We start from the raw sequence: 57,671 nt of genomic DNA on the forward strand, positions 1-57,671 counted from the left end.
CACCGGATTTGTTGCAAGGTCTGATGTCGGGTACGGGAACAGGTGGATCGGAAGGAACGAGAGGATCTGGAGGAAGAGCACGATGAGTACGATGAGCAACCGGATGACGGAGCACAAGATCATTTTGGTGAAGCGTAAAACACGTCTGGAGGAACTGATTGTCCGATATAACACGGTGCAGCAGGCCCGGTTTTTTATAGAACGGCTAGGCGCGGATTTCAGTGATTATGTGCTGGAGGATGAAAATTACCGCAGAGCAGTAGCAACGGCAGCATCGGAGCTGACGACCTTGGGGCGGGTTCAGATTGTGGAGCGGGAGCATGTGCCCAACTTTATTTTTGGTGAGCAGGATACGGTGGTGGTGGTGGGTCAGGATGGGCTGGTGGCCAACACGTTAAAGTACTTGACTGAGCAGCCGTTGATCGGTGTGAATCCAGATCCATTGCGCTGGGACGGAGTATTGCTGCCATTTACAGTATCGGATTTGCGCCGGGTTGTGCCAGATGTGTTCGTACACAAACGTCCGATCAAGGAGGTTACGCTGGCTAAGGCCCAGCTCAATGACGGTCAATCGTTGTACGCTGTGAACGATTTGTTCATCGGGCGCAAAACCCATGTTTCAGCGAGATATGAGCTGAGGCTGGAGGATCAGGTAGAGCAGCAATCCTCCAGCGGCATTATCGTTTCGACGGGGATGGGTGCGACAGGCTGGTTGACCAGCGTGCTTGCCGGGGCGGCAGGGATTGTCGGCAGCGCTACGCAGCGTCCAATTTCGCTGACTCCAGATCATCTGGTGACGGGCGCCGTCTTCCATCAAGAAGCAGTGGAAGAAGGACGGCAACGAGGCCGGAGAAGCAATGGGGGCGACCATGGCAGTGACGATGACTATAGTTATGACAACCGCGCAACATGGAGTTCGCCATCGCTATATTTTACGGTGAGAGAACCATTTCCCAGTCGGACGACTGCTACGGATCTGGTATTTGGTCAGGTGGAAGCCGAAAAACCGCTGCGGATTGCTTCGCAGATGCCGGAACATGGAGTGATTTTCAGCGATGGAGTGGAAAGCGACTTTCTGGAGTTTAATGCCGGGATTGAAGCAACTATTAGTCCAGCAGAGAAAAAGGGGCATCTGGTCGTGTAGAGGTTTGCACAGGATGGCAATGGGGAATGTTGAGTAAGGTACATCAATCAGATGAAGTCAAAAAGGAGGAATCAACATGAGCGACCATACTCAAGACGAAGCGAAAATCCGCAACAAGAAGAACGAGGACGGAGATTCCTTGATGGAGAAAAACAAGCTGGAAAACGGCGTGGATATCGAACCAGAGGCTGACGAATGGATTGCGAAGCCTTCACCCGTGTCCTACGATGATACGAAAACCTCTTCGAAGCAATAAGGCTCTTGCGTCCAAATAGAGCAAACATGCAAAGACAGATGATCCTTAATGGGGTCATCTGTCTCTTTGGCATGTATTATTGTGGAATAGGAGGATTGAAATTAGTTGAATCTGGAATATACCTTCCATACCAGCTCACGGCGGCTGCTTACACCTGTTTTCAAGAAAATCGCTTTCAGATGATCCTGCACTGTGTAGGCTGAAATATGAAGTGCGCTTGCCAGCTCTCGGGTCGAAAAGCCTTGAACAATGAGCCGGACAATCTGTCTTTCCCGCTCGGACCATGCAAACATCTCTGCCATGAGCGGCAGCATTTCAGATGCTTTAGCAGGCTCAAACCATACGGCAAGCTGTTTTTCATCTTTACTTTGCCCGCTTTGAAGAAGGGTGGCCCTGAGTGTTACCCACGGGGTTCCTGCGTCTGCGGCGGGTATACATAGTTTGGCTGGTGAAGCGGAAGCAGTGAAAGTTCCCGGAAGGGCTGTGGATAGCGCGCGAAAGCATACCGCCCGAACGGGCGCGGGAAGGCTATTTTCGTCGATGTCTTCCTGCTGCCGAAGCAACTTTAGCCACTGGTCTGCCGTTGGATTGAAGGAAATCGGCTCCAGCTTGCCAGAAAGCACCAGAACCCCTGGCTCCATATCATTTTCCATAATTATAGCGGAGTCTGGAGATAAGCCCACACTGGCCTGACGCAAATGGTAGGCTATAGACGGTGCTAAGGCTTCAAGAAGCTGCTGCTCTTCCTCACTAAATACCGGCTCTGTATGAAGGCGAAACAACGTGAGAAATCCCCAACAGCTTCCTTTGTACATTAACGGAACACGTAACTCATCCCCGAATCCGGCAGGCTGCAAAACATCCCTGTAACGTGCGCTCCGATTCGGATGACCTCCCGTAGCTTCGTTTAGAGTCGCTATGGATTGCCCCTCCCGCACCAACTGGTCGTATTTCATCACATCATTGCGCAGATATTCGTACTCTAATAGCTTGTAATGAATGCCATCCACGCCTGATTCGGTGAATGCCCCTGTGGAAAGCAGCGTATGCGGATCTATTGACGTACAACACGCCGCATCGAACGAAACCTGAGTACGTAAGCGTTCGATTAGCGTATGTTTGTAAGCTTGCGATGAAGGGGCTTTTTCTCCCAGTCGAATGATTTGCTGTCGAGCATCTTTTAGCTGTGAAAATTGTGTATATTGTGCGCTCATACATTGCTCCCATCGTGAAAAGCTGGAGTTTCGCCTAAGTGTATCGAAGTAAATCCCACATCTATGGGATGGTGGATATACGTGTGGTTGTTATAATTGAGAATAATTCTTAATTAAATCAACAATATACGAATGCTAGGGGAAGATCAAGGCTAAATGCAAGGCCAGTCGCATCTTTTTCCAGCTGTTCGATTTTGGAGGGAACTATATATGGAATATAGCAGCAGTAAGCCAAACGATCCTATGGGTGCTCATCACACAGGCAACAGCCGCCATACAAGCGCTGAACATACAAGTCCTAACCAGCCTATGAGTTGGAACGATCCGAATGTACGCAAGTACCCGGACACGATTGCTTTAAAAATACCGGGATATGCCCATCTGTATGAGATGACGGACCGCTTGATAACCGCACAGCTTGAGACTCAGGCCCGCACGCAGGACGCGGATCCGAACGTATTGATTATCGGGGCTGGCGGCGGTCAGGAGCTGATTACACTCGGAGGACAACATGCGGCATGGTCTTTTGCGGCAGTTGATCCATCTGAACGCATGCTGGATTTGGCACGTCAGCGTGTGGCGCAAGCGGGCATAAGGTCAAGAATATCTTTTGTCACAGGCACGTTGGAAGAGCTGCCCGGAGAACTACTCCAAGAACAGTCTAAGGAGCAGTCTGGACAACGGATCGAAGAATCACACGCGGAGCCGATTTATGATGCTGCCACCTGCCTGTTGGTGCTTCATTTTCTTCACAGCCTGGAGAGCAAACGGGCATTGCTGCAACAGATATCTGCTCGTCTCAAACCGGGCGCGCCTTTTTGCTTGGCCTCCATCAATGGAAATCCACAGGAGTCTGCCTTTTCCATTCAAATGCAGGCGTGGAAAAGTCATATGCTGGATCAGGGCATTCCCCTGGAGGATTGGGAGCGATTCGCTGCCTCCATTGGCCGTGAGTCAGACCCAGTGTCCAATACAGCAATACAGGAAATGCTGGTAGATGCAGGCTTTACCCATATCACCCGGTATTTTGGCGCTTTTTTAGTGAATGGGTGGTTTGCAGTTAAAGGGGGAGAAGCTACTCATGACAAAGGATAACATTATCATCATTGGCGGATATGGTCATGTCGGAAAAATTTTATGTACGGAACTAAGTGAAATGTTTCCCGGCAAGGTGTTTGCCGCAGGGCGTAGCATGGAACGTGCCGCTGAATTTAGCAAGCAATCGGGTGGTAAGGTACTGCCTTTACAGCTTAATATTCATGAGCCGATAGACCCGTCGATTTTAAAGCAGGCCAGGATCGTTATCATGTGTCTGGATCAGGAAAACACAGACCTGGTACGTGCCTGCCTTCAGCATGGGGTGCATTATATGGATATTACCGCGAATGCAGCCTTCTTGAGTCAGGTGGAGCGGTGTCATCAGGAGGCGCGAGCTTATCAGGCTACTGCCCTGCTAAGTGTAGGATTGGCCCCGGGGCTGACAAATCTGTTGGCACTGCAGGCGACGCAGCTTATGGATCGGACGGATGAGTTGAACATATCTCTGATGCTGGGCTTGGGAGACGAACACGGTCAGGCTGCCATTGAATGGACAGTGGATCAGATTCATACCGATTTGGAGGTTATGGAACAGGGCCGCCCGGTGATTCGAAAAAGCTTTAGCGACGGACGAGTGGCAGACTTCGGCGCAGGAGTGGGGCGTCACCGCGCGTATCGTTTTCCTTTTTCCGATCAGCATACACTTCCACGTACGCTCGGAATTCCTACAGTCAGCACACGTCTTTGCTTCGATTCGCGGTTGACGACCCGGCTTCTGGCAGGGCTTCGTACAACAGGGATATCGGGTTTACTCCGACAGCAATCCGTGCGTAACGCAGTGGTTCGCAGCTTTAGCAAGCTGCATCTGGGAGGGAATGCGGTGGCGGTCAAGGTAGACGCGCGAGGAACCCTCCATGGCAAGGAAACGAAAGTCGAATGCCAACTAAGGGGACATCATCAGTCCGATTTAACCGCCAAGGCAGCTGTCTTTGCAGCGCTGGCGCTATACCGTTCTGAGCTTGATCATGGTGTATTTCACATGGAGCAGTGTTTTTCGTGGAATCGTATGCGGGAATGGCTGGGGCAGCAGGTAGCCGTGGATATTCAGGTGAACGGACAGCAGGTGTAGAAGTCATATTTTTTGACCCAAGAGGGACTTATGTAATCCAAGCTTATTCGGCAACTCATTGCGGATGGGTCTTGGATTTCTTTTCCTGTTAGATTACACTAGAAAGAAGTACATATTTTTGGAAGGACCTGAGACAACTCAGATAGATTCGAATGGCATACCAAACGGATATCATCGTGTATGGGGAATGTTTACCGTAAAAGAGTCCGGTTTTGGAGTAGCTTGTGTGAATGATTGTCAGGAAGTTGAGTAACTATTCTTATTTCATGAGGAGGACATGTAGTAGCATGAAAACATACGTATTTATTTACGAAGGTTTTGTACAGTTTGAAATCATGTTGGCAACATATTTTTTAAGAACACGTGGAGAAATTATCCCTTTTGCAATTAGCAAAGATCCTGTTACTTCATACGAGGGTTTTTCAGTTCTTCCGTTGTGCTCAATAGATCAGGTGGATATGGAGAGTGTGGATCTACTGGTTATTCCAGGTGGTGACATAAGCGGAGTTGCTGCGAATAAGCATCTGCACAAATTGCTCCAGCAGTTGCATCAGAATAAAAAAGGGATCGGTGCTATTTGTGGAGGTACATTATTGTTGGGTCAGGCGGGTGTGCTGAATGGGCGCTCATTTACGACTAACGTAGTTGAAGAGATGGAGAAGCTTGGCCCTCAGGGAACATTCGTAAATACCAATGTTGTTACAGATGGACATATCGTTACAGCCAAAGCCAACGCCTATGTAGATTTTGGTATTGAATTGGGAAAGCTCATGGATATTTACGAAAACGAGCAGGATCTGGAAGAGACTATTTCATTTTTTAAGTATTTTGAACCGTTAAATTAGAACGAAGAAAGGGGGAGAAATGGCGTGAAGGTAGAACAGGATTTGGAAGACATCAAGGACAGACTGACCCAGATCGAGGCGAAGCTGGAACAAAGGTCGACTTCCGGAAGAATACTGAAAACGATGCTTATCATTTTCTTGTCTGTTTTTTTCTTGCTTTTGGTGATCGGAGTTATTCAATTTGTTTCCAACTCATCGGTATGAGGAACCGAAAGAAGGGAGTTCGTTATGTCCATAGAAGCGATCATTTTTGATCTAGATAATACGCTGATTCATCGTAAACAGGCGTTTGCGGCATATACGGAGCGTTTTGTGGAACGCTTCATTGTGGTGGAGGATCCGGCGAGCAGGTCAGCAATAGTCGAGCACATACGCCTGGCGGATCAGGATGGATATCGGGACAAAAGGGAGCTGTATACGGAGCTGCATGCAGACTTGAAACTGAAAAATCCGGATACGACGGTACAGGAAATGCTGGGCTTTTGGTATGGTGAATTTCATAAGTTTACGGTACTGATGGACGGGGCCAAGGAAGTGCTGTCTGAGCTACGGTCGCGGGGCTTGAAGCTTGGTATCATCACCAATGGTTCACTCCGCACGCAACAAGCAAAGATCAACCGCGTTATGCTGAAGGACTATTTTGATTCCATTATTGTTTCGGGAGGCGTCCGCGTGGAGAAGCCTAATCCTCGCATATTCGAGTTGTCGTTAAGTGAACTGGAGATTACAGACCCAGGCAACGTCTGGTATGTAGGCGATCATCCGACAAATGATATTCGTGGTGCCCAAAGTGCAGGCTTGCATACAATCTGGCTGGAGGGATTTATGTCGTGGCAGGAAACGGGCATTGTGCCGGATTACAGGATTGGCAGTTTGCGTGAAATCATCGGTTGGCTGGATCATGCCAGCTATTCCGGGAATATGGAGGAGGGAGCATCATGAGTAAGGAGCAGGCGAATCAGACTAGCCCTATGCTATTATCGTTCCCTGAGCAATTCCAGACAGAACGGTTGACGATTCGCGCTCCACAGTGGGGGGATGGGGCAACGGTCAATGAAGCCATTCGTGAGAGTGTGGATGAATTGCGTCCCTGGCTGCCTTTTGCGAGAAATCTTCCTACGCCAGAGGAATCAGAAATTCGCTCACGCCAAGCCAGACTTAAATTTCTGGACCGGTCTGACATGATGTTGTACGTATTTGAGACGGTATCGGGAGCTTTTGTAGCCAGCAGCGGCTTGCACCGGATCGACTGGGCTGCACGTAAATTTGAAATCGGATACTGGCTCAGAACGTCTTGCACAGGTAAAGGCATGATAACAGAGGCAGTACATGGTATCACGGATTTTGCCATACAGCATTTGGAGGCGAATCGGCTGGAGATCCGTTGTGATTCCAGAAATACGCGCAGCGCCAAGGTAGCAGAGCGGGCAGGTTTTACGCTGGAGGGCATTTTGCGGAATGTCGAGTATGATGAAGAGGGAACACTGGCCAGCCAAATGATTTTTGCCAAGGTACGCGGTATTGAATTTTAGCATCAGAACAATATATTTTGACCCGACTCAAGCCTGAGCGCGGATTTAAGTAACAGCATACGGGTCGATTTGTAAATGAAGCAGGCAAAGCGATCAAATCGATGGACAGGGATTTCAGAGGGGATACATTGTTACTACAGGAAGATAACCATATTTACAAGCTACGTTTGTACGATATTGCGGAGGCTCGTTATGATGAATTGGATCACGAAAAATACAGACAAGCTGGTGTGCATACAATATGACATCAGCAGGAATATCAGCACTCTTGCAAGCGCTAACCTAAGGGTATACTCGACGAGATTCCAGCAGCTTGGCGAAGATTTTTCAGCGTTAGGTCAGGTGATTTAGTATGGGAAGAACTCGTAAAAGCGTCGACGTCGACAGGAAGACGATTTGGAAAGTAGGTGTGGAATTTCGCTGGAAGGCCCGGGCCATGTATCTGGCTGCTGTGCTGATCGCTATCCTGTTGGGCTTGGGAAGTCGGACCTTTTCCTCCGGGTTGCCTGAATTCGTTGCCAATCATTTTGGGGATGCCTTGTGGGCGTGCATGGTTTACTTTGGGCTGAGAATGTTGTGGGTGGATCGTCGTGTATCTGTAGCGCTGTGGGGCAGCTTGTTGTTTTGTTTCGCCATCGAGTTCAGTCAGATGTATCAGGCTCCCTGGATTAACAGTATCCGGGCGACGACACTGGGCGGGCTGGTGTTGGGAAAAGGGTTCCTAACCGCCGATCTGGTTCGGTACACGGCCGGTATTGCAATATCCTGGGCGTTGGACCAAGGATATAGAAGGCTGGCAGGCATCACTACACGTATAGACGATGACGAGTCATTCGAATAATCTGAAAAGCGAGGGTTGCGCTTGAGACAAAAGGGAAAGCGTTACAGGTTGTTGGGTAAAATGATCGGATTATGCGCGGGGTTCAGCTTGTTGTTTGCGACCATAATTGTTCCGGGGCAGGCATTGGCGGATAAACAGCTCGCGGGGCCTCTTCGTTTTGATTTTGGCCCAGGTAGCGTTGCTACAGGCTACACTCAGGTCACCGCCAAGGATGCATACACGCCCGAACGGGGCTATGGATTTACCGATCTTTCCAAGGTGAAAGAAGAGGATCGTGGTGGAAATGACGCTATTCGTTCGGATTTCGTTCGTGTTCAGGGATCATCCTTTGTTGTCAACTTGCCGCCTGCGGATTATACGCTTTCCCTGATCGCCGGGGATACAGACGGAAGCACAGATATTACGGTAAAGGCCGAGTCCATCGTCAAGGTGGAGCCTACCACCAAAACAGCGGGACAATTTGTCGAGGCTACATTTGAGCTTGCGCTCATCGATGGTCAACTGGAATTGTATTTCTCGGGAAATGACCCGAAGATTAACGCGCTGGTTATTACGCCAAAAGAGACTCGAACGCAGAGTGAGCATCCTTCCGTATATCTTGCGGGGGATTCCACGGTCCAGACCTATAAAGCCTCTATGAAGCCTCAGGCTGGTTGGGGACAGATGATTGCGCCGTTCTTCACAGACGAGGCGACTTTTGTGAACCGTTCTATTGGTGGACGAAGCACGAAGACGTTCCTTGTACAAGGAAGACTGGACGATATTTTGCGGACCATCCGACCGGGTGATTATGTGCTCATCCAGTTTGGTCATAATGATGCGGCAATCAACAACCAAGAGCGTTATGTTTCCCCAGCGGATTATAAAGTCTATTTGAAAACCTACATTCAGGGAGCGACACAACGCGGGGCCACACCTGTGCTGATAACTCCTGTGGGTCGCAGGGATTATGACGCCGCAAGTGCTTCCTATCGAATCAGTTTTCCCGAATACGTGCAGGCCATGAAGGAAACGGCATCCGAGACAGGCGTTGCGCTGGTCGATCTAAGCCAGTTAAGTGTGGCATACTATAATACACTTGGTCCAGAAGGGACACTTCCGTTATTTTTACATCTGGAGCCGGGAGTATATCCTGCATTCCCTGATGGAGTGAAGGACGATACGCATTTTCAGGAGTATGGCGCGGAGCAAATAGCCCGTCTGGTAGCACAGGGTATCCGTCAATTGAATATCCCTTTATCCTCTTATGTACGGACGAATAATCCACAATAAAACGCTATTTCCATACGCATGGTATACTTAGATGATAAGCTGGTCCTACCCAAAGATGGCTCTGTTCCGGCTTGGGTAGGACCTTTACGTTCTAGGCAGAAGAAGTAGAGGACAGGAGTGAGTACCCGGCTGTAGTTCAAGTGTCCTCCATTACACATAGACATCGCATTTCCATCATCGCTTGCGTATTTTATGTGCATATGGCATGAATCGGAAAAATAAAAGCTTCATTTATCTTGAGCCTTGGGAGGAAACGCTAATGACGGTTGCCCAGTTGAACAGACTCATTGACGGTCAAATACTCTATAATCAGCATCGGAGTTTGTTTTATATGCATGAGGGGAACGCCCTGATGGGACCTTCACCGGAAATGACGTATTGGCTGACACAGAGAAGCCCGGAACTGCTCCTCATGCTCCAAAGCTTGAAGCGTCAGCATGAGTATACCGCTTTTGTCACTGGCGTAGCGGTAAAAACGCTGCACCAGTTTGTGAGCGTCAATCAGTATATTCATTTTCACTCCGATCATCTTGATGAGCTTACGCAATTGTATGATCGACTCTTCACCCGGATTCAAAAGCTGTTCCAAAACCAGGCTATGAATGAGAGCATGCTAAATTTACTGCTGCAACAGCATTACGGGCATTTAAGAGATTTTCTAATTCGTACCAACGGACGGACGATGTTTGCCAAGTATGCAGAGAGTGAGTACACCTTTTGGATACCTTGTGAGGAATACACGCCTGAATTGCAGGCAAAGCTCCTAGGATTGGACATTGCACGTTTGCAGGAGCCTGTTCTCGATATAGGCTGCGGATCAGAGGCGCGGCTGGTCGGTTATTTGCGTTCCCTTGGAATTGAGGCTTACGGGACAGATCGGTTGGCTGAAAAAGGAACAGGTGTTACTCAGGGCGATTGGCTGGAGACAACCTTCAAGGAAGGAGAATGGGGAACGATTATCTCTCATATGGCGTTCTCCAATCATTTTATACATCATCATCTGAAAGCGGATGGCCATATTCACGAATACGCCCACAAATATATGGAATTGCTAAGGGCAATCCGGCCGGGAGGAAGCTTTATTTACAGTCCGTGCCTTCCTTTTATGGAAAAGCTTTTGGATATCCAAGCTGGTTATCGAGTAGAGCATATCCAGTCATCTAAAGGTTATGAAGCTACGAAAATAACACGATTAGTTCATAATGGCTAAGGGTATTCAAAGGTAAAAAGCAGAGTATGGAGGTGGCGTAAAATGAACATAGAAACAGCGATTGCGACTGCCGCACAGGCTCACCAGGGACAGACGGACAAGGGCGGTCAGCCTTATATTTTCCACCCCATTCAGGTCATGAACCGCGTAGAGCATATGGATGAAAAAATAGTAGCCGTGCTGCATGATGTGCTGGAGGATACAGAGGTCACAGCGGATCAACTGAAAGAAGCGGGCTTTGGCAAACATATCATTGAAGCAGTGGAAGGACTCACTCGGAACGAGGGAGAGGAGTACAGCGATTTTATACGCCGAGCCAAAAACAATCCATTGTCCAGAGCAGTGAAAATAGCGGATATTCAGGAAAATATGAATCTGGATCGCATCCCTCATCCCACGGAGAAGGATACAGCACGAATAGAAAAGTATAGGCAGGCGCTACAAGAGCTTTTGAATTGAACCCATTTTAAAGAAAAGCAACTAAATTATTCATGTCTCAAGGCTACAGCATCACCACCATTCGACAAATTGCAGAGGCGGCGCAGATTGGGCGAGGATACATGAATGACATTATTTTAAATTTGGGCACACCCAAATGTTTGGCAACCCAGGTATGTATGATTGAAGAATTATCACGGAGAAAGGCGGGATTTTAGTCCTTTTATTTGTCAGAGTTCATCTTTTAATGGTAGTATAAGGATAGATATTACTCTATTTGGGATTCTATTAACAATGATTATCCTATGGATAACCGTAATTTTCAGAATAGATTAAACCATATTTTCCTAAATGCCGATATATCTGAATGAGGCGAAAACACACTGTTATTGTACCCGTCCATAAATAGGAAGTATATGATTGGGTTAGGAGAGTAGAAGAAGTGTCGGATCTGTATACGAAAAAAGAAGTAGAGGATTATGTAACGAACGTAGTTCTTGAACGGCCTTTAAGTGTAAGTATTGCAGCCATTTTACTGATTTTTAATGGAGCGCTTTTGTTGGTGACACAGCTGTTGACGCTTAATGCGTTGAATGAGGCTTCTACGCTGGTGGGGATTTGCAGGGGGATGTTTCAAGGGTTCATCGCTTTGCTCGGTTTGTCAGGGGCAACTGCGGGTGTGGGGATGCTATTTGGTAAGAAGTGGGCCTGGTGGTTGGCTGTATTTTATTTTACATATGAAACGATGCGTTATACGTGTGCGATCCTGTTAATTCCGGATGTACCTCCAATGTTGGGGGGCGTACATCTAAGTCCTGCCCTGTACTACGTAAAGTATGGTATGCGTATTGTGTGGAATTTGCTGTTTACGGTGTATATGTGTCGTAGTACGGTGAGTGGATTTTTTCAAACAAGTGGACTAAACAAGTGGAAAGCATGTATTTTATTATTTTCAATCAATGGGGTGATGGTGGGGATCGGCTGGTGGCTGATGAATTAGCATCTTCATATATAGGAAGGAGATCAATGATGAAAAAGGAAATGAAGCCTTCATTGACCAGTTAACGAAGGCTTCAGACGGTTGTTGCTCAAAAGTGGTTTTACCGAGGTTTTCTCGACGCTGTTATTTTTGTCATCCTTCGAGAAGAATATCGTGCGGATTGGTAATTTTACAAATATCCTTTTTCTCCGTAAGGCTGAAGTCGATCAAGCCAGGTCTGCTCCAGCTTGGACAGCGCATCCTTGACATCGAAGAACTCCGAATCTTTTTTCTTCAAAAGTTCCAGCACCTCAAACTCAAATGCATCTTCGCCATACTCATTCCATTCCCGTTGCAGCTGTTGGTTCTGACAAGTTCCCATTTGTAACTCAAACCGACGACCGTTCAGTGATTTTAAATTTGGTGTGCCAGCGACAAAAATTTTCCCGTTGTGTGTATTGCGAATGCAGTAGATTCCGGCCTCTGTCTTGATCTCCATATACTGCTGCACCAGTTCTTTTCTTCGGTTCATGTTGAGTTCTCCTTCGTTTTCAAATATCGTGCCTCAAGATTCCTTCAACCCATATTCACTGCCATCCGGCTTGCGATCCAGTAGACTATATTCAATCATATATCTTCGTAACGTGACATAATCGTCATACACTTCCTGTAAAATAGCATTAATATCCTTCTCATGATATGTCCGTCCTACCTCAAAACGTCGCGCAATTTCACGCAGCACGATCCATTTATGCTTTTCCTGCATTTTGAAGGTTTTCAGGCGACCGTGTGTACCCTCTGGGAAATATTTTGCCAGTACCTTTTGTCTTTCGTCTTCCGTAATGTTGTAGCGTTCATCCACCATCCGTGCCCGTACAGGCACCTCGACGATAGCGGGAGCGTGGCGGTCTTTTTCTTTTAGCAGCTCCATCAAGGTCAGAAATACCTTGGCCTGCCGTTCCTTTTCTTTGAGGCCAAAGCGATGATTGCGGATGGTGGATGCACTGCCGATTCCGGTTTCCTTTTGAATATCCGTATCGCTCATGCCTTGATAAAACAACTGGAGCAATCCATTCTGATGATCCGTCAGTCCGGTCAGCTTTTTGTCCAGGCCGATCAAATAGTCAAAGACCGAACCGTACGTCCGCTCAATATGAAGACGCATAAACCGCTCCGCGTCATAAAATACCCCCTGATCCTGATATATGATTCCTTGCTCATAGCGCTGTCCGTCCAGCAGACAAGCTACCTGCTCCCCTTGACGGATATATCCACGTTTTAGTTCCTCAATTCCAGCATTCCAAAATAGCTCGGAATGATCCATTTTAATAAACACCTCGATTAAATGACAATTATTTTATAGACAATATAACATTTTGTTTATTTAAAATCAATAGGAGAAGTGAAGGGATTGAGGGGAATGGTTATGATAGAAGATGAATTGGAAAATAAGTTATCTAATCTTATTTTGATAGTAATTCCTGCTTTGAAAGTGAAAAATATAATATTACATCTTGAATTTAATGAAATATTAAATTGCCTTGATCAGTTGAGTGAGATTTTAAAAGGCAAGCAGCTCATCTCTAAGAGTCTCGCAAATAAACTATTTCGTTTGTATACCACTGTGGAAACAGAACTAGTCTATGTAAAAGAAGGTGAAGAACCGGGTGATTTATTACCACAGTTATATATGCGAATAATGGCTGTTTTAGGGGAATTGTTTATGGATTAACTCCAAGATATAATCTATAGTCCACTTTTATTGTAAGGAAATTTAGACAAAAAGAGGTGTGATATGAAATATAGATTTGCTGTCATTGACGATGAAAGTGGGCTTACAGTTGGCTATTGTAGAGATGTGGTTGGCTTAACGGGTGAAACGTATGAAAAGGTGATTTTTGAACAATTTGTATAGGCTTCTCTAAAGAAGAACAGGCCGGGTGGCTAAACGTGACTAGGATACATTCTGCGTCTAATCATTCTCACAGGTTGGATAAACGAGGAGAAGTCTACACTTTAGACGGGGAATACATATTGGATTTTACAACATTTTTTATAGCACTGGGAGAAGCGATTAATGGACCCGGAGGGTACTACGGATTTAGTTTGGACAGTATATCAGACTGTCTCTGTGGAGGGTTTGGAGCTATGAGACCGTTCACGATCCATTGGCAAAACGCGCATTACTTTTTGGAAAGATACGAGGAAGAGTGGGGTCAAAAAGAGACGTACTATAGATTTTCACCACAGCAATATTTTATGGATCTAGTAATGATTTTGGTATCAGGTGGTGTCACCGTGAATTTTGCTTCGAAATAAGATAGGGAAGTAGGAGGGAATCTCTGAAATGGAAGATGATTTAATCATATGTGGAGAGTATACATCTAAAACCACTGAATAGGTAGGGATTGACGATGATCAATCAAACTGAATTAGAAAATCGAATAAAAAAATTGATGCATATTGTGCTTCCTCAAATGAGATCAAGAGGGGTTGTTTTGCAAAAAGAGTTCAATGAGCTGTTGGATTGTATGGAGCAGTTAACTAAGCTTTCAAAAGACCAAGAAATCATTTCAAAGAGACTTGCTTTTAACTTATTTTTCTTTTATACAAAAGTAAATATGACGTTTGAGTATTACATTACAGATGAGGAAGCGAAAGGAGACTTATTAGTACGGCTATACGAGCAAACGATGAATCTACTAAGTAGTGGCTCGTATTTGGAATTGTAACAGGGGGCATCTAGCATTTATAAGTACACATTCATCTAGCTTGTAAAGAACAAAGAGCCGTAAGCAAATTAACGGCTCTCTTCGTCGTCTTCCGGTAAGTATTCGATTAGTTCACCAGGGAGTACGCCAAGGGTTCTACAAAGTGTATTCAAGGTTGGAAAGTCAATCCGGGCGTTTGCGTTGGAGGCCAAAGCTTTAACCGTATTTCGATTAATCCCTGTAATAGAAACAATATCTTTTTGTTCCAGTCCACGATTTTTCATGATCTTATCAAGAGAAAATCTAATCACAACAATTCCTCCAAAAAGTGAAGTCCATTCTACAAATCTGAATCATCCTCTACATACTCGATTACATCTTGAACATGGCAGTCTAGAGCTTTACAAATTTTATCTAGCGTATCAAATTTCACACCGTCTGTTTCTTCGTTGTAAAGTTTGGTGATTCCGTTTCTATGTAATCCAGTCATGCGGGAAAGCTCGGCAATATTTACTCGTTTTTCGCCCATAATACGGGAAAGATGAATCTTTATCATATTTTCCTCCAGCTAAATGCATTCTATAGTGTTAAAAAGTAACATCGAAGTATTGACAATATACGCTGTTGAATATATACTGAAAACAATAAAAGTAACACTGTAATGTGCATTGAGTTTATTGGGATGTTATTTGTGAACGTTGTAGTAATATGCTTATCGTACCAAAACGTTTTACAATTAGCAATAAATTATCGTCCAGACACCTAGTTTAGAACAAACCATCTGTAGAAGAAAGGATATTAACACAAATACAATAAGTAGTAATGCTCATAACAACGTTTTAAATATTTTAATGAATTCTTTAGTCTTTAATATCATTGGATAAATGAATAGACGAATGGAGCGAGGATTTATGACAGAATCAGTAATGGGATTGGAACGGGTCTCAATGGTGCAGGGGCCGTATGATTCACCTCATATGTATGAGATATGCGAAGGGGTTCTTTATGACCATCAATACTTCTTTTACCTCGAAAATGGCATACTGTGTTTGCGCCATGTGAAGAAGGTGGAGCAATCATATCATACGCATCTTTACCTGGACGGAGAGAGCGGAGGTTTGCAACTGGCAGAGGGTGTACAAGGGGAAGTTATGCAAGTTGTCACGGAGACCATCGAACGCTTACGTGCCAAGGATGGACTGACATTTTTATTCGATGAACTGCTGTGGCTACATGGTAGGGGACCCATTGAATTAAACCTTTTCAATAAGAAGGATGAAGTGACCCCAAGTGGCAGACAACTTACTACAAAATAAATGACCCTTATGCTCTATATCATGGAACTTACCGAATAGAAAGCAGCTTATGATTTCAGTGAATGTACCAGTTGTTGACTGATGAAAATGAGCGGATTCCGAATCCATATGGTCAATTCCAGCATCGCGGCATCGGCAGAAGGACTAAAGCCCCAATCACCTCCGAATAAAATGTTTTGCTGCTGCTCTAGTATAGGTGACAGAGGTTCTTCCAAGCCATATTGTTCTTTGAGTCTCTCTTTCGTTTCATGATCTATGACAAGGTTATTCTGTGCAAAGGTATAGCAGACAGGAACGCTTAACTGTATTAAAAGAAGTAATGCTGCGGGTATTAACACTTTTTTGCTTTGCATGGTTAACTCCTATGATCTCCGTTTTTGACCTCTTACTTTTGTATCTACCAAAATGTACGTGCTGGTGGAGCATTTGAGGGGAGCTATGATGAAGCCACCTCTGCACTGGATATGGAGACAGAAGTGGCAATTCAACTTAGAACTCTTTTAATCTGCCTATAAAGATTCCTGAAGGGCGTTAGAAGAAGTGCCGTAATCAGCATAACGGGGGAGCACAATAGTGTAATATATTCCTACAATAACGGTACAGACCCCGACTAATAAAAATAAGACTTCAATTGAAATAAATGAAGGAAAGCTTACAGCAATGAAACCCAATGTAAGAGATTGGGACAGCATCATTAGCGGATTAATTAAACCTTGCACACGTCCCATCATTTGAGGATCTACAATACAAGGCAGCCATCCTCCTATGCCAATATTAATGAACGGAAGTATGAGTGCAATGACAAAGTTGATAATCATAAATACATAGAGATGATTAACAAACCCAAGAGTACACATACCAATTCCAGCTACCAGAACTCCCGCTGCAATCATTTGGTGTAGCTTTAGCTTGGCGGAGATAAGAGAAGCGATTAAGGTGCCAAGCAACACACCAGCTCCAAAAATAATACCTGTCCATACCATATACTGCTCATAGTTGCCTGGAGCTAGCTTATATTTAAGAATAAACATCGGTAAAACGCTAAATCCACCATTCAAAATACCGAACATAAAAAATCCTGAAATCAACCAAATCAATAGTTTGTTGCGTAATATGTAAAGAAACCCTTGTTTAAAGTCGTGCATGACCAGTTTGAATTTTAATTGTTTAAATTGATGTGCCCCGTTCGGAAGGCGTACTTCCTTTGGAATTTTGCAGGAACGAATGAGCAGTGCAGACACAATAAAAGAAACAGCATCAATGAGGATCGCTCCAGTAATTCCAAAATGCCAGTAAATGACGGCCCCCAGAGTTCCTCCAAACAACATGAACAGACTCCCCATCATTTGATTGAGGCCTGCTGCAATGGTGTAGTCCTCTTTGTTTAATATTCCCTGTATAATGGCACTTTCGGCTGGGAAAAAAAATTTAGAAGCAGCACTACGGATGAAGAGGCAGCCAAATATCAAAGGAATCGAATCAACCCAAACAAAAATAAGCAAGCATAAAGATAAAAAAGCGCTGATCCAGTCACAATTAACAGCAATTTTTTGTCGGTCCATTCGATCTGCCAGCACTCCAACCACGAGGAATACTGCCAGCATCGGGAGCGAATACATTAACTCGGCAAGCGTTGCATAGTATGGCTGATTCGTAAACCGTTTCAACAAATAAAACATGAATGCAGTAACCCCAATAATTCCTCCCATTTGTGAGGCGAACGTTGCCAGGAAAAGCCTGACATAATTCTTGTTTCTGAGTACTTGTTTTAATCCAGTCACAGTTCCATCCCTTTCGCTTTCAAAGCGGTTTTTAGATGCCTATTTAAAATCATAGTGAAAAGTAGGAATTTTGTACAGAAAAGTGACTTTAATGTCATATTAAAATGTGAGTTTGCATCGTATCGGACCATCTGTCTTTTAAAAAACTCTGCTGTAAAAGGAATCATATGGGTTGGGCTGGGGAGTTGTTTTTAAACTCGTTTGGCGTAGCATGAGGCGCAACATAAACTAAATAACCAGCCGTCGGTTGATATCCGACGACTGGCTGGTTAACTTGCCAGGTGTTTGATTCCTGACTCACAAATGGGGGCAGTCTCTCATCTAAATCCTCGCCATTCGTAGCAATCACTTTTTTATACCAGTCGAAGCTTTTCTTCTTTTTGCGGCTAAGGGTTCCGTGGCCTTCGTCGTTCTGTTCTTCGTTAATCCCCATCAGTATAGCTGCGATTGTGGCTACAACGAATGCGATGACCATACCGCCAAATGCATACCAGAACGTCGGTCCAATCAGGGCAGGCAGCCCCTGAATCCCACCGTTGCCCGCCAGTACATAGGCATTTGCACCAAAGGCAAGGGAGAAGCCGCCACCTGCGGCACTACCGATCATACCTGCTACAAAAGGGCGTTTATATCTCATATTAACCCCATACATAGCAGGCTCGGTGACACCCATAAGTGCTGTCAGGCTTGTAGAAAATGCTACAGATTTCAGCTTCTTATCTTTGGCACGGAAGAATACCCCCATGGTTGCTCCTGCCTGACCCATATTGGAGATGTACGTTAACGGCAGAAACTTGTCGAAACCCAGTTTTGCCAAATTGCCGATTATGACTGGGACGAGTGCATAGTGCATGCCTGTCATAACGATCAACGCCATAGCTCCACCCAAAATAATACCTGCGAACAAGCCGCCTTCGGAAATCAGCCAATTAATACCTCCTGACAATCCATTACCGATTAGAGTACCCAGCGGTCCAATAGCGATCAATGTAACCGGAACGACAATGAGCATCGTAATCAATGGGACAAGCAAAAGCTTAAAAGAAGAAGGAATGATACGGTCTACGCCTTTTTCGATATAAGACATCAGCCAAATGGCCAGAAGTATAGGGATAACGGAGGACGCATAGGTAACGGCAGTAACCGGAATACCGATAAAAGAAACAGCTTGACCACTCGATAATAACGTTCCCATGTCCGAGTACATGAGTGCTGCACTGACGGCAACGGCGACATAAGGGTTGCAACCGAATTTTCGGGCAGCACTCACAGCAATAAGCAACGGCAGAAAATAAAAGACTCCGTCTCCGATCGCTGAGATAATTCGATACGTATCCGTGCCCGCTGTAAGCCAGCCCACGGATGCGAGCAAAGCAATCAAACCTTTGAGCAAACCTGCACCCGCAATGGCAGGCAAAATAGGAGCAAATACACCTGCAATGAACTCAAATAATCTGGAGATAACATTTTGTTTCTTTTTTTCAGAAGGTTTTTTTCGCTGGAGTCACTCTTTAAAAAAGGATATAGCAGCGCCATGGCATTGAATACTGTGGCTACTTCATTGCCGATAATGACCTGAAATTGATCACCAGATATATTTGTGCCCATAACCTTGTCCAGCTTCTTTAATTCATCCAGATTTACCTTGTCGTTATCCTTGAGATCGAAGCGCAAGCGTGTAACACAATGGTATAAAGAGTTAATATTGTCTTTTCCGCCAACGTAATCCACAATTTTTTTGGCAGTTTCCTGCTGATCCATCTTGAATTCCCCCATTTTTAGGAAAAAAAATACCCGAATGAGCAGACCCACGTATCGTGAGCCTTTTCATTCAGGTTTTGCCTGATTTAACAGTGACAAGCCTTAAAATATTTATTTTCTTTTGATGAGACGCTCCAAATGCAGTGTCAGGTACAACTGCTCAGAATGCGTCATGGTATACTCGTAATTCTTTTGAATAAATCTTTCGATTTTACCAATGCATTTAAAAGTGTCTGCATAATTTTTCTTCACGACTTCATACAAATATTCTTCTGCATCATCATGGCTCGAATGCGTAATAACGCGCTGGCAGAAATATTTGAGGTGTGTAATAAAACGGAAGTAATTCACGCTGTCCTCATCAAATTCCACATTAAAATGATATTTAATAATGTTCATGATCTCCTGAAGCAACTGCATCATATGAGTGACATCATTCATCGAATCATTAATTTCAGCATTCACGAAATGAAGGGCAATATTGCAAATCTCTTCCTTAGGGAATTCAATACCCAAACGTTCGCGCAAAAGCGTCAACGATTCTTTGGCAGCGTCATACTCAGCCTTATAAAAATGCTGAATCTCCCATGACAGTGGATTGCGTACAATCATGTCATGCTCCATACGCTGTATGGCAAAATGAATATCACCGTACTGACGATATTATTGTTAAAATTTTTTTTAATTATCACATCGAATCACCCATTTTGAGGAATAAAAAAAAGGCAAAACTACAACAGAAATAAACATCATCATTTCCGTTGTGGTTTTGCCCGCATTACCGGTAACAAACCTCACGGATAAGTTATGATGATCTGAAAACGTTGTCAACTTTTTTGTGATTAGAAATGACCCCCCTTTCGTTGACAGAGATCCGTTGTTTGAGCTATTTGATCAACGCGAGATTTTTAGAAAATAAAATGGAAGGCATATGACAACTTGAATAGATTACTCTAAGTCTCTTTACAGGATTTTATGGTCATCTTATAATGGAAAATAACAGCATCGGTTTACATACAATGGTTATATCGGGGTATGGCGCAGTCAGGTAGCGCGCGCCCTTGGGGTGGGCGAGGTCGTGGGTTCGAATCCCGCTACTCCGATTCTATCCAAAATGTCCTGCTGACGCAGATTTTGCGCCTGCCGGATATTTTTTTGTCTATTGGATCTTTCCAGCGGTTGGAAGCCTGTTCATTAATGAGTATTTACAGAAATGGGGAAAAGCATGCTACGTCGTTTTTTGGAATATTATCGACCGTATCGGTCTTTGTTTCTTTTGGATTTTTCGTGCGCGGTCTTTGCTGCATTGCTGGAGCTAGGGTTTCCGCTCGCCGTGAATTATGTGGTGGACGACTTATTGCCGCAAAATAACTTAGGGCTGATTCTGTGGGCCTGTGCGGGCTTGCTGGCGATCTATGCGGTTAACACGGTGATGCAGTACATTATTAACTATTGGGGTCATATGCTGGGCGTTAATATTGAAACGGCGATGCGGCGGAAGTTGTTTGAGCATATGCAAAAAATGTCCTTCCGATTTTTTGATAACAACAAGACAGGCAGTCTGATGTCACGGATTACGAATGATTTGATGGAGATTGGCGAAATGGCCCATCACGGGCCGGAGGACTTGTTCATTGCGATTATGACGCTGATTGGGGCATTTGTGCTGATGAGCTCGATTCACTGGAAGCTCGCGCTGCTGATTTTTGCAGTGATTCCGGTGCTGATCTGGTTGTCCATTTATTTTAACAAAAAGATGACCAAGGCCTTCGACACGATGTATACGAGCATGGGAGATTTTAATGCCCGCGTGGAAAATACGATTGGCGGTATCCGTGTAGTGCAAGCCTTTGGTAACGAGCAATTTGAAAAGGTGCGCTTTGACAAGGACAACAACCGTTTTCGGGGTGCAAAGCTGATGGCTTATAAAATCATGTCCAACGGACTGTCGATGAGCTATATGCTGACCCGCATGGTTACGCTGTTTGTGCTGATTTTTGGAGCATATTATGTCATTCGTGGAGAATTGTCGTATGGACAGTTTATCGGATTTATTTTGCTGTCTAATGTATTTTTCCGTCCGATAGATAAAATCAATGCAATTATCGAAAGCTATCCGAAAGGCATTGCAGGCTTCAAGCGCTATACAGATCTGCTGGATACCAACCCGGATGTGGCAGATGCACCGGATGCACGTGCAGTGGAGCATTTGAGAGGAGATATTCGCTATAGCGATGTTTCCTTTGGATATGAAGGCAAGGACAAGGTACTCAAAGGAATTGATCTCAACATCCAGGCTGGAGAAACGGTTGCTTTTGTAGGTCCATCAGGGGCGGGGAAAACAACGATTTGCAGCTTGCTTCCCCGTTTTTACGATGTGGAGGGTGGTGCGATTACCATTGATGGTATGGATATCCGCAGTATGACGCTAATTTCACTACGCCGACAGATTGGAATTGTGCAGCAGGATGTGTTCCTGTTCTCTGGCACTATTCGCGAAAATATCGGGTATGGCAAGCTGGATGCCGTGGAAGATGAAATATGGGAGGCTGCGCGGCGTGCGCAGCTGCATGATTTTATCCGTTCTCAGCCAGAAGGAATGGATACGGTGATCGGTGAAAGGGGTGTGAAGCTGTCTGGAGGTCAAAAGCAGCGGCTGGCGATTGCACGGATGTTTTTGAAAAATCCGCCGATTCTCATTTTGGATGAAGCGACTTCAGCGCTGGATACGGAGACTGAGGCTGCGATTCAGCAATCGCTGGCAGAACTGTCTGCTGGACGGACGACACTGGTCATTGCTCACCGACTGGCGACGATCAAAAATGCCAACCGTATTATCGTAGTGACGGAAAAAGGCATTACCGAGCAGGGAAGACATGAAGAGCTGGTTGCGGCGGGTGGAGTGTACAGTCGTCTGCACACTGCCCAATTCGGTTCCTGATACTATGATTTGTACGATAAAAGCGCCAAGGCTGGGGGACAAACCAGTCTCTGGCGCTTGTTTTCATACGAAATAACCTGATTGATCTAATTTATGCATTGGTATGTTGAGAAAAAGGAAATGCTCATTGACGGAAAAGTTTATACAATGGAAGAAGGATAGGAACTGTGAAATTCGACTTTTGATGAAGGATTTCATATAATGTGAGCATATTGTGAACAACTTGAATTGAGAATTTTGCGAAAACTGAAATGAAAATGATTTCCGTCCAGCTATGAATTTCAAAATTTGACGGAGGGAACGAGATGACAATGGAAGAGAGCAGCAGACAGGTACCTTGGCAGAGTTATTATGGACCTAATTTAGGTTATGTGCAGGACCAGTATGAAAAGTATGTAGCGGACCCCGGAACAGTTGATCCGGCTTACCGCGAGCTGTTTGATCAATGGGGTGAGCCGCCGCAATCCGAATACTCGGCTGCTTCCATGATAGACTACAAATTGCAAGGCCCCCCGGCAAGCGCTCAGGGACATCTTGATTCGAACACATTACAGAAAGCGGTTACAGCCGGGAAAATGGTGTGGAACATCCGTGAATACGGACATTTGGCTGCACAAATAGACCCGCTGGGACTGGATGCCGAGCAGGATACACGCTTGCTTGATCCGGCATCCTACGGTTTAACTGAACAGGACCTAAAGGCTTTTCCGGCCTCTTTAATATGGGATAATGCTCCCGCTGGAACACTTAACGGCTGGGAGGCTATCCAACGCTTGCGTGTAGCATACACAGGCCCGATTGCCTATGAATTTAGTCACATTCATAACGAAGAGGAACGCCGCTGGCTGAACAGCTACGCTGAATCCGGCTGGTCCTCCAAACCACTCACCACACAGGAACGCAAGGTGTTGCTAGGCAGACTGGTAGAGGTGGAGCAGTTCGAAGAGTTTTTGCATAAAACGTTTGTCGGACAGAAACGTTTTTCCATCGAAGGTAATGATGTCCTTGTACCCGTACTCGACGAAATTATCCGTCTTACGACGAATGCAGGTGCAAGCCACGTGCTGATGGGGATGGCGCATCGTGGTCGTCTGAATGTGCTGGCCCACGTACTGGGCAAGCCTTACAGCAAAATTTTCTCTGAATTTCATCATTCTCCGAATAAGGATCTGATCCCGTCAGAAGGCTCGACAGGAATTAATTACGGCTGGACCGGAGATGTAAAATATCATCTGGGTGCCAATCGTTTTGTAAAGGATGGGGAAGCGGTACAGGCCCGTCTGACATTAGCGAATAACCCGAGTCATCTGGAATACGTGAACCCGGTCGTGCAGGGCTTTTCCCGCGCAGCGCAGGAGGATCGCAGTGAAGCAGGCTATCCGAAGCTGGATGTCAGCAAGGCAGCAACCATTATCATGCATGGCGATGCGGCTTTTCCGGGTGAAGGTATCGTGGCCGAATCACTCAATTTCACGAATTTGCGCGGTTTCCGTAATGGCGGCTCGGTTCATATTATTGTTAACAATCGTCTGGGCTTTACAACGGAAAGCGTGGACTCACGTTCGACCCGCTATGCAAGCGATCTGGCCAAAGGCTACGAAATTCCGATCGTACACGTGAACGCGGACAATCCCGAGGCGTGTATTGCAGCAGCTCGAATGGCAGGAGAATACCGCAACCGCTTCAAGAAGGATTTCCTGATTGATCTGATCGGTTATCGCCGTTATGGTCATAATGAATCCGATGATCCGGAAACAACGCAACCGCTGGTATACAGCAAGGTGAAAAACCATCCAACGGTTAGCAAATTGTACGCTCAAAAACTGATTAAGCAAGGAATCGTGGAAGAAGCGTATAATGCCGGACTTATCGAAAAGGTACAAAATCGGCTCAAGGAAGCACATGAGCATGTGAAGAATAACCCGGAAGAGGAGCCTGTAATTGCTCCTTCCAAGGCAAAACGGGGTCAGGATTCTGTGGTTCGTACGGCTGTAGAGTTGAAAAAGCTGCGCCAGATCAATGAAAACCTGCTGAAATGGCCGAAAGCCTTCCAGGTATATCCGAAGCTGGATCGTATTTTACAGCGCAGAAAAACAGCTCTGAACGATGGCGAAAAGGTGGACTGGAGCTTGGCGGAAACGTTGGCTTTGGCTACAATTCTGGCCGATGGCAAACCGATTCGTATGACAGGTCAGGATGCGGAGCGGGCGACCTTTGCTCATCGTAACCTCGTGCTGCACGAGCCTGAAACGGGCAATACACATTGCCCTCTGCACACATTGCCGGAAGCACGCGCTTCGTTCAGTATTCATAACAGTCCGTTGTCTGAGGCGTCTGTCCTTGGCTTTGAATATGGCTATAACGTGTACTCTCCTGAAACGTTAGTGATTTGGGAGGCGCAATTCGGTGATTTTGCCAACTGTGCGCAGGTTATCTTTGACCAGTTCATTTCCGCTGGCCGCGCCAAATGGAGACAGAAATCCAGTCTGGTGATGCTGTTGCCACATGGTAGTGAAGGACAAGGACCGGAGCATACAAGCGCACGTCTGGAGCGTTTCCTCCAACTGTCTGCACAAAATAACTGGACTGTCGCTAACTTGAGTAGTGCCTCGCAGTATTTCCATCTGCTGCGCCGTCAGGCTGCATTAAGCGAAAGTGAGGAAGCTCGTCCGCTTGTGATGATGTCGCCGAAAAGCCTCATTCGTAACAATCGTGTCGCTTCGCCTGCTTCCGAGTTCAGCGAAGGAACATTCCGTCCCGTGCTGGAGCAGCCTGGATTGGGTGTGCGCCCGGATCGTGTAGAGCGAATTGTACTGTGCAGTGGCAAGATTGCCATTGATTTGGAAGAAGCGTTGGAGAAGGACAAGGCTGAAGCGGAGGAACGTCTTCACATCATTCGCGTCGAGCAGTTGTATCCTTTCCCAGAAGAGGAAATTCGGAATATTTTCAGCCGCTTCCAGCATGTTAAGGAATTTGTATGGGCACAGGAAGAACCGAAAAACATGGGGGCCTGGAGTTACATTGAGCCTCGATTGCGGAATGTAGTGCCGCAAGGAGCGGAAATCCGCTATGCAGGCAGACCGGATCGTTCCAGCCCGGCGAGTGGTTATCAGCAAGTACACAGCCTAGAGCAGCAGCGAATTATTCAATCAGCATTGAAGCAGGATTCCAAAAACAATATTACACTGGGGAGGTAGCGGCTGTGAGCGATATTTTAGTGCCAGCAATGGGAGAATCCATCACGGAAGGAACAATCTCCAAATGGCTTGTGAAGGAAGGGGATTCCGTAGGACAGGGAGATGTTCTACTGGAACTGGAAACCGATAAGGTCAACCTGGAAATTAGCGCAGAAGAAGCGGGCGTAGTCCAGAAAATCCTTCGACAGGAAGGGGAAACGGTGGTTATCGGTGAAGCAGTTGGCTTGATCGGAAGCGGCAGTGGGACTGGTAACGCAGAACCGTCCAGTGCCGTAGAAGCAGCAGCGACCCAAGCGCCAGAGGCATCGGCTGTAGCCACTTCGCCTGCTTCCACAGCAGGCGTTGGCAAGTCAGCAGCGGAACAGGCCGCACAGCCTATTGCATCCAATGGTGACGGAAACGGTCAGACGGCATCTCCCTCTGCCCGGAAGCTGGCGCGTGAGCGCGGAATTGATCTGGAACAGGTACAGGGGAAGGACCCGCTCGGACGCGTATTCCAGGAGGACGTTAAAACGCATTCGAACAGCGCCCATGCTTCGCGTACTGCATCACCTGCACCTGCGGCTCCCGCTGCGAATAAGTCTGCTGCCGCGTCTCCGTCTCAGACAGAGTACAGCAAGCCGGTAGAACGTCAGCGCATGTCCCGCCGCAGAGCGACCATTGCCAAGCGTCTCGTTGAGGCACAGCAAACGGCAGCTATGCTTACGACCTTTAATGAAGTGGATATGACCGCCATCCTTGATGTTCGCAAACGCCGTAAAGATAAGTTCAAGGAGAAGCACGATGTAGGGCTGGGCTTTATGTCCTTCTTTACGAAGGCAGTGGTCGGTGCGCTCAAGCGTTTTCCTACTGTAAATGCGGAAATTAACGGCGATGATATCGTACTGAAAAAATACTATGATATCGGGATTGCCGTATCTGCGAAGGAAGGGCTGGTTGTACCCGTTGTACGGGATGCTGATCGTCTCGGCTTTGCCGAAATTGAAAAGAGTATTGCAGAACTGGCTGGTAAAGCACGTTCCAATTCGCTTTCATTGGCAGATCTGCAAGGTGGAACCTTTACCATTACCAACGGAGGTATTTTCGGTTCCCTGCTGTCTACGCCAATCCTGAATACACCGCAAGTAGGTATTTTGGGAATGCATAAAATCCAGCTTCGCCCGATTGCCATTGACGAGGAACGTATGGAAAATCGTCCGATGATGTATATCGCGTTGTCCTACGATCACCGGATTATTGATGGAAGCGAAGCGGTTCGCTTCCTGGTAACGGTCAAAGAATTGCTGGAAGATCCGGAATCGTTGTTGCTGGAAGGATAAAATAGATCAACCGTTGTATCCAATCTTAACGTTTATGAAAAAGCAGGCTCTTGCGGGTCTGCTTTTTTTCCTGCATAGTTATAACATAGGATTACAGGTAGTAGGTACTCAGATGCGAAAGAAGGGTGGGGACTGTATTGGATCATGATTTGCGTTACCCGATTGGGCCATTCGTCGTTCCGGATACCATTACAGAAGAACAGCTTGTGGCATGGACTCACGATATTGCTGAACTGTCTTCTCAGCTTCGTCAGGCGGTCGAAGGGCTGGACGAACAACAACTGAACACGCCTTATCGTGAAGGAGGTTGGACGGTTCGGCAGGTTGTCCATCATTTGGCAGACAGCCATATGAACGGTTATATTCGCTTCAAGCTGGCGCTAACAGAGGATACACCCACGATTAAGCCATATGATGAGGGGCGTTGGGCCGAAATACCGGATGCAAGGGAGCTTCCACTGGAGCCTTCTCTGCAATTGCTGGAAGGGCTGCATGAACGGTGGGTGGTTGTATTGCGTTCGCTGGGGGATGATCAATTACACCGAACGTTTATCCATCCGGAATCGGGTCAGACGATTCGCCTGGAACGAAACATCGGCATCTATGCCTGGCATGGCAAACATCATATAGCTCATATTACTTCCCTAAGAGAACGGAATGCATGGTAATTTTGAACATAACCTCAAAGTAAAAATTAAACACAAAAAAGAAACCTTCAAGTCCACTGTAATCGTGGTTTTGAAGGTTTCTTTTTTATTCCTCCAGCGAAGATGACCTGGACAAGGCGGATCAACCAGATGTCTGAGAGCCTCCAGACAAAATAGAAACGGAGCTCGCTGCTGTGTTAACATGACGATCCAGCCAATCCACGATATCGGTCATGACCTCGTCGCGGTTCGTTTCATGCAGCATCTCATGTCGGCCGTCAGGATAGAGACGATATTCTACATCCTGAAGCTTCAAACTTCGGTACATATCCACCAGCGATAGAACACCTTTACCGAACAACCCCACCGGATCACGATCCCCGGCAAAAATATAGATTGGCAGCTTGGGATTGATTTTTTCGAGTGAGGAGGGCCAATGAATTTCCTGCAAAAGCCGGAAAAAATCTAGGAAAAAGCCTGTCGTGCAGATGGCACCGCATAACGGATCATGCACGAATTGGTCTACTTCATCGGGATCGCGGGATAACCAGTCGAACGCTGTACGCACCGGACGAAAGGTTCGATTAAACCCGCCGAAGACCATAGCGTTGAGCAGTATGCTGCGGTGATCCATTCCCTGCAGTTTGGCTTGCAGCAGGGCAACTTGTTCTCCAAGTTTCAGCAGACCACGTCGCCCGTTCGTTCCCGATAAAATAAATCCGTGATACTGCTGCTTATCATCATACATGATTTTCTGGGCTAAAAAGGATCCCATACTGTGACCAAGCAAAAAACGAGGCTGATCCGGAAACTCCTTGGCCGCAATTTCGCCCAGATCCAGCATACCGCTTGCCATTCGTTGGAATGCATTCGCTCCCGGCATGCCAAGCTTATCAGAATCACCGGCGGTACGTCCGTGGCCGATATGATCGTTGGCATATACACCATAGCCGGAAGCTGTAAGCTTCTCAGCCAAGCGAATATAGCGGTAGGACGTCTCACACATCCCGTGCGAAATCTGCACGATTCCCCGCACGGCTGTACGCTGATCCGGTAGCCATCGGTAGGCAAAAAGCTCCGTTCCGTCATTTTCAGCGATGGTGAAGGTATATTCCCGCATAATTAGACAACACACCCTTTAAGCTTTAAGGAAGATAAGATCTAAGGATAGTCATTCCGTCATTCAGCGTGTAACCACCCAGATTAGCGGGTAGCAGGAAACAATCTCCGGCTTTGCAGGAGAGAGACGACGAATGATTGTCCCATGTTAATGTACCGCTGCCTTCGCAAATCACGAGAATGGTAAAGCTGTCATCAGTTGTGGAAAGCGTCCAGCTTCCTTCTACAATACCCTTTTCCACGACAAAATACTCACAGGCTGCGAGTTGAAGCCATTCACCCGGCTGCAAACCATCTGTCTTCATCGTTGTTGCACCAGCCTCCTCATAAGAGGTCACATTGAGGGAATCCTCGATATGTAGCTCACGGGGCTTGCCATCCAGACCAGGACGGTTGTAGTCATATAGCCGATAGGTGGTATCTGAATTTTGCTGAATTTCAGCGACAACAACGCCCGCACACAACGCATGTACGGTTCCAGCAGGGATGAAAAATGTATCGCCTGCCTCAACAGGAACCTGACGCAAGCTGCCCAGGATGTCTCCACTTTCAAGGGCGGTACGCAGGCTGTCCCGGGTCACGCCCTCGGTCAAACCGTAAATAATTTTGGCATCCGGCTTGGCATCAAGCACGTACCACATTTCAGTTTTTCCCAGCTCTCCGGCTGGAAGTCCTGCATAATCATCTGTCGGATGCACTTGCACGGACAGATCGTCATTGCAATCCAGCAGCTTGATCAGAAGCGGAAAACGTCCCCCTTTTTCCGATACGCCCTTGGCCCCGAGCCAATCCTGCCCGTAGGTTTCCCGAATTTCATCCAGCCCCTTGCCAGCCAACTCGCCATTGATGACCGTTGTGGTTCCATTTGGATGATCTGCAATCATCCAACCTTCGCCAATATGCCCTTCCGGCGGGGTCAAGCCGAATTGTTCTAAGGCTCGTCCTCCCCAAACTCTCTCTTTGAACTCAGGTTGAAATTGCAGCGGATATGGCTTTAGCATAATTCTCTCCTCCATAATGAGTAATGAGTGCGACCTAACAGAATAGGGAAATCAGAAACGTGCCGCTGAGGCAATAAAACTGGGATGAATAGCCCGAACGACGCTCAAAAAAATATATATGTAAGGCGGCCAAAAAAAGCCGCTCATAACCTGAATATGCGAATTTAAAAATCTGACATTATTTCTTTTCAACCGCCACTACGTAAGGCGAAGCAGCTCGTTGTAATTGGCGATAAATTATGCTTTGACCACTGGATACCGGGAGGGCGGAGGCCCATTGAAGGACAGCTTCTGCTTCCTCGCCGCCTCCAGCGTGCCCCGGATACAGTACGGTGGTCAGAATGCCGCGTGGGCGCAGCAGATACAGTGCCGCATCAAGAGCAGCGAGTGTACTGTCGGTATGCGTGATAACAGACGGATCAGCGCCTTCCGAGGGCAAGTAGCCGAGGTTAAACATGACCGCAGCGACTTTGCCATGCAGCTTGTCGGGGACGGCCTCCCGCATCTGCTCATGGCCTTGCAGCAATAGCGATACCTCCGCCAGTGAGGGAGAGGTGTCTTCATCGAGCCGACGAAGAGCAAGCTGCAACGCCTCCTGCTGGATATCGAAGCCGTAGACACGTCCCCGTCTGCCGACGGCTTTAGCCAGGAAAAGTGTATCCGCGCCAGTGCCGACTGTAGCATCTATAGCGATATCGCCCGGCTGGACTCGCGCAGCTACCAATTGATGAGCATAGCTCAGTACAGACAGGAAGCCCATTTAAGGCTGCCTCCAATACTTGCCTTGCCACGTTTCACGTGATTTTAGCTCATCGTCAATGGCGTTAAGCACTTCCCATTTTTTGAGCGACCACATCGGACCCATCAGCAAATCGCGTGGTGCATCCCCGGTCAACCGATGAACGATCATTTCGGGCGGCAAAAATTCCAGCGTATCGACGATCAGCTTGACGTATTCATCTTTTTCCAGAAAGCGTAGCAATCCGGCTTCATACTGCTTGACCATCGGCGTTTTGCGCATGAGATGCAGCAGGTGGATTTTGATGCCCTGCACATCCATAGCCGCCACTGCGCGACCTGTGTCCAGCATCATTTCATGCGTTTCCTGCGGCAGTCCGTAAATGATGTGTGCGCACACACGGATATTGCGCTTGCGCAGCTTTTCCACCGCATCCAGATAGCATTGAGTGTCGTGGGCGCGGTTAATCAGCTCCGATGTGGATTCATGGACGGTTTGCAGGCCCATTTCGATCCATAGGTATGTGCGCTCGTTCAGCTCGGCAAGGTAATCCACTACATCGTCAGGCAGGCAATCGGGACGTGTAGCGATGGACAGACCGACAACGCCGGGCTGCTCCAGAATGACCTCGAAGTATTCGCGTAGCTCCTCAACCGGGGCATACGTATTCGTATAGGCTTGAAAATAGCCGATATATTGGGCGTTTGGCCATTTTAGATGCTGACGGTCCCGAATCGTATTGAATTGGGTGACGAGATCGTCCCGGCGGCGTCCGGCAAAATCACCAGATCCCCGTGCGCTGCAAAAGGTGCAGCCTCCTTTGGCAATGGAACCATCCCGGTTCGGACAGGTAAAGCCTGCATCCAGCATGACTTTGAATACTTTATTTTGAAATTGCTCGCGCATTTCGTAATTCCACGTATGGAACCGTTTATCTCCCCACAGGAGAGAAGCAGGCAACAAATCTGTTTTCATGGGTGTACTCCTTTTTTTTGCGATCACCCTATTGTAACAAAAATCAGTCGGAATTGGGAATCACTTGAGAGCGAAAGGCGAGAGAAAGCGCGGATTTTATTGGATTCAGGATTGAAAAAGGTTACACCATGTGTTATATTGTAAGCGGTACCAGACATAATATAAAAGGACTGTTTTCGATCCTGAAAATAAAAGTTAACCATCGGCTAATGATTATTTTTCAGGGCAGCTATGCTGCTTCTATCGCCTGCTTTAGGGTAAATGCACGTCGGTTCCATCACTAATAACCCGTGAGGTGATCTTTTATGAATACGCAGGATAAAACGCGTATGGATAAAGTTACGGTTGAGTTAACCTTTGACGAGGCTTTGGCGCTGACTGGTGTCCGTTTTGGGCAAGACCGCCAGATTGGAACGGCCGCTCGTCAAAAAATCAGAGCCGCTTGCCAAAAGACGATTGATTTTTCACCTGCTGATGGGGTAGACTATGAACAATTAAAATAGTTGGACCCCAATCCAAATATATTGAAAAAGGAATTTCATTTCCGTATCTTCAAGCGGGGGTGAGATTCCTTTTTCCTTGATAACAGAGTATATGGAGGAGTAACATGCGTTTACGCGGAAGAAAAGGAATACGGGAAAGTCTGGAAGAACAGCAGGATCTGGTCATCTTGGAGCCGGGACAGTACAAAGGAAAGTGGCAGCAGCTCTTTGGGAATGATCATCCGATTCATGTGGAGTTCGGTATGGGCAAAGGGCGTTTTATCAGCCAAATGAGTTATCGTAATCCAGAAATCAATTATATTGGCTTTGATATGTATGATGAGTTGGTGCGTCGCGCTGCGGAAAAGTCGCGTCTGGCCTGGAGTGATACAGAGGTTGATTCGCCGCCCAATATCAAATTGGCGCTTGCCAACATTGAACAGATTGAGAATGTTTTTGAACCTGGGGAAATTGAGCGCATTTATTTGAATTTTAGCGATCCGTGGCCTAAAGCCAAGCACGCGCGTCGTCGTTTGACACATCCACGCTTTTTGGACAAGTACCGGCAACTTTTAAACAGCAAGGGGCAAATTCATTTCAAAACCGACTCGGAGACGCTGTTTGAGTTCTCGCTGAATTCGTTTGCTGATAGTGGTCTGCAAATGACGAATATATCGTTGAATCTTCATCGTGATGGTATCAACGAAGAGCATGTCATGACCGAGTACGAGCATAAATTTATGGGTAAAGGTATGAACATCCACCGTGTCGAGGTGTTGATTGGCAAAGATGTATTGGAAGAGTATGAGAAAATGCGTCTTGAGAAGTATGGAAAATAAATAAAAAAACAGGGTGCTTCCTTTTTAGGAAAGCACCCTGTTTGGTTCCAGTATATCCAAAATACTCTGTGCACTCTGAAGAGGATAATATCGCGCTACATTATGAACGTGATCCTGTCGCTTGCGAACGATTTCGGGAAATTCGTGTAACAGCCGGTTCATCCATTTAACGACAACATCCAGCGAAGTAATCGGTTCTCCGAAGCCTTGAGCCGTAAAGTATTGACAATTTTCTTCTTCCTGTCCGGGGAGAGGCTTGTGAAACAACATCGGAATCCCTTTTGCCAGGCCCTCGGTGCATGTCATTCCGCCGGGCTTGGTAATAAGCAGATCCGATACCTCCATTAATTTGTCGATTTCCCGCGTAAATCCAAAAATATGAATATTCGGATGAATAAAGCGGGGATCCAGCTGCAATTTACGACGAATTTTATCATTATGCCCCAGACAAAAAATAAATTGAATGTTTTCTCTCCAGTGGGTAAGCGATCGATGAATGACTTCGTCGTTCATCAGACCCCAGCCGCCTCCCATAACGAGCACCGTGGGAATCGGCTTAAGACCGAATTGGTCCCGGATTTCGTCGTGCCCCGGATGTTCCCAGAAATTTGGATGAACCGGAATACCCGTTACTTGAATTTTTGACATAGGTACTCCGCGTGTACGCAGCTTACGCATGACTTCAGGTGTAGATACAAAGTACCGGTCCACCTCGGGACTGATCCACGTTCCATGCGCATCGTAGTCTGTAATGACGGTACAGAGCGGAACATGTACGCCCAAGCGCTTCAAACGTGAAATCACTGCACTTGGGATGGGATGAGTGCATACCACCAAATCAGGACGAAGTTGCCGAAGAATGTTTCGGGTCTGCGTGTAGAACAGACGGTGCAAAGCGAGCGTTGTAAGACGGTTTAATGATTTTTTATACTGATGACGGTAAACCATTCCGATCAGGCGAGGCTGCGATATGACAGTCTTCTTATACGCTGTAATAATGAGCGGAGCCATTCTCGGATTCAAAAAGCTCCCTAATTCCAGCACTCTGGTCTGCACATTCGGAGAAAGCTTGCGCAAACTGCTTGAGAGTGCGTACGCAGCTTGAGTATGTCCGGCACCGAAACCTTCCGATAATAATAACACTCGTTTTTTAGCCACTCTCATTTCACCTGTTCCTGCTGGGATGTTCTCAATCATACCATATCGGCTTTAAGGCCAGAATGCAACCGTTCCTATTGCTGCTGATGTGCCGATGACCGCTCCTGCGAGTACGTCCGTAGGATAGTGGAGTCCCAGGTAAATTCGGGAAAACCCCACAATCAGTGCGATAGGAAGCAAAAGCAGTGTTAGCATGGGTGACTGTAGCATAAAAGGAACGGTTACTGAAAAAATAGCGGTTGTATGCCCTGAAGGAAAAGAATGATCCGACAGGGGATTTCGGAACGTATTCGTATCTGGCAGTGCCAGGTAGGGACGAATCCGCGGGTACAGCTTTTTGGCGATGGCTACAGGGATGTGGCTGACTCCAAGCGCGATGGCCCCCTTCATACCGGATTCCTTCCATGGAAGCGGAGCGAGCAGCCATACAAGCAGTGTAGAGGTGATTGTAAAGGTCGCTCCACCCAGATGTGTAAGATAATAAAGCCAGAAGTTCAAAAAACGATTGTGTAAGCGTCCGTTGATCCATTTGAACAACTGCTGCTCCAGATTTACAAGTTTTACGACTAAACGTTGCATTTGGTTTCCTCCGGTTGCCGTGCCGGGTTGGTCGGCAAATATTTTGAGCCACTTGGACAGAATCAGGTGATAAGTCATTATTCTCTTGCTCTCATCATATTTTTAAACGCTGCTCATTTCAAGGATCACAACTTATCTGGTTCAATTCTACACAAAAATGTTAATGGAATATAAGTTGAATTGTATAACTTTCTTTGCGTTCATTCGTCTAATACGATAGAGTATTTAGAAGTGGCTGCTTAATGGGCCACAAAAAGGAGGGACTAAAGAAATAAAAAGTTAGCAAATGGATGAAAATAAGACCTACCGTCATGTTATGAAAGGATCAGCGTCGTATTCCTGGTTCAAACGGGAGTTTGTCGTGTTTTTTTGCTGCTGAGAACGGTTTAAAGGCTTTGACAAAAGATTGAAAACCAACGAAAATCGTAATGGCGTTCCTGTGTCAGCCAATAGGGGGCTGCGCACAGTCAATTAAAAAAGCAAGGGTCGGGTCAAAAACTACAAAAAAAGGCGCGCAAAGCGCCGCAACTTGCGCTACACAGATAGAAAACAAACAAACGCAAGATTTTTAAGGGGTATAAAAAAGGGGGTAACAAGAGATTATGTTAGACGCCATTTTCGTGACGTTCCAGATTATACTGGCGCTGATCGCGGCTTATCAATTTTCATTCTCCTTGTTCGGTCTGGTTCGCAAAAAAAGAAAAGAGCATGCGGCTCCGGAAAAATCATTTGCCATTTTGGTCGCTGCCCACAATGAGGAACAGGTTGTAGGAGCATTGATGGAGAATTTGAAGCAACTTGATTATCCAAAGGAACTGTACGATGTATTCGTTATTTGTGATAACTGCACGGACAAGACGGCGGATATCGTTCGAGCACACGGCATGAATGCTTGTGAACGTACGAACCCGAATTTGCGTGGTAAAGGCTACGCCATTGAGTGGATGCTCAAGGAATTGTGGGCTATGCCACGTCAATATGATGCGATTGTCATGTTCGATGCTGACAATTTGGCACATACGAATTTCTTGAGAGAAATGAACAACGACTTGTGCACAGGTGCCCGCGTTATCCAGGGGTACATTGATACGAAGAATCCTGAGGATTCATGGATTACTGCGGCATACGGGGTATCTTACTGGTATATCAACCGTTTGTGGCAGTTGTCACGTCACAACCTGAACATGGCTAACTTCCTTGGTGGTACAGGCATGTGCTTTGAAACGAATCTGCTCAAGGAAATGGGCTGGGGTGCGACGAGTCTGGTAGAGGATTTGGAGTTTACCATGCGTTGTACGCAACGTAATGTATATCCGAGATTTAATTATGATGCCAAGGTATATGACGAGAAGCCGTTGACTTTTAAAGCTTCCTCCAGACAACGTCTGCGCTGGATGCAGGGTCACTTTACAGTCGCTCGCCGTTATTTCTTCCCGCTGCTGTGGCAGAGCATCAAGCATAGAAGTCTGATTAAATTCGATATGGCTCTCTATGGTCTGAATGTATACATCGTACTGTTCACTTTCTTGATGACAGCAGCGATGTGGGTGGATATTGCGTTCTTCGGGGGACCTAATATCGAAAATATCTATGTGCAATTTCCGGCCTGGACCGGTGTTATAGCAGTTGGGTTGAACGTTTCAACCTTTGTGATTGCGATGATTCTGGAGAAGGTCACGTTCAAAAAAGTGTATCTTTATTTGCTGCTATTCCCTGTCTATCTGATTTCGTGGTATCCGATTACGTTCTATGCGTTCTTCACGCAAAACAACAAGCAATGGAGCCACACCCAGCATACGCGTGTCGTTCGGCTGGAAGAAGTTCAAAGCAAGCAGGGCTAAATGCAGAAGCACATATAAGTGTTTCACAAATCCTAACTATTAGCTATTTTTAATAAATGTGTTGACACTCTGGTGAGTTGCGTGATATGATGATCAAGTGTGTTAATTGAAAAAGTATGGATTAACAAGTAGAAGGTCCGACTTCTCACCTGTCCGGTATTGCCGGCTGGTCTTGATCCAATGATTTGTGAATTGAACTTTCATGATGAATTGAGTATCAGACAGGGATGTCGGCTGCATAGTCGTCATCCCTTTTTTGTGCTTTAATACAATACAACAATAACAGGTTCTGGAGGTGGAGGGTTATTAGTAAGGAACATATGATCAATGATGAGATTCGGGTGAGAGAAGTACGTCTGGTTGGTGCTAACGGGGAACAAATCGGGATTACGCCGACTCGTGAAGCTCTACAAATGGCGATTGACGCCAACTTGGATCTCGTGAACGTGGCGCCTCAAGCGAAGCCGCCCGTGTGTCGGATTATGGATTACGGAAAATTCCGCTACGAGCAACAGAAGAAAGAAAAGGAAGCCCGTAAAAACCAGAAGATCGTTGACATCAAAGAGGTATGGTTCCGTTCCAACATCGAGGAGCATGATTACCAGACCAAGTTTCGCAATGTGGTGAAGTTCCTGAATGAAGGGGACAAGGTGAAATGCTCCGTTCGTTTCCGCGGTCGTGAAATTACCCATGCTAACGTGGGTCAAAAGATTCTCGAACGTGTGAAATTGGAAGTTGCTGATCTTTGTACCGTGGAGCGCCAACCCAAGCTCGAAGGACGCAGCATGATTATGATATTGGCTCCAAAGAGTCAATGACAAATTAAGGAGGAAGTTCAATGCCTAAAATGAAAACACATAGCAGCCTTAAAGGCCGCTTCAAGATTACTGGTACCGGTAAAGTAATGCGTTACAAAGCTTACAAAAACCACTTGCTTTCCCACAAATCCAAACGTGCAAAACGCGTTCTGGGTACTAACCCTGAGATGGCGCCTGGGGACGTTAAGCGTCTGAAACAAGGTCTTGCTAACCTGAAATAGCACACAGTACGGCAATGAATTAAGCATAAACATTATTTGGGAGGTCTTTTGATATGGCAAGAGTAAAGGGCGGATTCGTCGTTCGTCGTCGTCATAAAAAAGTATTGAAGCTTGCTAAAGGTTATTTTGGTTCCAAACACCGCATTTTTAAAACAGCTAACGAGCAGGTAATGAAATCGCTTGTTTACGCATACCGTGACCGTCGTCAGACGAAACGTAACTTCCGCAGACTGTGGATCGTGCGTATCAATGCAGCAGCTCGCTTGAACGGTTTGTCTTACAGCAAACTGATGCACGGCCTGAAATTGGCTGGTGTGGACATTAACCGCAAAATCCTGGCTGATCTTGCAGTCAACGATATCAATGCGTTCAACTCTTTGGCAACTGTTGCTAAAGGCAAAATCAACGCTTAATTATTGAGATGAAGGCGTTGAAACCGCGAAAGTGGTTGGAAAGGTATCCCGAGCAGTATACTGTGTAGGGGTGCCTTTTTTTGTACATACTTAATGAAATGAAAAAAGTCCAAATTATTCAAAATACGAATAAACATGACGTCTGATGACAGAATGTATGGATTTTGCAATATGTGTAGCGCTTACATTAATTCATTTTCAAAAAAAATTGACCCAAGGTTATTAATCATCTGGATTTTAGTCGATCATAATTGTATAATCTCTAAAGTAAGTCTTCTGTAGGATCTGTCTCGACAGTAAATGGCATGTATGACGTGCCCATTTTCAGAGAGAAGAGACAGTCCAGGCATCTAACACTAAGGGGGAACAGTATCAGCATGAAGAAAATGTTCAGTATGTCTTTGGTTATGTTGCTGGCGATCTCGGTCATTCTCGCTGGCTGCGGTAACAAAAATCAAGGCGCATCCAACGCAAGTGGCGGAGCAGGTGGTTCTACCAAAACATCGAATGTCCAAATCGGCATGGTTACAGATGTAGGCGGAGTAAACGACAAATCGTTTAACCAATCTGCATGGGAAGCACTGCAAGCCATTGAAAAAGAAACAGGCACCAAGGCTAAATATCTGCAAAGTAAATCGGATCAAGATTATATTCCTAACCTGAACCAATTTGTTAAGGGCGGTTTTAACCTGACTTGGGGTATTGGTTTTAATTTGGCGAATGCGATTGGACAAGTAGCGAAAGAAAACCCGGACAAAAATCTGGCGATCATCGATAGTGTCGTAGATGCGCCTAATGTAAAATCGGTTGTTTTTGCTGAAAATGAAGGTTCCTTCCTCGTTGGGGTTGTAGCTGGTAAACTTACAAAAACAAACAAAATTGGTTTTGTGGGTGGACAAGACAGCCCGTTGATCAAACGTTTTGAAAAAGGCTTCGAAGCAGGAATTAAAGCAGTAAATCCAAATGCAAAATTGATCGTAAACTATGCAGGTGCGTTTGATAAGCCGGATGTGGGTAAAGCGGCAGCGGCAACGATCTATAATGACGGCGCAGATATTATTTTCCACGCAGCTGGCGGATCAGGCACAGGCGTATTTAACGAAGCGCTCGCACGGAAGCAACAAGGTAAGCAGGTATGGGTTATCGGTGTAGATAAAGACCAGTCGCTTGAGTTTGGTGATGACGTAACGTTGACTTCAATGGTCAAACATGTGGATGAAGCCGTAAAACGTGTATCCCAGGAAGTCATCGACGGTAAATTTAAGGGCGGTATCGAAACGCTGGCTCTGAAAGATAACGGAATTGGCTTGGCGGATACATCCAGCAAAAACGTTCCTAAAGACGTGCTTGATCTCGTAGAGCAATACAAGCAAAAAATTATTAAGGGTGAAATTACAGTTCCTTCGAAATAAGATTTGGCTTGCAAGATAAATAAAGGTGGCGACAAGGCTGGTTCACAAGACTAGCCTTGTTCTTACGTCTGGAGTTATACAGATCATAACGGTCAATCAGCTCATTGGAGCACATACTATAAAGTATATAAGGGTGATCTCATGGATGCAGCGACCCCCGTCGTTGAGTTAAAGCAAATTACAAAACGATTCCCCGGCATCGTTGCCAACGACTCCATCAGCATCAAGCTGCATAAGGGAGAAATTCATGCCCTCTTGGGTGAGAATGGTGCGGGTAAATCTACGCTTATGAATATTCTTTTCGGACTGTATCAGCCGGATGAAGGATCGATAGAAATTGGTGGAAAACCAGTGCAGATTGATAGCCCAAATAAGGCGATTGATTTGGGAATTGGCATGGTGCATCAGCATTTTAAGCTCGTGCAGCCGTTTACTGTCACCGAAAATATTGTCCTGGGCTCGGAGCCACGTAAAGGTCTGAAAATCAATTATAAAAAGGCTGCCGCCGAAGTACAGCGGTTGTCTGAGCAGTATGGCCTTCAGGTGAATCCGAATGCCAAAATTGAAGATATATCCGTCGGCATGCAACAACGAGTGGAAATTATAAAAACGCTTTATCGTGGCGCAGATATCCTGATCTTTGACGAGCCGACAGCGGTACTGACTCCACAGGAAATCATTGAGCTGTTGGACATTATGAAGCGTCTGGTAGCTGAAGGCAAGTCCATTATTTTGATCACTCATAAACTTAAAGAAATCATGCAAATTGCAGATACAGTTACGATTATTCGCCGGGGTCAGGTTATTGATACGGTCAAGACATCGGAAACGACGCCGAATGATCTGGCGGAGAAAATGGTAGGCCGTCGTGTGTCCTTTAAAGTGGATAAGCAGCCTGCGAAGCCGGGACAAACCGTTCTGGAAATGAGCAATGTGGTCTCTAAAAACATGGATGGCATTAGCGTTCTGAACAAGCTGAACCTGCAAGTCAAGGCAGGCGAGATTTTAGGAATCGCCGGAGTAGATGGCAATGGACAGAGTGAGCTGATTGAAGCTTTGACCGGTTTACGTAAGGTCGATGGTGGGCATATCCGATTGCTCGGACAAGAGATGACGAATCAGTCGCCACGTAAAATTTCAGAGGCAGGCGTTTCGCATATCCCGGAGGACCGGCATAAGCACGGGCTGGTACTCGATTTCTCCATGAGTGAAAACATGGTTCTGGAGACGTACTATCAGGCTCCGTACAGTAAAAATGGCTTTCTGAACAAAGAGGCTATTGATAAGCAGGCGAAAAGTCTCATCGAGAAATTTGATGTGAGAACGCCGGACATTCATACCAAGGCGAGAGCATTATCTGGCGGTAATCAGCAAAAGGCAATCATTGCGCGTGAAATAGATAAAAATCCAGATCTGCTTATTGCGGCCCAACCTACACGGGGGCTGGATGTTGGAGCGATTGAATTTGTCCAGAAGCAACTGATTGCTCAGCGGGATCAAGGCAAAGCGGTATTGCTCATTTCTTTTGAACTGGACGAAATTATGAATGTTTCCGACCGAATAGCTGTCATCTATGAGGGCAAGATTGTCGGGGAAGTGCTACCGGAAGAAACGAATGATCAGGAATTGGGACTGATGATGGCCGGAAGTGCAGTGAAGAAAGGAGTAGAGAATGGCTAACCTGTTGAAAATATTTACGAAAGACTCCTTTGTTCTGGCGCTGGTCTCTATAATTTTGGGTCTTCTTCTGGGTGCTGTCGTAATGCTGATTGGCGGTTATGATCCCATTGTGGCGTATTCTGCTCTATTTAGCCGTGTGTACGGAGACTCATACAACTTTGGTGAGGCTATCCGTGAGATGACCCCACTGATTTTGACGGGGCTTGCATTTGCTTTTGCGGCCCGTGCCGGACTGTTTAACATCGGCGGCGAAGGACAATTTCTGGTGGGTATGACGGCTGCTTCGATTGTGGGCATCAAGCTGCATGGACTGCCTGCTATTATTCATGCGCCGCTGGCAATCATTGCTGGGGCGGTATTCGGGGGTCTATGGGCTGCAATTGCTGGCTATTTGAAGGCTAAGCGTGGCGTGAATGAGGTTATCACTTGTATTATGATGAACTGGATTGGTCTGTATTTGGCTAACCTGGTGATTAACCAGTTCGCACTCATGGAGGGTGAAAATCGTTCCGTGGATATTCAGCCCTCCGCTTCAATTTCGATTGAATGGCTGTCACAGATGATGGGTAATGCCCGAGTTCATTGGGGAACCGTTATTGCTGTGCTGGCGGCGGTGTTTTTCTATATTTTCATGTGGAAAACCAAGCAAGGCTACGAGTTGCGTGCTGTTGGATTTAATCAGGACGCATCCCGCTATGCAGGTATGAATGTGAATCGCAATATCGTAAAAGCGATGTTTATTAGTGGTGTTTTCGCCGGATTGGCGGGTGCCTTTGAAGTGCTGGGTGTATTCCATTATCAATCCGTCATGGCAGGATCGCCGGGGACCGGCTTTGATGGTATCGCCGTGGCCCTCATTGGGATGAATAATCCGTTCGGTGTACTGCTGGGCTCTGTTTTGTTCGGAACGCTTACGTATGGTTCTGCGGGGATGAGCTTTAGCGCGGATGTACCGCCCGAAATCATTCGGATTGTCATCGGCTCAATTATTTTCTTTATTGCAGCTCAGGGAATTGTTCGTTGGGTTGTGAAGCCGCTCTACTCCAAGCGGAAGAAAGAGAAGGTGTTGTAAAATGAGTTGGTTAACACTTGGTGAATTAATCCATACAACGCTCGTTTTTGCGACGGCGATTATATTTGCGTCTCTTGGCGGAGTCTTTTCGGAAAAATCCGGTGTAACGAACCTCGGTCTGGAAGGTCTTATGGTGTTCGGGGCGTTTGCTGCGGGTGTAGGCGGATTTTATGCGGAACAAGCAGGGCTCGGGGGGACCTCTGCCGCTTGGATAGGTGTGTTGTCGGCGGCTGTATTCGGCATTCTGGTTTCGCTGATTCATGCTGTAGCCTCGATTACGTTTAAAGCCGATCAGGTCATTAGCGGAATTGTTATTAACTTTTTGGCGGCAGGCAGTACGCTATACATGGTTAAGCTTTTATTTGAGGGTGATGGCGATACTGGGCGAATTCAGGGTTTTAGCGAAATATCAATTCCCTATCTAGTAGATATTCCGGTTTTAGGAAATGCTTTTTTCCAAGCTTATCCAACGACCTATTTGGCTATACTATTAGTCATTATTGGATATTTCACTTTGTATAAAACGCCGTTTGGCTTGCGTCTACGTTCTGTCGGAGAGCATCCGGGGGCTGCGGATACCGTCGGTATCAAGGTGAACCGGCTGCGTTATATTGGGGTCATGATCAGCGGTGCGTTGGCTGGTATTGGTGGTGCCACGATTACGTTGACGACGACAAATATGTTTTCGCATAATACGGTATCCGGTCAAGGTTATATTGCTATTGCAGCTATGATCTTCGGGAAATGGAACCCGCTCGGTGCTTTTGGCGCAGCCGTGTTCTTTGGCTTTTCCCAGGCCATTCGCAACTATGTGCAGTTGTTCGCATGGTCGCAAAGTATTCCCCAGGAAATTATTTTTATGCTGCCCTATCTTCTGACGATTATTGTACTGGTAGCGGCTGTAGGACGTTCACGTGCACCGGCTGCTTTGGGTCAGCTCTATGATCCAAGCAAGCGCTAATAGTAAATGGGCAACTAAACGCTATTTGTCTTGGAATCAGTAAATTGTATTTGTTCGTAAATCCGGTATCTGCATTCGCAGATACCGGATTTTTTTAGGTTGTGCAGGCATATAAACATACGCTTCTGGCATGGATGGAATAGACTGTGCTATGCAGATTGGACGAACGCTCGGCCCCTGTCAGCTCCAGTCTGTTTTGTGGTGGCGGTGAGCTATCAAGGAGCCGTTCAATCTGTCCATCCGTTAAGAAAGAAGGAGGAAATACGATGAAACAGGCAGTAACCAGAAAGCAGGTGGAGAAGCTTGTCGGCAAAGTCATTCTGGCTACTCGCAAGGATGGTTCTCAGGTCAGCGGCAAGCTGATTCGCATTTCGGGTAACCGACTGATTCTTCAGCCAAACCGTAAGAAAAAAGTAAAGACGAAGGCGATTATTCCCCTGGTGCTGTTTGACTTGCTTGCCATCGGCACGGCTCCTTACGTTGGTGGATATGGCGGTTACGGAGCAGGTTATGGGGGACCGGGATATGGCGGTCCGGGATACGGTGCCCCTCAGTACGGCCCATATACAGATGGGGGATACCCCGGAGCAGGATATCCGTTTTACCCCAATGTATTCTAGGTTAATGGAATTTTGAGATGTAGGCTCCACTTTTTCACAGTGTTTTTTCAAGTTCATGGCATCGACTCAGGGAGACGTATCGTAGCATTTGGTAATGGTTACGCAGATAAAAGCGGATTCCACGGATATTGACTTCATCTACCATGACTTTTGCCCGCTTGCAGCGTCGTAGTCGCCCGTATTGTTCGGCATGCTCCAGCAGTTTTTTTCCGTAGCGCTGGCCTTGATGAGACGAAGAGATTGCGATCAAATCAATGTACAGCAGCTCCCCATGCAGCATGACATGAATGAAGCCGACAGGCTGTGCATTATCGGGCCTGCAAGCGACAAAAGTGATGCCCCGGTTTAAGCGCCGGGGTAATTCTTTACGGATTTGATCTATTTCTTGTGCACCTAAATGTGACAGGGGGACAAGTTCTTGCTCGATCAGACGAAGGATCATTCTGTCATCTTGGGCGCTGCGTTTGCGGATCATAGCGTGCCTCCTTTTCCACCCTTTTAGCAAGGCAAGACGAGGCTTTGGAGGTGCGCACAGTCTCGCCGTGTGGTCTTTTTTATAATATGCGGGTAGCTCTTGCAAGCGTGCGGCTCAGAGGTACCCCGGAGAAAAAACATAAATTTTTATGAAATCTGGGTATTGACTATCCCAGATGGGGGACATATAATGTGTCTAAACATTTGAAAGAATGACATGAACTCAACGGCAATGAAAAGGACGAAGTGATTAGGGCTCTTTTGTTCAGAGAGTGAGGCATTAGCTGCAAGCTTCACCAAAATCCCTTTTTAACGAGCTCACCTTGGAGCTGTTTTCCTGAAAAGTATTTGGGCCCGATGATATTTAGCGGTGCGCTGAATCACCTATTAGGGAAAATCGTACGGTCTACGTTACAGACGCCAGATATGGAGATCCTTTGTGATTTCTGTACCTGCCAAGGTTCGATATTGCGAAATATCGGGCAAATACGGGTGGTACCACGGAAGCTATAGCCTTTCGTCCCTCAGTAACAGCAAGTCTGTTCTAGGGATGGAAGGTTTTTTTGTTTTTACAAATGTCAGATGTATGTAAATTTTGTAAAGGAGGATGACCAATGAGTGCACAAATTCCTGAAGTTCGGTCAACCGATGAATTACGTGAAAAGTGGATGAAACCTGAAGTGATTACAGGTTCGGAAATTTTGCTCCGTAGCCTGTTGCTGGAGGGAGTAGATTGTGTCTTCGGATACCCCGGTGGTGCAGTGCTTTACATTTATGATGCCATGTACGGTTTTGAGGATTTTAAGCATGTCCTCACCCGTCACGAGCAGGGAGCCATTCATGCGGCAGATGGTTACGCACGTGCCAGTGGTAAAGTCGGCGTCTGTATCGCGACTTCCGGACCTGGAGCAACAAACCTGGTAACCGGCATTGCGACGGCTTTTATGGATTCGGTGCCGTTAGTGGTCATCACAGGCAACGTTATATCCTCCCTGATCGGCACAGACGCTTTTCAGGAAGCTGATATCACGGGAATCACGATGCCGATTACGAAGCACAGCTATCTGGTAAGAGATGTAGAGGATCTGCCGCGAATCATCCATGAGGCGTTCCATATTGCCAACACGGGCCGCAAGGGTCCGGTACTGATTGATATTCCGAAGGATATATCGGCAGCCCAAACGCTGTTTGTTCCACAAACGGGACCTGTGACCATGCGAGGCTATAACCCGAAGGTATTGCCAAACAAAATTCAGCTAGACAAGCTGACTCACGCTATTTCTGAAGCGAAACGCCCATTTATTCTGGCAGGTGGCGGGGTTGTTTACTCCGGTGGGCATGAGGCACTTTACGAGTTTGTTCGCAAAACGGAAATTCCGATTACAACAACATTGCTGGGATTGGGAGGTTTCCCAAGTGGTCATGAACTGTGGACAGGAATGCCGGGGATGCACGGAACGTACACCTCCAATCAGGCGATTCAACAGTCGGATTTGCTAATCTGTATCGGTGCCCGCTTTGATGACCGGGTGACAGGCAAGCTGGACGGCTTTGCTCCTCACGCCAAAATTGTCCATATTGATATCGATCCTGCCGAAATCGGCAAAAACGTACCGACAGATATTCCGATTGTAGGCGATGTGAAAGCGGTACTGGAGTTGCTGAATCAGGATGTGAAACGCGCGAATCGAGCGGATGCATGGAGAGCGCAAATTCAACAATGGAAAAATGAGAAGCCTTATTCTTATAAGGATTCGGATACAGTGCTTAAGCCACAATGGGTTGTCGAGCTGCTGGATGAAACGACCAAAGGCGGCGCAATCGTGACAACGGACGTGGGTCAGCATCAAATGTGGGCAGCGCAGTATTATAAATTCAATCAGCCGCGCTCATGGGTGACATCCGGTGGGCTGGGTACGATGGGATTTGGTTTCCCTTCCGCGATTGGCGCTCAGATGGCGAATCCCGACAGACTGGTTATCTCGATTAACGGAGACGGCGGCATGCAGATGTGTTCGCAGGAGCTGGCCATTTGTGCAATCAATAACATCCCGGTCAAAATCGTAATCATCAACAATCAGGTGCTGGGGATGGTTCGACAATGGCAGGAATTGATCTATGACAATCGCTATAGCCATATTGATCTGGCCGGAAGCCCAGATTTTGTGAAGCTGGCTGAGGCATACGGCGTAAAAGGACTGCGTGCTACGAATAAGGAAGAGGCACGTCGGGCTTGGCAGGAGGCGCTTGATACACCCGGACCGGTCGTTGTCGAGTTTGTGGTCAGCAAGGAAGAGAATGTATATCCGATGGTGACGCAAGGTTCGACGATTGATCAAATGCTGATGGGGGACGAGTAAAATGACGATTAAAAATACCATTGCTGTACTGGTAAATGATCATCCCGGCGTTTTGCAGCGTGTGTCCGGCCTGTTCGGTCGCCGTGGTTTTAACATTGAGAGCATTACCGTGGGTCAATCGGAGGAAGTTGGATTATCCCGTATGGTCATTGTGACCATAGGAGATAAGAACAATCTGGAGCAGATCGAGAAGCAGCTTTACAAGCTGGTTGATGTAATCAAGGTTATTGATCTTAGCTCCAAGCCGATGGTTGCACGGGAGTTGGCGATGATTAAGGTGAAAGCAGAACCGCCTCAGCGGCCAGAAATTATGGGTGTCGTGGAAACGTTCAGAGCAGCAGTAGTTGATGTTGGAACGACGAGTTTGATTGTTCAGGTCATTGGCGATACCGAAAAAATTGATGCCATGATCGAGTTGTTGAAGCCTTACGGTATTCGTGAGCTGACCCGAACCGGGGTTACGGCCATGATACGTGGCAATGCTTAATACGGAGCTTTAACGAATTACCGCTTATAGCGCATTACATCAATAAAGAACCGCCCGCATAAGAGCGGGGGCTCGAAGAGATTTTCAAGGTTCGGTAACGATGCAAAGTCTCTTGGAGTACCCGCTCATTATGAAGGGTCCAATTAAAAGGAGGAAATTAACCATGGCAGTTACAACGTACTACGAAAAAGATGCAGAGCTCAGCGTATTGAAAGGAAAAACAGTTGCCGTTATCGGTTACGGTAGCCAAGGACATGCTCAAGCACAAAACTTGCGTGACAGTGGTCTAAATGTTGTTATCGGTTTGCGTGAAGGCAAATCGGCAGATGTTGCAAGAAACGACGGTTTTGAAGTTCTGAACGTGGCTGATGCAACAAGCCGTGCAGATGTGGTTCAAATTTTGTTGCCGGATGAAACACAAGCTTCTGTATACAAAAATGAAATTGAACCTAACCTAAAAAAAGGAGCAGCTCTTTTATTCTCCCATGGTTTCAATGTTCATTTCGGACAAATCGTTGCTCCTAAAGATAGCGATGTACTGCTGGTTGCTCCAAAATCTCCAGGTCATATGGTACGTCGTACCTATGTAGAAGGCTTTGGCGTACCGGGTCTGATTGCAATCGAGCAGGATGCAACGGGTCAAGCGAAAGAAATCGGTCTTGCTTATGCCAAGGGTATTGGCTGTACACGTGCGGGCGTGATCGAAACCTCCTTCCGTGAAGAAACGGAAACAGATCTGTTCGGAGAGCAGGCGGTATTGTGTGGTGGCGTGAGCGCACTCGTAAAAGCGGGTTTTGAAACGTTGACTGAAGCAGGATATGCTCCTGAGATGGCTTACTTCGAATGCTTGCATGAGCTTAAGCTGATCGTTGACCTGATGTATGAAGGCGGTTTGGCAACAATGCGTGATTCCATCAGTAACACAGCGGAATATGGCGACTATGTAACTGGACCACGTATCGTAACAGAAGATACGAAGAAAGCAATGAAAGACGTATTGACTGACATTCAACAAGGTAAATTTGCTCGTGACTTCATCCTTGAAAATCAATCCGGACGTGCATTCCTGACGGCTACTCGCCGTAATGAAGCTAACCATCCGATTGAAGTGGTGGGCGGACAATTGCGCGAAATGATGCACTGGATCAAAAAATAAGATCTTTTTGTACAACGAGTTCGAAAAACATGATTCATTCATAATGTAATCTTACAATGCGGCCCTGCTTATTGCGTGAGCCGCATTGTAATTTAATGCTTCTATCCTGAGGGAGGTGCGTTAGGTTGCGCAAAATATATATATTTGACACAACGTTGAGAGACGGAGAACAGTCACCTGGTGTGAACTTGAATACCCGTGAGAAAGTAGAGATCGCCCATCAGTTGGAGAAATTAGGTATTGACCGTATGGAAGCTGGATTCCCGGCTGCTTCACCGGGGGACTTGGCCGCTGTTAATGCGGTTGCCAAGGCTGTCAAAAATTCAACGGTTATTGGTCTTTCACGAGCGAGGGAACAGGATATTGATGCAGTCCGCGAGGCACTTAAGGGAGCTCAGGACCCATGTATCCATATCTTTCTGGCAACCTCCCCCATTCACCGTCAGTATAAGCTGCGGATGGAGAAGGCACAGGTATTGGAAACCGCTCGTTCAGCCATTCGTTATGGGTTAAAATATTTGCCCAAGGTAGAGTTTTCCCTGGAGGATGCAGGTCGTACGGAGCTTGGTTTTGTGGTGGAAATGGTCACCATGGCTGTACAGGAAGGTGTGTCTGTCGTCAATATTCCGGATACCGTGGGTTACTTGACACCTTATGAATACGGCAACATTTTCAAGCATGTTAAGGAGAATGTAGTTGGTGTGGAAAAGATTCAATTGAGCGCACATTGCCACAACGACCTGGGAATGGCTACGGCCAATACGCTGGCTGCGATCCTGAACGGGGCGGATCAGATTGAGGGCACCATTAACGGTATCGGTGAACGCGCCGGAAATACCGCCATTGAGGAAATCGCGATGGCGCTGGAGACGAGACAGGAATTTTTCCAGGCCAAAACGTCTCTGCAACTGTCCGAGATTGCACGTACGAGCCGTATGGTCAGCCGTCTGACGGGTATGGTCGTGCCGGGCAACAAGGCGATTGTTGGAGCGAATGCTTTTGCGCATGAATCGGGTATTCATCAGGATGGCATGTTGAAGGAAAAAACGACCTATGAAATCATGACGCCGGAAAGTATTGGTCTGAAGGAAAGCAAGCTGGTACTGGGCAAGCATTCCGGTCGCCATGCTTTCCGCGAACGCTTGATCGAGCTGGGCTACGAATTGAGCGAAGAGGAGCTGAACCGCTCCTTCGGACAGTTCAAGGATTTGGCTGACAGGAAGAAAGAAGTATCGGATGATGATATTCTGGCGCTGCTGGAAGAAAAACTGGCCGATTCACCAGAAGTTTTCAAGCTGGAAACGATTTTTGTAACCTATGGCAACGAGGCTACACCTTCCGCCAAGGTACGTCTGGTTACAGACGAAGGTCAGGTTATTGAGACGGAAGCTGAAGGGAACGGTTCGGTCGATGCGATTTACAATGCGATTGACCAAGCCAGCAGTGAGACAGTCGTTCTTTCGGATTACTCGATCAAGTCTGTTACCCAAGGTAAGGATGCTCTGGGTGAAGTGCATGTCGTGTTGACCCAAAACGATCTATCTGTACAGGGACGTGGGGTAAGCACTGACATTCTGGAAGCAAGCGCCCGTGCTTATGTGGATGCATTAAATGGCTTGATCGACAAGCGTAAAACCTACAGCAATCGTGTAGATTACAAGTCCTAATGGCTGTGATTCAAGCAAATTTGGAGTTTACAGGATCGGGTATTTCCGGTCCTGTTTTGCTTTGTCTTACTACAGATTTTTAACTTATAGGCTAAGCCTATTAATTGATAGATTCTATATCTTGGTCAAAGCCCTGCCATGTATGTTACAAAGAAGGTATAAATAATACGCCCGTAAGGCTGTAAAACAAGAGGAGTGTACGTGATGGCAGACGTGAAAAAGATTGCGGTAATAGCTGGGGACGGAATTGGACCGGAAGTGGTGGCTGAGGCAGAGAAAATTTTGAAGCGTACGGAGGAAGTGTTTGGCCATTCTTTTGAAACGGAGCATGCACTGTTCGGTGGAATTGCGATTGATGAGAAGGGTACACCGTTGCCCCAAGAAACGCTGGCTGTCTGCCAATCTGCAGATGCCGTACTGTTGGGAGCCGTAGGTGGTCCCAAGTGGGATAATAATCCGAAGGAGCTTCGCCCTGAAACAGGACTGCTAGGTATACGCAAAGAGCTAGGCCTGTTCTCGAATCTTCGTCCGGCTGTCGTCTTCGACTGTCTCAAGGACGCTTCGACACTGAAGCCTGAAGTGCTGGAAGGAACGGATCTGATCGTTGTGCGCGAGCTGACAGGCGGCATTTACTTCGGTGAGAAGTTCAGACGTGAAAGTCCTCAGGGTGAGGAAGCTGTCGATACATGCGCATATAATGTAACGGAAGTGGAGCGTATTGTTCGCCAATCTTTCGAGATTGCACAAAAGCGTCGCAAAAAGCTCGCATCGGTGGACAAGGCCAACGTGCTGGAAACTTCCCGTTTGTGGCGTGAAGTGGTTAACCGGGTCGCAGTAGACTATCCGGATGTTGAGCTGGAGCATGTGCTGGTTGATAACTGCGCAATGCAATTGCTGCGTCGGCCGTCCAGCTTTGACGTCATCGTGACGGAAAATATGTTCGGCGATATCCTTAGTGACGAAGCGGCTATGCTGACCGGATCCATCGGTATGCTGTCCTCCGCTTCTCTCGGGGAAGGCAGCTTCGGTCTGTACGAGCCGGTACACGGCTCGGCACCTGACATTGCAGGTCAAGGACTGGCCAATCCGATTGCAACAATCTTGTCCGTTGCTTTAATGTTCCGAATGACTTTCGGATATGAGAAAGCTGCTGATGCCATTGAGAAGGCGGTAGCTGAGGTACTGGATGCTGGACATCGTACAGCCGATATCGCGGTAGATAAATCCAAGGCTATCTCGACAACTCGTATGGGTGATCTGATCGCAGCAGCTATTCGATAAAAGCTTGGAGGCTTTCTTGAAACAAGGTAGCTGATGATACAGCAAGTGCATGATACAGCAGCTCCTGAGCAATCAGGGGCTGCTGTTATATCTGGAAGGGTGCAGCCTGGTGAATGTGTATAAATTGTGAATTTTTAGAATCTAGTTTAAAATAATTCTAAAAAAGTAATGGTTACAATATTGACTTTGATTTCTGCGAATGATAACATTTATCAAGTAGGTTGCTTTAATACAATACAGATGATTGAGGAAAACACATTTGATGTTTTTCTTACATATTTTAAAAGGAGGATTTCATATTATGGCAGAAAGATTGGTAGGAAGACCCGCACCTGATTTTGCATTGGAAACAGTGACTGGGGACGGTCAAGAATTTGGTTCGGTGAAGCTTTCCGATTACCGTGGCAAATGGCTCGTATTCTTTTTCTATCCACTGGATTTCACTTTTGTGTGCCCAACAGAAATCACAGCATTGAGCGATGCTGCTGACCAATTTAAAGAGCTGGATACTGAAATTCTGGGTATCAGTGTAGACTCTGTACACAGCCACAAAGCATGGATCAATACAGCTAAAGAAAACAACGGATTGGGCAAACTGAACTTCCCGTTGGCTTCTGATATCACGAAAAAAACAGCAAGCGATTATGGCGTTCTGATCGAAGAAGAAGGAGTTGCATTGCGCGGCTTGTTCATCATTGATCCTGAAGGAGAATTGAAATACCAAGTGGTTAACCACAACGACGTAGGTCGTAGTGTAGAAGAAACATTGCGTGTACTGCAAGCTTTGCAATCTGGCGGCTTGTGCGCAATGAACTGGAAACCAGGCGACAAAAACCTGTAATACAAACTTAGAAGAAGTTGAACATTAAACTTGCAAGCCCCCAACAAGCGGTTTTTTACCGACATTGGGGGCTTGCTTGCCTATGTTATGCAGGGAAAGATTTTATAATAATGTGTGTTTGAATTGAACAGTACAGGGTGAAATAAGAAATAATTGTGGAAATGTTACTGTGTTTTGGAGGAATTTCAGCTGGTGAAAGCGAATAAGGTAACATAGAGGATACACAAGGCGGAACAGGTTTTGTTCAGAGGAGGCTGAGCCCGGATGAGTTATTGCTGTGGAGCAAGCATGGTAGGAACCAAGGGAACGCTGAAGCATTACCGCACCCAAGTTCATAATGTTCCTTTGCTGTTTTGCCCGGTATGTCGTCGCATTGAGGTTCATTATAAAGTCGAGAATGAGTATGAAATTTTGGCGGAGTATGCACATGGAGACGGGGCAAGCGAGATTGATTTTCAGGATTACGTCATGGAAGATGATGATACGATATTTGAGAATTGTGTGAATCGAGAGAGTGAGGATGAGTTTGAAATTTTGAAGCGCCAAATTGACATGTCTCTGGATTTATTGATGGTAGCAAAACAGATGAACGATGAAAAATGGCAGGGGGAGCTCAAGAGAAGACTGGCTGTTATGAGCCAGAGACGCTCTCGGCTTCAGCATAATAAGAGCGGCAGTTGACATCCTACACACCAAAGAAGCTCTCACACCTGGAGAGCTTCTTTGGTGTGTAGGGCGCTTATTCCTAACTTATTGTTTGGTTTTTAGTAATGTTGCGCAGATATTATGACGAAAGAAAACAGGATAAAAATGTGAATTCGACACTTTTTCCGATTGACTGGAATCCTAAGTCTTGTCTATCATAAAATTAGACTCTCAATTGGAAAGAGATGACCGGGTTTTTGAAGCTGTTTTCTAACCGTTGAAGGGTAGTCGATAGATGATGTCTTTCTCTTCTTCAAAAAATGTTAAGCGTCCGATACGGCCAGTTTATCATTCCGAAACAAGGGGGAAGCCTGGCATGATCAGTGAATTCCAAGAAGCCTTGCTTGATACCGTGGGAGCTTGCCCTCCCACACAGATCGCCAATAACAAGTATGAAAATGTGCTGGAGAACCTGGATAGTGGTATCATGCTGTTTGACAGTGACGGGGTACTGACCTTTATTAACGTGCAAATGGCCAAACTGCTGGAACTGCCGCGTAGTTCGCTGGCAGGTCGCAACTTGATGCAAATTTTGCATCATCCCGAGTTAAGCCGATTTAAGAAGAAGAAAATTATGCGGATATACAAAGAGACCATCTTTCATAGAAAGCGCTATCATGAATTGATTGATGAGTATGGTCGTCATTGGTTGATTACGGTAACCTATGGGGATCAGATGGATGGCGATTTTTTGTTCAGTGTCAAGGATGTGTCGGATTATAAGCAAATTGAGCAGACGGCGTATCAAAATGACAAGCTTGCGATGTTAGGACGCATTTCCGCCTCGATTGCTCATGAAATCCGTAACCCGCTTACTGCCATTCGGGGCTTTATTCAATTACTGCGGCCGCATCTGGTGGAACTGGGAAGAGATGAGTATGCTCGTATAATTTTGACAGAGATAGATCGCGCGAACGACATTATTTATGAGTTTCTGAATTCGTCCAAGCCTTCAGCTCCGCAAAAAACGGCTGTACCTGTGATGGGTCTGTTGAAAGAGGTTGTGATGCTGACCGAAAGCGAGGCGCTGATGAAGGGTTGCCAGATCGCACTGGATGAAAATAGCACGCTCATGAAGGTTTCCATTGATGTAAAGCAGATTAAGCAGGTCATTCTCAATATGATCAAAAATGCAATGGATGCCATCGAGGAGATCAGAGAGGACCGTGAAGGATGCATTGATATCCATACGGTGCTGGAGGGCTCGTATGTCCATATTTGCATTGAAGATAATGGTTTGGGGATGGACCACAATACATTATCACGTTTATTTGATCCATTTTTTACAACAAAAGAAAGCGGTACCGGCTTGGGACTGGCAGTGAGCTACCGGATCATCAAAAATCACGGAGGCTTTATTCATGTAGACAGTGCACATGGAAAGGGGACACAGTTTAAAATCACGCTTCCTGTAGTTTAGACTTTTGGACCTTTCACAAAAGGGAGGCGCTAAGTACTCATTCTTTTGTGTTCTACAGCTAGGTATCATTCATTTGAAAAAGACTGGATAGAGCGCAGGATCTGAAAAGATGATGCGCTTTTTTGGTGCTGTAAGCTTATTTATTTGCGTAAATATGAAAATGAAATAATGAATATAAGACTAAAAAATGATTCACCTTTCACAGATTAAATGTTATTATGTACCAGAATCCATATTTATTTTTGATACTATAGACTTAAAAAACGGCTTCCAAAGCTGTCAAACGTCTTAGATGATCGGAATTTCCGATACGCAGGGGGCTGAAGAGGCTGAATGAATACAAGGCTGGAAGTAAAGAAAACGTTAGGCATCGGTATTGCTGCGCTAGTTCTGTTTGTCTTAGTTCAGTTATTTCAGGTAACTTTGAATAAGCTATACTCTCATAATGTTTTTTTCTTGCTATACCCCATTGCAGGATTCGCCTGTGCAGCGATCTGTTTCTCTATTTTTTATCATTCCTGGTCGGTTTTGCTGGAGCATTTATCCTGGGGGCGACTTCTCATCGCTCCTACATTTCTGGTGGTTGGTCTGCTTTATCTTGTTCATATCCTCTCGTTCAGTTTTGTTAGCCTGACGGACTTTGTTTTGTCTCAGGGTATTTCGCTGTGGCTTCTTTACGTGAATCGCGTCTTTATCTCTATTATGTTTGTAGTTATTTGTTCTCTCCCCTTTAGAAAAGCCAGATCAGGATACAAGAAAACCGTTTTATGGACAGGTATAAGTTTTATTTTGCTGATTCTGGGGACTATTCAGATCTACGGACCATACTTACCGGATCTTCGTATTAGACATCAACTGGACAATCTGGGATGGATGCTGAACTGGGTTATCCTGTTTCTGCTTGTATCCAATTTTATTTTGGGCGCACGAAAATATTTTAAATATCTTCCATCGGAATTTGGTATGTTGCTTATGCTTCGCTGGATTGGGCTATGTATCGTGAGCCAGCTGTTTTATATGTCCTCTTGGCAAATGAGTGATGTAAATCACCTTATGGGACTTTTGATGAATGCTATTGCGTTTTATGACATGCTAAGCGGCTTGGTTCGGATCACGGTCCTTGTTCCATACCAGGAAAAGAAGGCGGCAGAATCTGAATTTAATTACATAGCCTATTATGATGATATCACAGGGCTACCGAATCGTCGGCGTCTTTCACAATGTCTGGAGCAAGCTCTGCGCAATCCATTAAAACCCAATGAGACGGTAGCTCTTTTAATATTGAATATTGACCGATTCAAAACCATTAACGATTCGTTGGGGCGTATGGCAGGGAATTATTTGCTGTATGCTGTGGGAGAACGCTTGGAGCATTTTTGCCGTGAAGGCGAGGATGTTTTCAGTATGGGCAGAGATGAGTTTGCGTTTCTTCTCACAGGCTACCAGGATATAGATGCCATGAAAAATCGTATTGATGATATGGTAAAGTTATTTGAGCAGCCTTTTGATATTAATGGTGAGTACTATCATGTGATGGTGAGTATGGGGATAGCTTTATATCCTCTGGATGCCACTCAGGGTGAGCAGCTCATTCAGCATGCGGATACCGCTGTCCATAATGCCAAGGAGCAGGGAGTGAATATTCAGCGGTATACCAGTGTCATGCAGATGCGGGCGCAGGAAAGGCTCCAATTGGAAAATGATTTGCGGCGTGGGCTTGAAAATGGAGAATTTTCACTGGTGTATCAACCGCGTGTTCATTTGCAGAGTGGTGAATTGACGAGCCTGGAGGCACTGGTGCGTTGGAATCATCCTCATCGCGGAATGGTGATGCCAGGAGATTTTATTCCAGTGGCCGAAGAAAGTGGTCTGATCGTGCCTTTGGGAGAATGGGTGCTAAGGGAAGCATGCTTACAAAACAAGCGTTGGCAGAGGGCTGGATACCAGCTGATCCCGATATCAGTGAACTTATCCATGCGCCAATTTCAGCAAAAAAAGCTGGTGGATGTGATTCGGGGCATTTTGGCCTTTACGGGACTGGAACCGTGCTATCTGGAGCTGGAGATTACAGAGAGTATGACTTTTGATAAGGATCGAGCCTTTGAGCAACTGAAAAAAATAAAAGCCATTGGCGTTGCAATCAGTATCGATGATTTTGGAACGGGCTATAGCTCGTTGCATTATTTGAAAAATCTTCCGATAGATCGTCTTAAAATTGACCGTTCCTTTGTCAATGAGGTGCTGGTGGACAGCAAAAATGCGGCTATTGTGTCGACCATTGCTTCCATGGCCCACCATTTGAAGCTGAAGGTTACGGCTGAAGGCGTGGAAAATGAGGGTCAGCTCCAATTTTTACAGGCTCAGGATTGTCATGAGGGTCAAGGCTATTATTTCAGTCGGCCTATTTCGGCGGAATCCTTTGAAAACTTGTTTTTGCGCAAACCTATGAATTGGCTGGCTAAGGATGGGGTGTAGTTTGCTTGCAATTTACAGGCAGGTAAGTTATAGTAGATAACATCCTGATTCTGCTGGTTGACAACAGTTTGATTATGTCATTACATGAGAATTGCGATATTGTAAAATGCGGGTGTAGTTCAATGGTAGAACTTCAGCCTTCCAAGCTGATAGCGTGGGTTCGATTCCCATCACCCGCTTTGCTTGTAAAAACCTTTGAAACCCTTGTGGTGCAAGGTTTTTTTTTACCCCTAGCTCGACGGACCACAGACTCTTTATTAAAATGGGACGGATCAAGGGCATTGGATTACATATATGTTAGCCGGGATGCCAATCAGGTCTCCCGGCTTGTTTGCGTTCTTACAAACCATTTTTCACTATTACACAAAATTATAACCATTTGTTTCGCTTTCATGCTATAAATAAACAGATAAAAAGAACTATTTACCATTTTATAAATGAATAGTATAGTATAATTATTGTAATTAAATATAATAAAAGGATGGTGTAGTTTCAATGAGGAAAATTTTTTTATTAATTCTTGGCTTAACCTTTGTGCTTTTCGCTTTTCCAGCAACCTCTACGTTCGCTGCGGCTGATTTCCCGAATACGTCGACGAATGGACTTACAGGTTTTGCTGGACAGGCCAAAAATGAAAATGGAGCTTCCAAGCCCACCACAACCGGGGGCAAAAACGGACAGGTTATCTATATCAACAATCTCAACGATTTGAAAAACCAGTTAGGGGATTCAACTCCCAAAATCCTGGTAATTGAAAAAAATATTTCTGCCTCCTCTAAAACTGTTGTCAATATTGGTTCCAACAAATCGCTTATCGGTTCATATGCCCAAAACAAGCTGGTTAATATTCATTTGAAAACAACGGCTAATTCCGGGAATGTAATTTTTCAAAATCTGACTTTTGAACATAGCGCCAGCATTAACGATAATGATGATATTCAGCTTTATCTGACTGCGGGTACAAACTATTGGATTGATCATGTCACTTTTGCAGGTCACAATTATGTTTCCAATGGTTCAGATCTGGACAAGCTTTTGTACGTAGGACAATCGGCTGATTATGTAACCATCAGTAATTCCAAATTTGCTAATCATAAGTACGGCCTCATTCTGGGTTATCCTGATGATAGCAATAAAAGCTACGACGGCTTACCTCATATCACTATCGCCAATAATTATTTTGAAAACTTGCTAGTTCGTGGTCCTGGGCTTATGAGATATGGATATTTCCATGTTAAAAATAATTACATCAATAATTTTCAGTTGGCCTACACGATAGCTACGAATGCAAGAATCTATTCGGA

The 57,671-nt window shown here is 46.1% G+C and carries 58 protein-coding genes, 2 tRNA genes and 2 pseudogenes (1 of these 62 only partly in view); 46 read left to right on the forward strand and 16 right to left on the reverse strand.

The window, feature by feature from the left end; genetic code table 11:
- Positions 1–91: 91 nt before the first annotated feature.
- Both C1I60_RS13405 and C1I60_RS13410 read left to right on the forward strand, forming a co-directional pair.
- Positions 92–1,144, forward strand: coding sequence for a diacylglycerol kinase catalytic domain-containing protein (locus C1I60_RS13405; RefSeq protein ID WP_137062276.1), 1,053 nt, complete (start codon positions 92–94; stop codon positions 1,142–1,144).
- Between the two features lie 76 nt (positions 1,145–1,220).
- Positions 1,221–1,400, forward strand: a complete 180-nt coding sequence (locus C1I60_RS13410; protein WP_014280513.1) for a hypothetical protein — start codon at positions 1,221–1,223, stop codon at positions 1,398–1,400.
- Between the two features lie 101 nt (positions 1,401–1,501).
- Here the strand turns inward: C1I60_RS13410 and C1I60_RS13415 are convergent, their stop codons facing one another.
- Complete coding sequence (locus C1I60_RS13415) at positions 1,502–2,614, reverse strand: LuxR C-terminal-related transcriptional regulator (protein ID WP_137062145.1); 1,113 nt, start codon at positions 2,612–2,614, stop codon at positions 1,502–1,504.
- Between the two features lie 309 nt (positions 2,615–2,923).
- Here C1I60_RS13415 and C1I60_RS13420 point away from each other — a divergent pair, with 309 nt between their 5' ends.
- The 13 genes and pseudogenes from C1I60_RS13420 to C1I60_RS13475 all read left to right on the forward strand — a co-directional run bounded on the left by C1I60_RS13420 (position 2,924) and on the right by C1I60_RS13475 (position 11,919).
- A complete protein-coding gene (locus tag C1I60_RS13420; RefSeq protein WP_170970809.1) occupies positions 2,924–3,709 on the forward strand; it encodes a class I SAM-dependent methyltransferase in 786 nt (261 codons plus the stop codon).
- On the forward strand, positions 3,696–4,781 hold the full coding sequence (locus C1I60_RS13425) for a saccharopine dehydrogenase family protein (RefSeq protein WP_137062146.1): 1,086 nt from the start codon (positions 3,696–3,698) through the stop codon (positions 4,779–4,781). Before C1I60_RS13420 ends, C1I60_RS13425 begins: the two co-directional genes overlap by 14 nt.
- A 287-nt stretch (positions 4,782–5,068) precedes the next feature.
- Entirely contained in the window at positions 5,069–5,626 is a 558-nt protein-coding gene (locus tag C1I60_RS13430) for a DJ-1/PfpI family protein (RefSeq protein ID WP_137062147.1), read from the forward strand.
- A gap of 24 nt (positions 5,627–5,650) precedes the next feature.
- On the forward strand, positions 5,651–5,830 hold the full coding sequence (locus C1I60_RS13435; RefSeq protein WP_137062148.1) for a hypothetical protein: 180 nt from the start codon (positions 5,651–5,653) through the stop codon (positions 5,828–5,830).
- Positions 5,831–5,854: 24 nt separating this feature from the next.
- Entirely contained in the window at positions 5,855–6,568 is a 714-nt protein-coding gene (locus C1I60_RS13440; RefSeq protein WP_137062149.1) for an HAD family hydrolase, read from the forward strand.
- Complete coding sequence (locus C1I60_RS13445) at positions 6,565–7,158, forward strand: GNAT family N-acetyltransferase (protein WP_137062150.1); 594 nt, start codon at positions 6,565–6,567, stop codon at positions 7,156–7,158. Before C1I60_RS13440 ends, C1I60_RS13445 begins: the two co-directional genes overlap by 4 nt.
- Before the next feature lie 195 nt (positions 7,159–7,353).
- Positions 7,354–7,509: a hypothetical protein gene (locus C1I60_RS24490; RefSeq protein WP_212734470.1), complete on the forward strand. Its 156-nt coding sequence runs from the start codon at positions 7,354–7,356 to the stop codon at positions 7,507–7,509.
- Between the two features lies 1 nt (position 7,510).
- Positions 7,511–7,999: a ribosomal maturation YjgA family protein gene (locus C1I60_RS13450; RefSeq protein ID WP_137062151.1), complete on the forward strand. Its 489-nt coding sequence runs from the start codon at positions 7,511–7,513 to the stop codon at positions 7,997–7,999.
- 60 nt (positions 8,000–8,059) lie between these two features.
- A complete protein-coding gene (locus C1I60_RS13455) occupies positions 8,060–9,271 on the forward strand; it encodes a rhamnogalacturonan acetylesterase (protein ID WP_137062278.1) in 1,212 nt (403 codons plus the stop codon).
- 205 nt (positions 9,272–9,476) lie between these two features.
- The gene (locus C1I60_RS13460) at positions 9,477–10,481 is read left to right on the forward strand and encodes a class I SAM-dependent methyltransferase (RefSeq protein WP_252361701.1); all 1,005 of its coding nucleotides are present in this window, start codon (positions 9,477–9,479) and stop codon (positions 10,479–10,481) included.
- 42 nt (positions 10,482–10,523) lie between these two features.
- Positions 10,524–10,940 (forward strand): HD domain-containing protein, encoded by a 417-nt coding sequence (locus C1I60_RS13465; RefSeq protein ID WP_137062153.1) that lies wholly within the window; start codon positions 10,524–10,526, stop codon positions 10,938–10,940.
- Positions 10,941–10,966: 26 nt separating this feature from the next.
- A pseudogene (locus C1I60_RS26330) lies at positions 10,967–11,137 on the forward strand (hypothetical protein); the annotation flags it as partial.
- Between the two features lie 224 nt (positions 11,138–11,361).
- Positions 11,362–11,919, forward strand: coding sequence for a hypothetical protein (locus tag C1I60_RS13475; RefSeq protein WP_137062155.1), 558 nt, complete (start codon positions 11,362–11,364; stop codon positions 11,917–11,919).
- A gap of 169 nt (positions 11,920–12,088) precedes the next feature.
- On the opposite strand, the gene C1I60_RS13480 is transcribed toward C1I60_RS13475, so the two are convergent.
- Both C1I60_RS13480 and C1I60_RS13485 read right to left on the reverse strand, forming a co-directional pair.
- The gene (locus C1I60_RS13480) at positions 12,089–12,430 is read right to left on the reverse strand and encodes a GIY-YIG nuclease family protein (RefSeq protein WP_137062156.1); all 342 of its coding nucleotides are present in this window, start codon (positions 12,428–12,430) and stop codon (positions 12,089–12,091) included.
- Between the two features lie 33 nt (positions 12,431–12,463).
- Positions 12,464–13,222: a DUF2087 domain-containing protein gene (locus C1I60_RS13485; RefSeq protein WP_137062157.1), complete on the reverse strand. Its 759-nt coding sequence runs from the start codon at positions 13,220–13,222 to the stop codon at positions 12,464–12,466.
- A 102-nt stretch (positions 13,223–13,324) separates the two neighbouring features.
- Between C1I60_RS13485 and C1I60_RS13490 the strand changes: the two genes are divergently transcribed.
- The 3 genes from C1I60_RS13490 (at position 13,325) to C1I60_RS13500 (ending at position 14,630) form a co-directional block, all read left to right on the forward strand.
- Positions 13,325–13,630: a hypothetical protein gene (locus C1I60_RS13490; RefSeq protein ID WP_137062158.1), complete on the forward strand. Its 306-nt coding sequence runs from the start codon at positions 13,325–13,327 to the stop codon at positions 13,628–13,630.
- Between the two features lie 257 nt (positions 13,631–13,887).
- Entirely contained in the window at positions 13,888–14,217 is a 330-nt protein-coding gene (locus C1I60_RS25615) for a barstar family protein (protein WP_252361702.1), read from the forward strand.
- A 95-nt stretch (positions 14,218–14,312) separates the two neighbouring features.
- Positions 14,313–14,630 carry a hypothetical protein gene (locus tag C1I60_RS13500; RefSeq protein ID WP_137062159.1) on the forward strand — a complete coding sequence of 106 codons (318 nt, stop codon included), beginning with the start codon at positions 14,313–14,315 and terminating at the stop codon, positions 14,628–14,630.
- Between the two features lie 68 nt (positions 14,631–14,698).
- Here the strand turns inward: C1I60_RS13500 and C1I60_RS13505 are convergent, their stop codons facing one another.
- Positions 14,699–14,893 carry a helix-turn-helix domain-containing protein gene (locus C1I60_RS13505; RefSeq protein WP_252361703.1) on the reverse strand — a complete coding sequence of 65 codons (195 nt, stop codon included), beginning with the start codon at positions 14,891–14,893 and terminating at the stop codon, positions 14,699–14,701.
- A 56-nt stretch (positions 14,894–14,949) separates the two neighbouring features.
- Positions 14,950–15,165: a helix-turn-helix domain-containing protein gene (locus tag C1I60_RS13510; protein ID WP_137062161.1), complete on the reverse strand. Its 216-nt coding sequence runs from the start codon at positions 15,163–15,165 to the stop codon at positions 14,950–14,952.
- Positions 15,166–15,520: 355 nt separating this feature from the next.
- Here C1I60_RS13510 and C1I60_RS13515 point away from each other — a divergent pair, with 355 nt between their 5' ends.
- Positions 15,521–15,925, forward strand: coding sequence for a hypothetical protein (locus C1I60_RS13515; RefSeq protein ID WP_137062162.1), 405 nt, complete (start codon positions 15,521–15,523; stop codon positions 15,923–15,925).
- 47 nt (positions 15,926–15,972) lie between these two features.
- Here the strand turns inward: C1I60_RS13515 and C1I60_RS13520 are convergent, their stop codons facing one another.
- The 4 genes and pseudogenes from C1I60_RS13520 to C1I60_RS13535 form a co-directional block, all read right to left on the reverse strand.
- The gene (locus C1I60_RS13520; protein WP_137062163.1) at positions 15,973–16,278 is read right to left on the reverse strand and encodes a hypothetical protein; all 306 of its coding nucleotides are present in this window, start codon (positions 16,276–16,278) and stop codon (positions 15,973–15,975) included.
- 156 nt (positions 16,279–16,434) lie between these two features.
- Complete coding sequence (locus C1I60_RS13525) at positions 16,435–17,706, reverse strand: MFS transporter (RefSeq protein ID WP_137062164.1); 1,272 nt, start codon at positions 17,704–17,706, stop codon at positions 16,435–16,437.
- 415 nt (positions 17,707–18,121) lie between these two features.
- Positions 18,122–19,467: pseudogene (locus C1I60_RS13530) on the reverse strand (PTS transporter subunit EIIC); the annotation flags it as partial.
- Between the two features lie 111 nt (positions 19,468–19,578).
- A complete protein-coding gene (locus tag C1I60_RS13535; RefSeq protein WP_491844694.1) occupies positions 19,579–20,112 on the reverse strand; it encodes a PRD domain-containing protein in 534 nt (177 codons plus the stop codon).
- A gap of 384 nt (positions 20,113–20,496) precedes the next feature.
- On the opposite strand from C1I60_RS13535, the gene C1I60_RS13540 reads away from it, so the two are divergent.
- The 5 genes from C1I60_RS13540 (at position 20,497) to C1I60_RS13560 (ending at position 27,592) form a co-directional block, all read left to right on the forward strand.
- Positions 20,497–20,570 (forward strand) — tRNA-Pro (locus C1I60_RS13540).
- 122 nt (positions 20,571–20,692) lie between these two features.
- Entirely contained in the window at positions 20,693–22,408 is a 1,716-nt protein-coding gene (locus C1I60_RS13545; protein ID WP_137062165.1) for an ABC transporter ATP-binding protein, read from the forward strand.
- A 305-nt stretch (positions 22,409–22,713) separates the two neighbouring features.
- On the forward strand, positions 22,714–25,605 hold the full coding sequence (locus tag C1I60_RS13550; RefSeq protein ID WP_137062166.1) for a 2-oxoglutarate dehydrogenase E1 component: 2,892 nt from the start codon (positions 22,714–22,716) through the stop codon (positions 25,603–25,605).
- A 5-nt stretch (positions 25,606–25,610) separates the two neighbouring features.
- Complete coding sequence (odhB, locus tag C1I60_RS13555) at positions 25,611–26,924, forward strand: 2-oxoglutarate dehydrogenase complex dihydrolipoyllysine-residue succinyltransferase (protein ID WP_137062167.1); 1,314 nt, start codon at positions 25,611–25,613, stop codon at positions 26,922–26,924.
- A 137-nt stretch (positions 26,925–27,061) separates the two neighbouring features.
- Complete coding sequence (locus C1I60_RS13560) at positions 27,062–27,592, forward strand: YfiT family bacillithiol transferase (RefSeq protein WP_137062168.1); 531 nt, start codon at positions 27,062–27,064, stop codon at positions 27,590–27,592.
- Positions 27,593–27,713: 121 nt separating this feature from the next.
- Here the strand turns inward: C1I60_RS13560 and C1I60_RS13565 are convergent, their stop codons facing one another.
- The 4 genes from C1I60_RS13565 to mnmL form a co-directional block, all read right to left on the reverse strand.
- Complete coding sequence (locus C1I60_RS13565; RefSeq protein WP_137062169.1) at positions 27,714–28,691, reverse strand: alpha/beta fold hydrolase; 978 nt, start codon at positions 28,689–28,691, stop codon at positions 27,714–27,716.
- A gap of 25 nt (positions 28,692–28,716) precedes the next feature.
- A complete protein-coding gene (locus C1I60_RS13570; RefSeq protein ID WP_137062170.1) occupies positions 28,717–29,691 on the reverse strand; it encodes a type I phosphomannose isomerase catalytic subunit in 975 nt (324 codons plus the stop codon).
- Between the two features lie 178 nt (positions 29,692–29,869).
- On the reverse strand, positions 29,870–30,451 hold the full coding sequence (gene mnmM / locus C1I60_RS13575) for a tRNA 5-(aminomethyl)-2-thiouridylate-methyltransferase MnmM (RefSeq protein ID WP_137062171.1): 582 nt from the start codon (positions 30,449–30,451) through the stop codon (positions 29,870–29,872).
- Positions 30,452–31,405: a tRNA modification radical SAM protein MnmL/YtqA gene (gene mnmL / locus C1I60_RS13580; protein ID WP_137062172.1), complete on the reverse strand. Its 954-nt coding sequence runs from the start codon at positions 31,403–31,405 to the stop codon at positions 30,452–30,454. It abuts the gene before it with no gap.
- A 305-nt stretch (positions 31,406–31,710) separates the two neighbouring features.
- Here mnmL and C1I60_RS13585 point away from each other — a divergent pair, with 305 nt between their 5' ends.
- On the forward strand, positions 31,711–31,908 hold the full coding sequence (locus C1I60_RS13585; protein ID WP_137062173.1) for a hypothetical protein: 198 nt from the start codon (positions 31,711–31,713) through the stop codon (positions 31,906–31,908).
- A 104-nt stretch (positions 31,909–32,012) separates the two neighbouring features.
- On the forward strand, positions 32,013–32,726 hold the full coding sequence (gene trmB, locus C1I60_RS13590) for a tRNA (guanosine(46)-N7)-methyltransferase TrmB (RefSeq protein ID WP_137062174.1): 714 nt from the start codon (positions 32,013–32,015) through the stop codon (positions 32,724–32,726).
- 24 nt (positions 32,727–32,750) lie between these two features.
- Here the strand turns inward: trmB and C1I60_RS13595 are convergent, their stop codons facing one another.
- Both C1I60_RS13595 and C1I60_RS13600 read right to left on the reverse strand, forming a co-directional pair.
- Positions 32,751–33,884 carry an MGDG synthase family glycosyltransferase gene (locus C1I60_RS13595; RefSeq protein WP_434784396.1) on the reverse strand — a complete coding sequence of 378 codons (1,134 nt, stop codon included), beginning with the start codon at positions 33,882–33,884 and terminating at the stop codon, positions 32,751–32,753.
- A 51-nt stretch (positions 33,885–33,935) separates the two neighbouring features.
- Positions 33,936–34,463, reverse strand: a complete 528-nt coding sequence (locus C1I60_RS13600; protein ID WP_014280555.1) for a phosphatase PAP2 family protein — start codon at positions 34,461–34,463, stop codon at positions 33,936–33,938.
- A gap of 602 nt (positions 34,464–35,065) precedes the next feature.
- On the opposite strand from C1I60_RS13600, the gene C1I60_RS13605 reads away from it, so the two are divergent.
- From C1I60_RS13605 to C1I60_RS13645, 9 genes are all read left to right on the forward strand, one after another.
- Positions 35,066–36,304 carry a glycosyltransferase family 2 protein gene (locus tag C1I60_RS13605; RefSeq protein ID WP_137062176.1) on the forward strand — a complete coding sequence of 413 codons (1,239 nt, stop codon included), beginning with the start codon at positions 35,066–35,068 and terminating at the stop codon, positions 36,302–36,304.
- A 320-nt stretch (positions 36,305–36,624) separates the two neighbouring features.
- Positions 36,625–37,122 (forward strand): translation initiation factor IF-3, encoded by a 498-nt coding sequence (gene infC / locus C1I60_RS13610; RefSeq protein WP_013309378.1) that lies wholly within the window; start codon positions 36,625–36,627, stop codon positions 37,120–37,122.
- A gap of 20 nt (positions 37,123–37,142) precedes the next feature.
- Complete coding sequence (gene rpmI, locus C1I60_RS13615; RefSeq protein ID WP_013309379.1) at positions 37,143–37,343, forward strand: 50S ribosomal protein L35; 201 nt, start codon at positions 37,143–37,145, stop codon at positions 37,341–37,343.
- A gap of 53 nt (positions 37,344–37,396) precedes the next feature.
- Positions 37,397–37,756, forward strand: a complete 360-nt coding sequence (rplT, locus tag C1I60_RS13620; protein WP_007429517.1) for a 50S ribosomal protein L20 — start codon at positions 37,397–37,399, stop codon at positions 37,754–37,756.
- A 377-nt stretch (positions 37,757–38,133) separates the two neighbouring features.
- Positions 38,134–39,168, forward strand: coding sequence for a BMP family lipoprotein (locus C1I60_RS13625; RefSeq protein WP_137062177.1), 1,035 nt, complete (start codon positions 38,134–38,136; stop codon positions 39,166–39,168).
- Positions 39,169–39,309: 141 nt separating this feature from the next.
- The gene (locus C1I60_RS13630) at positions 39,310–40,848 is read left to right on the forward strand and encodes an ABC transporter ATP-binding protein (RefSeq protein WP_137062178.1); all 1,539 of its coding nucleotides are present in this window, start codon (positions 39,310–39,312) and stop codon (positions 40,846–40,848) included.
- On the forward strand, positions 40,841–41,920 hold the full coding sequence (locus C1I60_RS13635; RefSeq protein ID WP_137062179.1) for an ABC transporter permease: 1,080 nt from the start codon (positions 40,841–40,843) through the stop codon (positions 41,918–41,920). Before C1I60_RS13630 ends, C1I60_RS13635 begins: the two co-directional genes overlap by 8 nt.
- A gap of 1 nt (position 41,921) precedes the next feature.
- Positions 41,922–42,881 (forward strand): ABC transporter permease, encoded by a 960-nt coding sequence (locus tag C1I60_RS13640; protein WP_137062180.1) that lies wholly within the window; start codon positions 41,922–41,924, stop codon positions 42,879–42,881.
- Positions 42,882–43,147: 266 nt separating this feature from the next.
- Entirely contained in the window at positions 43,148–43,501 is a 354-nt protein-coding gene (locus C1I60_RS13645; protein WP_137062181.1) for a hypothetical protein, read from the forward strand.
- A gap of 34 nt (positions 43,502–43,535) precedes the next feature.
- Here C1I60_RS13645 and C1I60_RS13650 read toward each other — a convergent pair whose 3' ends face one another.
- On the reverse strand, positions 43,536–43,976 hold the full coding sequence (locus C1I60_RS13650) for a GNAT family N-acetyltransferase (protein ID WP_137062182.1): 441 nt from the start codon (positions 43,974–43,976) through the stop codon (positions 43,536–43,538).
- Positions 43,977–44,589: 613 nt separating this feature from the next.
- On the opposite strand from C1I60_RS13650, the gene ilvB reads away from it, so the two are divergent.
- From ilvB to C1I60_RS13705, 11 genes are all read left to right on the forward strand, one after another.
- Positions 44,590–46,335, forward strand: coding sequence for a biosynthetic-type acetolactate synthase large subunit (ilvB, locus tag C1I60_RS13655; protein ID WP_137062183.1), 1,746 nt, complete (start codon positions 44,590–44,592; stop codon positions 46,333–46,335).
- A gap of 1 nt (position 46,336) precedes the next feature.
- The gene (gene ilvN / locus C1I60_RS13660; RefSeq protein WP_137062184.1) at positions 46,337–46,822 is read left to right on the forward strand and encodes an acetolactate synthase small subunit; all 486 of its coding nucleotides are present in this window, start codon (positions 46,337–46,339) and stop codon (positions 46,820–46,822) included.
- 163 nt (positions 46,823–46,985) lie between these two features.
- Positions 46,986–47,978, forward strand: a complete 993-nt coding sequence (ilvC, locus tag C1I60_RS13665) for a ketol-acid reductoisomerase (RefSeq protein WP_014280566.1) — start codon at positions 46,986–46,988, stop codon at positions 47,976–47,978.
- A 125-nt stretch (positions 47,979–48,103) separates the two neighbouring features.
- Complete coding sequence (locus tag C1I60_RS13670; RefSeq protein ID WP_137062185.1) at positions 48,104–49,645, forward strand: 2-isopropylmalate synthase; 1,542 nt, start codon at positions 48,104–48,106, stop codon at positions 49,643–49,645.
- 204 nt (positions 49,646–49,849) lie between these two features.
- A complete protein-coding gene (gene leuB, locus C1I60_RS13675) occupies positions 49,850–50,926 on the forward strand; it encodes a 3-isopropylmalate dehydrogenase (protein ID WP_137062186.1) in 1,077 nt (358 codons plus the stop codon).
- A 301-nt stretch (positions 50,927–51,227) separates the two neighbouring features.
- The gene (locus tag C1I60_RS13680; RefSeq protein WP_014280569.1) at positions 51,228–51,767 is read left to right on the forward strand and encodes a peroxiredoxin; all 540 of its coding nucleotides are present in this window, start codon (positions 51,228–51,230) and stop codon (positions 51,765–51,767) included.
- A 264-nt stretch (positions 51,768–52,031) separates the two neighbouring features.
- Positions 52,032–52,448: a hypothetical protein gene (locus tag C1I60_RS13685; protein WP_137062187.1), complete on the forward strand. Its 417-nt coding sequence runs from the start codon at positions 52,032–52,034 to the stop codon at positions 52,446–52,448.
- A 340-nt stretch (positions 52,449–52,788) separates the two neighbouring features.
- Positions 52,789–53,892, forward strand: a complete 1,104-nt coding sequence (locus tag C1I60_RS13690) for an ATP-binding protein (RefSeq protein ID WP_137062188.1) — start codon at positions 52,789–52,791, stop codon at positions 53,890–53,892.
- 333 nt (positions 53,893–54,225) lie between these two features.
- Positions 54,226–56,367, forward strand: coding sequence for a putative bifunctional diguanylate cyclase/phosphodiesterase (locus C1I60_RS13695; RefSeq protein ID WP_137062189.1), 2,142 nt, complete (start codon positions 54,226–54,228; stop codon positions 56,365–56,367).
- Positions 56,368–56,475: 108 nt separating this feature from the next.
- Positions 56,476–56,546: transfer RNA gene (locus tag C1I60_RS13700), tRNA-Gly, on the forward strand.
- Between the two features lie 316 nt (positions 56,547–56,862).
- On the forward strand, positions 56,863–57,671 hold the 5' portion of the coding sequence (locus C1I60_RS13705) for a polysaccharide lyase family 1 protein (RefSeq protein ID WP_137062190.1). Its footprint extends 232 nt past the window's final position; 809 of the gene's 1,041 nt are visible here — the first part of the coding sequence; it begins with the start codon at positions 56,863–56,865; its stop codon lies off the right edge, out of view.

Source organism: Paenibacillus terrae (assembly GCF_005217525.1).
Lineage (GTDB): Bacteria > Bacillota > Bacilli > Paenibacillales > Paenibacillaceae > Paenibacillus > Paenibacillus terrae_C.

What these genes read in the sequence shown, in the direction of transcription:
- rpmI (WP_013309379.1), top strand. Translation starts at nt 37,143, where the DNA reads ATGCCTAAAATGAAAACACATAGCAGCCTTAAAGGCCGCTTCAAGATT.
- C1I60_RS13420 (WP_170970809.1), top strand. Translation starts at nt 2,924, where the DNA reads ATGAGTTGGAACGATCCGAATGTACGCAAGTACCCGGACACGATTGCT.
- C1I60_RS13460 (WP_252361701.1), top strand. Translation starts at nt 9,477, where the DNA reads ATGAATCGGAAAAATAAAAGCTTCATTTATCTTGAGCCTTGGGAGGAA.
- C1I60_RS13430 (WP_137062147.1), top strand. Translation starts at nt 5,069, where the DNA reads ATGAAAACATACGTATTTATTTACGAAGGTTTTGTACAGTTTGAAATC.
- C1I60_RS13410 (WP_014280513.1), top strand. Translation starts at nt 1,221, where the DNA reads ATGAGCGACCATACTCAAGACGAAGCGAAAATCCGCAACAAGAAGAAC.
- C1I60_RS13490 (WP_137062158.1), top strand. Translation starts at nt 13,325, where the DNA reads ATGATAGAAGATGAATTGGAAAATAAGTTATCTAATCTTATTTTGATA.
- C1I60_RS13415 (WP_137062145.1), bottom strand. Translation starts at nt 2,614, where the DNA reads ATGAGCGCACAATATACACAATTTTCACAGCTAAAAGATGCTCGACAG.
- C1I60_RS13650 (WP_137062182.1), bottom strand. Translation starts at nt 43,976, where the DNA reads ATGATCCGCAAACGCAGCGCCCAAGATGACAGAATGATCCTTCGTCTG.
- C1I60_RS13520 (WP_137062163.1), bottom strand. Translation starts at nt 16,278, where the DNA reads ATGCAAAGCAAAAAAGTGTTAATACCCGCAGCATTACTTCTTTTAATA.
- C1I60_RS13600 (WP_014280555.1), bottom strand. Translation starts at nt 34,463, where the DNA reads ATGCAACGTTTAGTCGTAAAACTTGTAAATCTGGAGCAGCAGTTGTTC.
- C1I60_RS13605 (WP_137062176.1), top strand. Translation starts at nt 35,066, where the DNA reads ATGTTAGACGCCATTTTCGTGACGTTCCAGATTATACTGGCGCTGATC.
- C1I60_RS13485 (WP_137062157.1), bottom strand. Translation starts at nt 13,222, where the DNA reads ATGGATCATTCCGAGCTATTTTGGAATGCTGGAATTGAGGAACTAAAA.
- ilvC (WP_014280566.1), top strand. Translation starts at nt 46,986, where the DNA reads ATGGCAGTTACAACGTACTACGAAAAAGATGCAGAGCTCAGCGTATTG.
- infC (WP_013309378.1), top strand. Translation starts at nt 36,625, where the DNA reads ATGATCAATGATGAGATTCGGGTGAGAGAAGTACGTCTGGTTGGTGCT.
- mnmL (WP_137062172.1), bottom strand. Translation starts at nt 31,405, where the DNA reads ATGAAAACAGATTTGTTGCCTGCTTCTCTCCTGTGGGGAGATAAACGG.
- C1I60_RS13685 (WP_137062187.1), top strand. Translation starts at nt 52,032, where the DNA reads ATGAGTTATTGCTGTGGAGCAAGCATGGTAGGAACCAAGGGAACGCTG.
- leuB (WP_137062186.1), top strand. Translation starts at nt 49,850, where the DNA reads ATGGCAGACGTGAAAAAGATTGCGGTAATAGCTGGGGACGGAATTGGA.
- C1I60_RS13550 (WP_137062166.1), top strand. Translation starts at nt 22,714, where the DNA reads ATGACAATGGAAGAGAGCAGCAGACAGGTACCTTGGCAGAGTTATTAT.
- C1I60_RS13425 (WP_137062146.1), top strand. Translation starts at nt 3,696, where the DNA reads ATGACAAAGGATAACATTATCATCATTGGCGGATATGGTCATGTCGGA.
- C1I60_RS13585 (WP_137062173.1), top strand. Translation starts at nt 31,711, where the DNA reads ATGAATACGCAGGATAAAACGCGTATGGATAAAGTTACGGTTGAGTTA.
- mnmM (WP_137062171.1), bottom strand. Translation starts at nt 30,451, where the DNA reads ATGGGCTTCCTGTCTGTACTGAGCTATGCTCATCAATTGGTAGCTGCG.
- C1I60_RS13440 (WP_137062149.1), top strand. Translation starts at nt 5,855, where the DNA reads ATGTCCATAGAAGCGATCATTTTTGATCTAGATAATACGCTGATTCAT.
- C1I60_RS13565 (WP_137062169.1), bottom strand. Translation starts at nt 28,691, where the DNA reads ATGCGGGAATATACCTTCACCATCGCTGAAAATGACGGAACGGAGCTT.
- C1I60_RS13455 (WP_137062278.1), top strand. Translation starts at nt 8,060, where the DNA reads ATGATCGGATTATGCGCGGGGTTCAGCTTGTTGTTTGCGACCATAATT.
- C1I60_RS13570 (WP_137062170.1), bottom strand. Translation starts at nt 29,691, where the DNA reads ATGCTAAAGCCATATCCGCTGCAATTTCAACCTGAGTTCAAAGAGAGA.
- C1I60_RS13445 (WP_137062150.1), top strand. Translation starts at nt 6,565, where the DNA reads ATGAGTAAGGAGCAGGCGAATCAGACTAGCCCTATGCTATTATCGTTC.
- rplT (WP_007429517.1), top strand. Translation starts at nt 37,397, where the DNA reads ATGGCAAGAGTAAAGGGCGGATTCGTCGTTCGTCGTCGTCATAAAAAA.
- C1I60_RS13630 (WP_137062178.1), top strand. Translation starts at nt 39,310, where the DNA reads ATGGATGCAGCGACCCCCGTCGTTGAGTTAAAGCAAATTACAAAACGA.
- C1I60_RS13405 (WP_137062276.1), top strand. Translation starts at nt 92, where the DNA reads ATGAGCAACCGGATGACGGAGCACAAGATCATTTTGGTGAAGCGTAAA.
- C1I60_RS13480 (WP_137062156.1), bottom strand. Translation starts at nt 12,430, where the DNA reads ATGAACCGAAGAAAAGAACTGGTGCAGCAGTATATGGAGATCAAGACA.
- C1I60_RS13450 (WP_137062151.1), top strand. Translation starts at nt 7,511, where the DNA reads ATGGGAAGAACTCGTAAAAGCGTCGACGTCGACAGGAAGACGATTTGG.
- C1I60_RS13635 (WP_137062179.1), top strand. Translation starts at nt 40,841, where the DNA reads ATGGCTAACCTGTTGAAAATATTTACGAAAGACTCCTTTGTTCTGGCG.
- C1I60_RS13505 (WP_252361703.1), bottom strand. Translation starts at nt 14,893, where the DNA reads ATGAAAAATCGTGGACTGGAACAAAAAGATATTGTTTCTATTACAGGG.
- C1I60_RS13695 (WP_137062189.1), top strand. Translation starts at nt 54,226, where the DNA reads ATGAATACAAGGCTGGAAGTAAAGAAAACGTTAGGCATCGGTATTGCT.
- C1I60_RS13680 (WP_014280569.1), top strand. Translation starts at nt 51,228, where the DNA reads ATGGCAGAAAGATTGGTAGGAAGACCCGCACCTGATTTTGCATTGGAA.
- C1I60_RS13645 (WP_137062181.1), top strand. Translation starts at nt 43,148, where the DNA reads ATGAAACAGGCAGTAACCAGAAAGCAGGTGGAGAAGCTTGTCGGCAAA.
- C1I60_RS13640 (WP_137062180.1), top strand. Translation starts at nt 41,922, where the DNA reads ATGAGTTGGTTAACACTTGGTGAATTAATCCATACAACGCTCGTTTTT.
- C1I60_RS13510 (WP_137062161.1), bottom strand. Translation starts at nt 15,165, where the DNA reads ATGATAAAGATTCATCTTTCCCGTATTATGGGCGAAAAACGAGTAAAT.
- C1I60_RS24490 (WP_212734470.1), top strand. Translation starts at nt 7,354, where the DNA reads ATGAATTGGATCACGAAAAATACAGACAAGCTGGTGTGCATACAATAT.
- C1I60_RS13465 (WP_137062153.1), top strand. Translation starts at nt 10,524, where the DNA reads ATGAACATAGAAACAGCGATTGCGACTGCCGCACAGGCTCACCAGGGA.
- ilvN (WP_137062184.1), top strand. Translation starts at nt 46,337, where the DNA reads ATGACGATTAAAAATACCATTGCTGTACTGGTAAATGATCATCCCGGC.
- trmB (WP_137062174.1), top strand. Translation starts at nt 32,013, where the DNA reads ATGCGTTTACGCGGAAGAAAAGGAATACGGGAAAGTCTGGAAGAACAG.
- C1I60_RS13500 (WP_137062159.1), top strand. Translation starts at nt 14,313, where the DNA reads ATGATCAATCAAACTGAATTAGAAAATCGAATAAAAAAATTGATGCAT.
- C1I60_RS13545 (WP_137062165.1), top strand. Translation starts at nt 20,693, where the DNA reads ATGCTACGTCGTTTTTTGGAATATTATCGACCGTATCGGTCTTTGTTT.
- C1I60_RS13625 (WP_137062177.1), top strand. Translation starts at nt 38,134, where the DNA reads ATGAAGAAAATGTTCAGTATGTCTTTGGTTATGTTGCTGGCGATCTCG.
- ilvB (WP_137062183.1), top strand. Translation starts at nt 44,590, where the DNA reads ATGAGTGCACAAATTCCTGAAGTTCGGTCAACCGATGAATTACGTGAA.
- C1I60_RS13690 (WP_137062188.1), top strand. Translation starts at nt 52,789, where the DNA reads ATGATCAGTGAATTCCAAGAAGCCTTGCTTGATACCGTGGGAGCTTGC.
- C1I60_RS13515 (WP_137062162.1), top strand. Translation starts at nt 15,521, where the DNA reads ATGACAGAATCAGTAATGGGATTGGAACGGGTCTCAATGGTGCAGGGG.